At 41.0% G+C, this 57,671-nt stretch carries 41 protein-coding genes (1 of these 41 running past the window's edge); 20 read left to right on the top strand and 21 right to left on the bottom strand.

Annotation, left to right across the window (positions count from 1 at the left end; translation table 11 throughout):
- Positions 1-600 carry the final stretch of a peptidase U32 family protein gene (locus SLH46_RS12825; protein WP_320281596.1) on the top strand. The gene continues 1,380 nt to the left of window position 1, outside the view, so 600 of the gene's 1,980 nt are visible here — the last part of the coding sequence; its start codon lies off the left edge, out of view; it ends in the stop codon at positions 598-600.
- A 203-nt stretch (positions 601-803) separates the two neighbouring features.
- Here the strand turns inward: SLH46_RS12825 and rho are convergent, their stop codons facing one another.
- The 7 genes from rho to SLH46_RS12790 form a co-directional block, all read right to left on the bottom strand.
- Positions 804-2,660 (bottom strand): transcription termination factor Rho, encoded by a 1,857-nt coding sequence (rho, locus tag SLH46_RS12820; protein WP_320281595.1) that lies wholly within the window; start codon positions 2,658-2,660, stop codon positions 804-806.
- A gap of 334 nt (positions 2,661-2,994) precedes the next feature.
- On the bottom strand, positions 2,995-3,588 hold the full coding sequence (locus SLH46_RS12815; RefSeq protein WP_320281594.1) for a class I SAM-dependent methyltransferase: 594 nt from the start codon (positions 3,586-3,588) through the stop codon (positions 2,995-2,997).
- A gap of 68 nt (positions 3,589-3,656) precedes the next feature.
- Positions 3,657-4,283 (bottom strand): TonB-dependent receptor plug domain-containing protein, encoded by a 627-nt coding sequence (locus SLH46_RS12810; RefSeq protein ID WP_320281593.1) that lies wholly within the window; start codon positions 4,281-4,283, stop codon positions 3,657-3,659.
- Between the two features lie 324 nt (positions 4,284-4,607).
- Positions 4,608-5,534, bottom strand: coding sequence for a hypothetical protein (locus tag SLH46_RS12805; protein WP_320281592.1), 927 nt, complete (start codon positions 5,532-5,534; stop codon positions 4,608-4,610).
- A gap of 484 nt (positions 5,535-6,018) precedes the next feature.
- On the bottom strand, positions 6,019-8,520 hold the full coding sequence (locus SLH46_RS12800; protein WP_320281591.1) for a PKD domain-containing protein: 2,502 nt from the start codon (positions 8,518-8,520) through the stop codon (positions 6,019-6,021).
- Positions 8,521-8,835: 315 nt separating this feature from the next.
- The gene (locus tag SLH46_RS12795; RefSeq protein WP_320281590.1) at positions 8,836-11,778 is read right to left on the bottom strand and encodes an FAD-linked oxidase C-terminal domain-containing protein; all 2,943 of its coding nucleotides are present in this window, start codon (positions 11,776-11,778) and stop codon (positions 8,836-8,838) included.
- Between the two features lie 94 nt (positions 11,779-11,872).
- Positions 11,873-12,925 (bottom strand): zinc-dependent alcohol dehydrogenase, encoded by a 1,053-nt coding sequence (locus tag SLH46_RS12790; RefSeq protein WP_320281589.1) that lies wholly within the window; start codon positions 12,923-12,925, stop codon positions 11,873-11,875.
- 244 nt (positions 12,926-13,169) lie between these two features.
- Here SLH46_RS12790 and SLH46_RS12785 point away from each other — a divergent pair, with 244 nt between their 5' ends.
- The 4 genes from SLH46_RS12785 to SLH46_RS12770 all read left to right on the top strand — a co-directional run bounded on the left by SLH46_RS12785 (position 13,170) and on the right by SLH46_RS12770 (position 17,079).
- Positions 13,170-15,038 (top strand): FlgO family outer membrane protein, encoded by a 1,869-nt coding sequence (locus tag SLH46_RS12785; RefSeq protein ID WP_320281588.1) that lies wholly within the window; start codon positions 13,170-13,172, stop codon positions 15,036-15,038.
- Between the two features lie 185 nt (positions 15,039-15,223).
- The gene (locus tag SLH46_RS12780) at positions 15,224-15,814 is read left to right on the top strand and encodes a hypothetical protein (RefSeq protein ID WP_320281587.1); all 591 of its coding nucleotides are present in this window, start codon (positions 15,224-15,226) and stop codon (positions 15,812-15,814) included.
- 49 nt (positions 15,815-15,863) lie between these two features.
- A complete protein-coding gene (locus tag SLH46_RS12775) occupies positions 15,864-16,322 on the top strand; it encodes a hypothetical protein (RefSeq protein ID WP_320281586.1) in 459 nt (152 codons plus the stop codon).
- Between the two features lie 247 nt (positions 16,323-16,569).
- Complete coding sequence (locus SLH46_RS12770) at positions 16,570-17,079, top strand: hypothetical protein (RefSeq protein ID WP_320281585.1); 510 nt, start codon at positions 16,570-16,572, stop codon at positions 17,077-17,079.
- A gap of 7 nt (positions 17,080-17,086) precedes the next feature.
- Here SLH46_RS12770 and SLH46_RS12765 read toward each other — a convergent pair whose 3' ends face one another.
- From SLH46_RS12765 to acs, 5 genes are all read right to left on the bottom strand, one after another.
- A complete protein-coding gene (locus tag SLH46_RS12765) occupies positions 17,087-18,214 on the bottom strand; it encodes a hypothetical protein (RefSeq protein WP_320281584.1) in 1,128 nt (375 codons plus the stop codon).
- Positions 18,215-18,283: 69 nt separating this feature from the next.
- Entirely contained in the window at positions 18,284-19,051 is a 768-nt protein-coding gene (locus SLH46_RS12760) for an SIR2 family NAD-dependent protein deacylase (RefSeq protein ID WP_320281583.1), read from the bottom strand.
- A 65-nt stretch (positions 19,052-19,116) separates the two neighbouring features.
- The gene (locus SLH46_RS12755) at positions 19,117-21,810 is read right to left on the bottom strand and encodes a bifunctional acetate--CoA ligase family protein/GNAT family N-acetyltransferase (RefSeq protein ID WP_320281582.1); all 2,694 of its coding nucleotides are present in this window, start codon (positions 21,808-21,810) and stop codon (positions 19,117-19,119) included.
- 302 nt (positions 21,811-22,112) lie between these two features.
- Positions 22,113-23,408, bottom strand: coding sequence for an L-lactate MFS transporter (locus SLH46_RS12750; protein WP_320281581.1), 1,296 nt, complete (start codon positions 23,406-23,408; stop codon positions 22,113-22,115).
- A 152-nt stretch (positions 23,409-23,560) separates the two neighbouring features.
- Positions 23,561-25,489 (bottom strand): acetate--CoA ligase, encoded by a 1,929-nt coding sequence (acs, locus tag SLH46_RS12745; RefSeq protein WP_320281580.1) that lies wholly within the window; start codon positions 25,487-25,489, stop codon positions 23,561-23,563.
- A gap of 614 nt (positions 25,490-26,103) precedes the next feature.
- On the opposite strand from acs, the gene SLH46_RS12740 reads away from it, so the two are divergent.
- The 6 genes from SLH46_RS12740 (at position 26,104) to SLH46_RS12715 (ending at position 32,438) form a co-directional block, all read left to right on the top strand.
- Entirely contained in the window at positions 26,104-27,024 is a 921-nt protein-coding gene (locus SLH46_RS12740) for a phosphate acyltransferase (protein ID WP_320281579.1), read from the top strand.
- Positions 27,025-27,032: 8 nt separating this feature from the next.
- Positions 27,033-28,115 (top strand): butyrate kinase, encoded by a 1,083-nt coding sequence (buk, locus tag SLH46_RS12735; protein ID WP_320281578.1) that lies wholly within the window; start codon positions 27,033-27,035, stop codon positions 28,113-28,115.
- Positions 28,116-28,303: 188 nt separating this feature from the next.
- Positions 28,304-29,386, top strand: a complete 1,083-nt coding sequence (locus SLH46_RS12730; protein ID WP_320281577.1) for a mannose-1-phosphate guanylyltransferase — start codon at positions 28,304-28,306, stop codon at positions 29,384-29,386.
- Between the two features lie 92 nt (positions 29,387-29,478).
- Entirely contained in the window at positions 29,479-30,777 is a 1,299-nt protein-coding gene (fucP, locus tag SLH46_RS12725) for an L-fucose:H+ symporter permease (RefSeq protein WP_320281576.1), read from the top strand.
- A 1-nt stretch (position 30,778) separates the two neighbouring features.
- Positions 30,779-31,126: an L-rhamnose mutarotase gene (locus tag SLH46_RS12720; protein ID WP_320281575.1), complete on the top strand. Its 348-nt coding sequence runs from the start codon at positions 30,779-30,781 to the stop codon at positions 31,124-31,126.
- A gap of 55 nt (positions 31,127-31,181) precedes the next feature.
- Positions 31,182-32,438, top strand: coding sequence for a cation:proton antiporter domain-containing protein (locus SLH46_RS12715; protein ID WP_320281574.1), 1,257 nt, complete (start codon positions 31,182-31,184; stop codon positions 32,436-32,438).
- Positions 32,439-32,482: 44 nt separating this feature from the next.
- Here the strand turns inward: SLH46_RS12715 and SLH46_RS12710 are convergent, their stop codons facing one another.
- The 6 genes from SLH46_RS12710 to SLH46_RS12685 all read right to left on the bottom strand — a co-directional run bounded on the left by SLH46_RS12710 (position 32,483) and on the right by SLH46_RS12685 (position 43,075).
- On the bottom strand, positions 32,483-33,343 hold the full coding sequence (locus tag SLH46_RS12710; protein ID WP_320281573.1) for a sigma-70 family RNA polymerase sigma factor: 861 nt from the start codon (positions 33,341-33,343) through the stop codon (positions 32,483-32,485).
- A gap of 111 nt (positions 33,344-33,454) precedes the next feature.
- Positions 33,455-34,894: a Do family serine endopeptidase gene (locus tag SLH46_RS12705; protein WP_320281572.1), complete on the bottom strand. Its 1,440-nt coding sequence runs from the start codon at positions 34,892-34,894 to the stop codon at positions 33,455-33,457.
- 243 nt (positions 34,895-35,137) lie between these two features.
- Positions 35,138-35,719 carry a TIGR00730 family Rossman fold protein gene (locus tag SLH46_RS12700; RefSeq protein WP_320281571.1) on the bottom strand — a complete coding sequence of 194 codons (582 nt, stop codon included), beginning with the start codon at positions 35,717-35,719 and terminating at the stop codon, positions 35,138-35,140.
- 142 nt (positions 35,720-35,861) lie between these two features.
- Positions 35,862-37,832 carry a DNA topoisomerase (ATP-hydrolyzing) subunit B gene (gene gyrB / locus SLH46_RS12695; RefSeq protein ID WP_320281570.1) on the bottom strand — a complete coding sequence of 657 codons (1,971 nt, stop codon included), beginning with the start codon at positions 37,830-37,832 and terminating at the stop codon, positions 35,862-35,864.
- A 390-nt stretch (positions 37,833-38,222) separates the two neighbouring features.
- Entirely contained in the window at positions 38,223-39,992 is a 1,770-nt protein-coding gene (locus SLH46_RS12690; protein ID WP_320281569.1) for a hypothetical protein, read from the bottom strand.
- Positions 39,993-40,003: 11 nt separating this feature from the next.
- Complete coding sequence (locus SLH46_RS12685; RefSeq protein WP_320281568.1) at positions 40,004-43,075, bottom strand: tetratricopeptide repeat protein; 3,072 nt, start codon at positions 43,073-43,075, stop codon at positions 40,004-40,006.
- A 209-nt stretch (positions 43,076-43,284) separates the two neighbouring features.
- Between SLH46_RS12685 and SLH46_RS12680 the strand changes: the two genes are divergently transcribed.
- Positions 43,285-44,007 (top strand): cell division ATP-binding protein FtsE, encoded by a 723-nt coding sequence (locus SLH46_RS12680; protein WP_320281567.1) that lies wholly within the window; start codon positions 43,285-43,287, stop codon positions 44,005-44,007.
- Between the two features lie 13 nt (positions 44,008-44,020).
- Here the strand turns inward: SLH46_RS12680 and SLH46_RS12675 are convergent, their stop codons facing one another.
- Entirely contained in the window at positions 44,021-45,124 is a 1,104-nt protein-coding gene (locus SLH46_RS12675) for a glycosyltransferase (protein WP_320281566.1), read from the bottom strand.
- A gap of 274 nt (positions 45,125-45,398) precedes the next feature.
- Between SLH46_RS12675 and murB the strand changes: the two genes are divergently transcribed.
- From murB to SLH46_RS12655, 4 genes are all read left to right on the top strand, one after another.
- Positions 45,399-46,415: a UDP-N-acetylmuramate dehydrogenase gene (murB, locus tag SLH46_RS12670; RefSeq protein WP_320281565.1), complete on the top strand. Its 1,017-nt coding sequence runs from the start codon at positions 45,399-45,401 to the stop codon at positions 46,413-46,415.
- A 416-nt stretch (positions 46,416-46,831) separates the two neighbouring features.
- Complete coding sequence (locus tag SLH46_RS12665; RefSeq protein WP_320281564.1) at positions 46,832-48,847, top strand: thioredoxin domain-containing protein; 2,016 nt, start codon at positions 46,832-46,834, stop codon at positions 48,845-48,847.
- Positions 48,847-49,887: an NAD(P)/FAD-dependent oxidoreductase gene (locus SLH46_RS12660; RefSeq protein ID WP_320281563.1), complete on the top strand. Its 1,041-nt coding sequence runs from the start codon at positions 48,847-48,849 to the stop codon at positions 49,885-49,887. The genes SLH46_RS12665 and SLH46_RS12660 overlap by 1 nt, the downstream gene beginning before the upstream one ends.
- An 89-nt stretch (positions 49,888-49,976) precedes the next feature.
- Positions 49,977-50,843, top strand: coding sequence for a DUF3078 domain-containing protein (locus tag SLH46_RS12655; RefSeq protein WP_320281562.1), 867 nt, complete (start codon positions 49,977-49,979; stop codon positions 50,841-50,843).
- A 123-nt stretch (positions 50,844-50,966) separates the two neighbouring features.
- Here the strand turns inward: SLH46_RS12655 and SLH46_RS12650 are convergent, their stop codons facing one another.
- Positions 50,967-54,188 (bottom strand): S41 family peptidase, encoded by a 3,222-nt coding sequence (locus tag SLH46_RS12650; RefSeq protein WP_320281561.1) that lies wholly within the window; start codon positions 54,186-54,188, stop codon positions 50,967-50,969.
- A gap of 412 nt (positions 54,189-54,600) precedes the next feature.
- Positions 54,601-55,524, bottom strand: coding sequence for a DMT family transporter (locus SLH46_RS12645; RefSeq protein WP_320281560.1), 924 nt, complete (start codon positions 55,522-55,524; stop codon positions 54,601-54,603).
- Between the two features lie 136 nt (positions 55,525-55,660).
- Here SLH46_RS12645 and SLH46_RS12640 point away from each other — a divergent pair, with 136 nt between their 5' ends.
- The 4 genes from SLH46_RS12640 (at position 55,661) to SLH46_RS12625 (ending at position 57,517) form a co-directional block, all read left to right on the top strand.
- Positions 55,661-55,894, top strand: a complete 234-nt coding sequence (locus SLH46_RS12640) for a DUF6132 family protein (protein WP_320281559.1) — start codon at positions 55,661-55,663, stop codon at positions 55,892-55,894.
- Positions 55,878-56,177: a thioredoxin gene (trxA, locus tag SLH46_RS12635; protein ID WP_320281558.1), complete on the top strand. Its 300-nt coding sequence runs from the start codon at positions 55,878-55,880 to the stop codon at positions 56,175-56,177. Before SLH46_RS12640 ends, trxA begins: the two co-directional genes overlap by 17 nt.
- A gap of 8 nt (positions 56,178-56,185) precedes the next feature.
- Positions 56,186-56,926 carry a class I SAM-dependent methyltransferase gene (locus SLH46_RS12630; RefSeq protein WP_320281557.1) on the top strand — a complete coding sequence of 247 codons (741 nt, stop codon included), beginning with the start codon at positions 56,186-56,188 and terminating at the stop codon, positions 56,924-56,926.
- Between the two features lie 231 nt (positions 56,927-57,157).
- Positions 57,158-57,517, top strand: a complete 360-nt coding sequence (locus SLH46_RS12625) for an arsenate reductase family protein (RefSeq protein ID WP_320281556.1) — start codon at positions 57,158-57,160, stop codon at positions 57,515-57,517.
- Positions 57,518-57,671: the final 154 nt, after the last annotated feature.

Here is a 57,671-nt window from a genome sequence, read left to right as displayed (position 1 = left end):
ATTGAACTGCCAAAGTTCATTCAGCAGGATGCGAATCAATATTACCGCGAGTTGGTAAGCCGGATGGTTAAGAGTGGAATTCGAAATTTTGTCATCAGTCATCTTTCTCAAATAGATCTGATACCGCCGAAATGCCGTATTGTTACCAACGAAAATGTTTATGTTTTTAATGATGCTGCAGCGAAGTTCTATAAAAATGAAGGTGTAAGCATTTTTTCATATCCGCAGGAAATTGATTTTGAGTCGTTGTTTTCGCTGTCGCATAAAGATGGTATCGTGCCGATGTATTTTTATCCCGAGCTTTTCCATTCGCGTATGCCAATTGCTATGAAGGAAGGTGATGATGAGTTGGTGGATGATATGAACATAAAATTACAGCGCTTCCGCAGAAACGGTATAACATCAATAGTTCCGCAGGTTCCGGTTTCAATCTCGCAATCAAGGAATAAACTTCAGAAGAATGGTTTTTATCGTTATTTAATCGATTTCTGCTACGAACCGGTTTCGAAACACCGCGCTAAAACCGTAAAGAGTCGAATTATGCGTTCGGAACAAATTCAACCATCAAATACCTTTAATTTTAATAAAGGCCTGAAGTAAGACTTTTCTGTATTTCTTTATTTCGTCATCCTGTTCGTCAGCTGACGGATTCAGGATCTTTATATAGTTCTAAAAAGCAGATTCTGAGATAAACTCAGAATGACGTTCTTACCGACTTATATATAAATTGTTCCTGATTCTCAGGAATAAAAAAAGCAGATCCGAACCGGACCTGCTTTTTTTTGTTATCGAGTATTTACATCTTAACCATCGTTCATCGATGCAAGGAATTCTTCGATGCTTGCTGTTCGCATCAATCTTGTTTTCATAAATTCCATTGCTTCCAGCGAGTTCATATCGCCAAGGTAGTTGCGTAAAATCCAAAGTTTGTCGAGTACGTCTTTCGAGAACAGTAAATCTTCGCGACGAGTACTTGATGTTGGAATATCCACAGAAGGGAAAATACGTTTGTTCGACAATTTTCTGTCGAGTTGTAATTCCATGTTACCGGTACCTTTAAATTCTTCGAAAATAACTTCATCCATTTTCGATCCGGTTTCGGTAAGTGCAGTAGCCATAATGGTTAAAGAACCACCTTCTTCGATGTTACGTGCCGCACCAAAGAAACGTTTTGGTTTGTGCAGTGCGTTTGCATCAACACCACCCGATAGTACTTTACCAGATGCTGGTTGAACCGTGTTATAAGCTCGGGCCAAACGTGTGATCGAATCTAAAAGGATAACCACATCGTGACCACATTCGGTTAAACGTTTTGCTTTTTCCAATACAATATTGGCAACTTTTACGTGTTTGTCTGCCGGTTCATCAAAAGTTGATGCAATAACTTCGGCATGCACACTGCGAGCCATATCGGTAACCTCTTCCGGACGTTCGTCGATCAGTAATACGATCATATAAACTTCAGGGTGGTTGGCTGCAATGGCATTCGCTATTTCTTTCAGTAATACTGTTTTACCTGTTTTTGGCTGTGCAACAATCAATCCACGTTGTCCTTTACCGATAGGAGCGAACATATCAACAACTCGCGTTGAAATATTGTCGTGTCCGTTTCCGGTTAAGTTGAATTTCTCATCAGGGAACAACGGAGTCAGGTGATCGAATGGTACGCGGTCGCGAATAAATTCAGGGCTGCGTCCGTTAATTTCCAATACTTTAATCAGCGGGAAATATTTTTCACCTTCTTTTGGCGGACGAACAGTTCCTTTTACAGTGTCGCCGGTTTTTAAACCAAATAATTTAATCTGGCTCTGCGATACATAAATATCGTCAGGCGAGTTTAAGTAGTTGTAATCAGAAGAACGTAAGAAACCGTAGCCATCCTGCAGAATCTCCAATACGCCGGTGTTTGTAATAATGCCTTCAAACTCGAATTGACGAGATTTCTGGCGATTACCCTGCTGTTGATTTTGCTGATTCTGATTTTTATTTTGTGGTTTAAATTTATTATCGTCTTTCGGACCGTTGTTTTGTTTCTGCGGTCTTTTTTGTTGTCCGTCGCGTTGCTGATCTCGGTTTTGTTGCGCAGCTGGCGGAGTATTTTTTTGCTTTTCCTGAGGGCGCTCCCAATTTTGAGCTTTTTGTGGCTGTGGAGTCTCCGATTTTACAACATTCTCAGAAGGCTGCTGCTGTTGTTGCTGCTGCTGTTGTTGCTGCTGCTGTTGTTGCGGAGCTTGTTGTTGTTGTTTAGGTTCATCAGAAGATTTATCTCTGTTAAACCCTTTTATAATAGCTTTAATCTGATCCTGACGCGATTGTGCATTATCGTCGTTTTTATCAGCTTGCTTTTTTCTTGGACCAGATCCAACTTTTTCACGCTTAACTGTTTCCACACGTTGGCGTGGACGTTTTGATCGGCGTGAGTCATCCTGGTTAGTATCTTTTTGTTCGTTTTGCTTTTTGCGAATACCCAACACTCCTTTATCTTCTTTTGGAGCATTTTTTTGACCTTTCTTTTCGGCTTCGAGAACGGCTTGGGTATCGAGAATTTTATAAATAAGATCCTGTTTTTTGTAGGATTCTACACGTTTAATTTTGAGCTCTTTAGCGATCTCTTTTAATTCAGGAACAAGTTTCTTGTTCAATTCTAATATATCATACATATGTTAATGTTATAACTTTTTCTCGATTAATAATTGTTGAAAAATTTTTTGGAACAATTGACGAGGAGAGTGATTCCTTTTGAAATCGTGTGCAATTATAAATAATTACCTGTTCGTAAACAAAAAAATGAAACTCTTTTTTCTTTCTGCTATCTATTTTTAAGTAAAATTAAAACTTTTGAGTATGTTATCAAAAAATACTTCCCAAATGGAATGCAATGCCCTTGGTCGAAAGTTCTGATTGTAAATACTATACGTTTAAAGCAGTGAAATTGTTTAACTTTTAGTCAAAGTCTTTTTATAAAGGCTAACTGGTGTTGGTTTTTTCTGCTGTTTATTTGATTCCCAATAGCCTGATAACCGACGCTATTCCCTGATGATAAGGACCTTCGTTAAGCGCCACATCAGTTTCCTGTATTTGAATTGAACTCAAGGTCTGGAAGTCCTCTTTCAACTCGTTTTTGTCAAATAGAAAATCAATGTTTTTAGGCCCTCCACTGGTTTTATTGATCTGATTTTTAGTAAATCCCTCTAAAATAATATGACCTCCTAGTTTTAAGTAGGTTGTCAATTTGTTGTGCACTTGATTTCGAATAGATGCTGGCATATGTGCATAAGTTAAACATATACAATCAAAATATTCTTTTTCGAAATTTGCTGTATTGTAATCAGCAATAAGGTAATTAATTTTAGTATTATGTTTATCAGAAAGTGACAATGCTTTTTTTCTGCCTTCGGTGCTCGGATCGAAAGCTGTAACTTCCCAACCTAATGTGGCCGCAAAAACTGCATTTCTTCCTTCTCCTTCGGCCGGACATAAAATTTTACCCGGTTTTAAAAGCGGAAGTTGTTGTTTTAAAAAGTCGTTGGGAGTTTCACCATACGCATATTCTGTTTCACTATACCTATTATCCCAAAAGTTGTCCATTGATATTGTTTATTGTTGAATAAACAAATAAAGTTAAAAGAGGTTTATCGATAAGTAACGAGTAAAAACTATTTGTTCTCGTCCCCGCTTTTTGTTTCGATGAGAACGACTCCATTTGCTCCCCTTGAACCATAAATGGCAGAACTCCCATCTTTTAAAATATCGATACTTTTTACCGTATTTGGAGGGAGCATACCTAAAATACTTCCTTCTCTTTCAATTCCATCCACTACAATTAATGCAGCATTACTGCCGCCCATCGTGTTATTCCCGCGGATTATTACCTCATCACCAATTACCTGCACTCCTGAAAACTTTCCTCTTATAAGTTCATACATATCTGTATAATTTGAGAAATTATCGTGGTCGTCTCTTAAACTCGAAACTGCATTCAGTTTATCTTCGTCAAGTACGTGCCCATATCCAATTGCCAGTGCTTTTCCTTCTTCGCCGGGTTTAAGGTGTAAATTAACAGCAACAAACTTTGTGTTTTCTTTTAGTTTAACGTTTTGTTTATTAAATCCGTGGGCAAAAAAACTTAATTTATCATTATTGTTACAAGCAACAGAAAAACTCCCAAGGGTATCTGTTTTAACGATCTGTTTAGTACTTTTTACCTGAATTTCTACCCCGGATAAAGGGATGTTTTCGAAAGTAGTTACTTTGCCCTGAATACTTCGATCCTGAGCATTCATGTTAGTTGTAATACAAAGACAAACTAAAAATAATAGTTGTGTCAAAAAAAAAACGGTTAGCCATGGTTTTTTGGTTTTAGTTATTAACTGAAATCGAATTAAAATTAATGTAAAAAATTGAATTAATTGTCTGATTAGTAAAATATAAGAGGAGTAATAACCATAATTGAAAGAACTTTTAAGCAAAAAAATGATCCGGCTTTAAATGGTATAGTAATATTCACGACTGAATAATTCCTCACGGACACAATTTATGCTTTTACCATTGTGGCAACGGGTGGTTTTGGGGAACTTCAAGATTTAACTATTAATATGTATCCTTTCTTAGTTATCGGTGGTACAGTACTGAACATTAAGTTCAACGCTGTAATAATTGTATTTGGTTAAAGGACCATAGTAATAAAACATTGGCGGAGACGGGGCTAATGGCTTTCCACTATACACTTCGAAGGCTTTGCCGCCCGGCTTTTGGTAACCCTTTATTACAACCAAAGTGGTATTATCCGAAAACATCCAGTCCTGATCGAAATAGAACCTGATGTTTTGATCGATATACGAAGCAGTACCAATTATTTGACCGTTATCGGCAACAATGGATTCACTTTCATTATTAATGTCGTAATAATAGGTGTTTTCGATCAGTAAGCCACAAAAAGCTACATGAGGAAAACAACCTCCGCCTCCAACCGGAGTATAGGTAGAATAGGATGCTGCAAAATTTGGCTTATCCGAAATGTATTCTCCTGTGCTCCATGCAGATTCTTTTGTTCCAGTTGATTTGTTAACGGCGCTGGCATGTGCAAACAGGTAGATGTTACCACCTTCTTCAAAATCGTACCCCGGGGTAATTTCATTCTGTGATATCGTAAATTGGTATTCCGTTTTACCTGCTGATTTATAGGGAAACCTACCCGGAGTGGGGATATTTTGACTATTGGAAGGAACCGCATCAGGCGTTGTGCCTACCCAAAGTTGCACCTCTTCGAGATCGTAAGTTGAGTTGCCTTTAAATTTTACTGTTAATGTGGTAGAAGTGTTGCTTATTGTTACTGTTCCACTTGATTTTTCATTTTTAAGTTGAAGTGAAATTTGCTTTTCGGCAGAACCACTTTTTAAATTGGTTTCACTTGCAATTAGATTAGTTTCCAGGGAATTCGTTTCTTCTTTCGGATTCACCAGATCCACATCCATACAACTCCAGAAGATCGTACTCATGATTATAAACATTCCGAATAATAACTTTGCTTTCATCGATTTAATTTTTGCTGTGTTTTATCCATTAAAACTTTGTCTTAAAGTTGAGCGAAAAACAGCTCCTTTAAGTTTTATAAGGGTTTGATAAAATTCGGAAGTTGCTGCCGGATAAGAATTACAATTTCCAACAGAAGTCTTTTTTGAAGCGTCCAAAAATAAAAGACTAATACCTTCGTGCTCGTTTTGCACATTCTAAATGCGTGATGTGCAATATTCTACATATCAGTCCAATATATCTTTTTTGAAAGTAGCAGGTATTCAATTCTGTTCGAAAGTTTTTAACGATTAAACGCAAAAGTCTCATTCAGTTTTGTTAAAAACTCGTCAAGTGCGTTGCTGAAGAGTATTCCAGAATCGTACTAAAAATGCAGGTTGAAGAATTTAATTCAATGAAATTTGAACTTCACATTGCATAAAATTGAGGTGAATGAACATAAAAAAGGCATAATTGCTTATGCCTTTTCAATGTTTCTTCTTTATTTTAGTTATGAATTATTTTCCCATTAATCACTTCATCGTTAAACTGAATCCTGTAGAATAGCATGGAAGGAAGGTTTTTATCCGATTGGTATTCAATTTTGTAATTTTTACCGGACACGATGGCTTGATCAAACAATACATCAAGTTTTCGTCCTGAAACATCAAACAGTTCAATCATACATTCTGCATCCTCCTCATGCGAGAATTCAAAATAGAGTTTGTCAGTAAACGGATTTGGGTAAACGTTGATTCCTGGTTCGCTTGAATCAGCGGACAAAATTTGTGCACTTTTCGCAGTGCAATCACTTATCGGGCCTGCGAATGTATAACCTGAAGCATCAATATTTGTAATATAAAGACACCAGGATGCACTTCCTTTAAATTCGGGTGTTTCAACAATAATCTGTCCACTGTTATTTGTAGTTCCTGAAACATAATTGCTTATGTCGTTAAAATATCCTGTTACATCTATATTTGGTAATACTGGATCTATTGTCACGGTTACTGCATATTTTTTTACACCCTTTGGTAGATTAATACTTTCCCAAGGACCAATCGTAGCGGTTATATATTGGGTTCCAGAATTATTGGTAACTGTAATATAATCTGTTTTAGTTTCTGTATCACTTCCTCCCGTGTTGCTTGCAGTTAGCTCGACGGTATATGTGCCGGGATTGGCATATTCGTAAGTTGGGTTTTGTGCTGAAGACGATCCTCCATCTCCAAAATCCCAGCTCCATGATGTTGGATTATTGCTGCTATTGTCTGTAAATTGAACAGTAAGCGGAGCATCTCCTGAAGTTGTCGATGCCGTATAACTCGCATCTGGGGCCGAACCACCTGTAATGGAGCCCCACTCTTGCTCACACATTACCACCGGAGCCGACATTCCGTTATTCACATAAGCATCCCAAAATATATTTCCGGCCTCATTTGTTGTATTTTCGTCACGCAGGAATGTTGCATATTCCAGCGAAATTGTCTGATATAGTAACTGAGCCTTCACATAAGCCGGAGTTTGTGACATTGCGTAGGTCGTTTCATCATAATTTTGATCGTCGTTGTATGAATAAGCAACAACGGGCGATTGAATATTTATTAATTCCAGATTTGTGGCACCTTTTGGAGGAATGCGGTTATCTTTCACAACTTTATTATTTAGTACAAAATGAAAAGATTCACCTGTAACCGGATCTCCTGAAACGCCGGCGGCATTTTCCACAGCATCTGTCATTCCTAAATGAATCTCATAGATTTTTGCATCAACAGTATCCAGTTTTGCAGAATCATAATCATAAGCTCCTGATTCGAATAAAATATTACCATTAGAATCATATGCCTGTAGATTGATCCATATCCTTCTTCCTTCAGGATAGCCCGAAGGTAATTTGTGACCCGTGTTATTCGTGATTGTTACTTTGGCTACGTTGTTTGTTACGGACAAATTCATTGTTGCGGCATTTTGTAACATAAAAAGCGCACGTTCTTTTCCTGCAATTAAAGCATCTCTGTCTACTTCATCCGGATAAAGATCGTAAACCAAATCAGGAATAAAAGTATTGCCTCCGGTCATATCATGTAATGGTAAATCATCCCTATATATTGTGCCACGCTTATTAGCTGCAACTCCTGAAACATCTGCCATATGGCAGTCCTGACAGGTGGATACTCCCTCACTTAACTTATTTCCTCCAAAAGCAGTACCCAATACCGGTTCATCGGCGAAATCACTAATGCTCCATTCACTAAAAGTTCTTTCGATAGGAAGCATATTTTTGGTTTGAAAACCTTCAAGAGTTGTTGGATCTCCTCCGTAAATAGGATTTCCATCTTTATCGATGGCCGGACTACTAACATCATGACAAGTTCCGCAAATTGCCGATTCGCTATGGAAAGGTGAATAAAACATTTGGTGCTTGGCTGCTGCATCAACAAATGGCCCGCGTTTGGCATTGGCATCGTGTGCCACGTACATTCCGTTGCCTGATTGCGGCGGTATCATGGTAATTCCAGACAGGTATTCCTGGTCGGAATTATAGGTGCCATTTAAATAATCAGCATCATTTTGAAACGGATTTACGCCGATTTCAGATGGCTTCACCAGTTTGTGACAGAAATCGCATTGAACCCCTTCACGGTCGTTATTATTTAAAGCAGAACCATCGGTAGGAGTAGAGCGTCCGTTTAACCAGCCATCCGGCGCATGACAGCGGATACACAAATCTCCAGAGCCGGGGGCGTCTTGTTCGGCAATAGCCAAGCAGGCATAAAACAAGGGATCGCGGGCAGCCTGTGCCATCATACTACCACGCCAGTTAAACGCAGGTTCAATAGCCTGATCATAACCACCATGGCAATTGTCGCATTTGTTCGTCTGTTCAATGTTGCCCGATTGGCCCGGTTGCGAGCCGGGCATAAAAAAGTCGTCGATTGATGTTGTGACGCCGGCAATCAATAATATTGAGATGGTTGCCAGAACAATGATTACAGCAGATTTTTTCATCTTGGGTAAAGTTTAAATCATTACAATACTTTCTTTAAATTCTGCACACTGGGCAAAATCCTTTCCCTCGAAAATTTTGATTTGTCTGGCTGGGAGGTGTAAACCTCTTACTTTTAAGCCAATCAAGTTAAGCAAAAATGAAGCAATATGCTATTGATATACAGCATTATACGCAAATTTGGAATTAGTCCTGATAAGAATAGTGTCAGAGGAAAAGTAGTTGTTCAAACATGTTGATTAGGAGCTGTCAAGTCATACAACGTATCTTCGGTGGAGGAAAACAATGAAAGAGGTCACAGAGATATATTCTGCGACCTAATTTATGTTAAGTATTTTGTCAGGTAATGCCCCATATAAAACCTCAACCGGGTGCAAAGCAGATTTGCCCGTTCCATCTTTAATATGATGGCGACACGAAGTTCCGGGAGCAGAAATGATATAATCATCCTCAGCCTTTCGAACGGCTGGAAAAAGTACCATTTCTCCGATTTGCATCGAAAGCTCGTAATGTTCTTTTTCGTAGCCAAACGAACCTGCCATTCCACAACATCCCGATGGAATTTCGCGCACAAAATAGTTTTTAGGGAGTGATAACATTTTTTTCGAAGGTTCGGTTGATGCCACAGCTTTTTGCTGGCAATGTCCGTGCAGTAAAATATGCTGTTCTTCGGAGGTAAAATCCTCTTCTTTTATATTTCCTTTTTCTATTTCTGCAGCAACGAATTCTTCAAAAAGCAGGGTGTTTTTTGCCAACTTTTCTGCTGCCGGTTGCAGTTTTTTTTCAACCAGTTCGGGGTATTCGTCGCGGAAAGCAAGAATAGCAGAAGGCTCAATTCCAACCAGTGGCGTTTCGTCGGTAATAATGTCTTTTAGAAGGTTGATGTTTGCGGTGGCCACCTTTTTTGATGTTCGTACCATACCTTTCGAAAGGAATGTTCGCCCACTTTCTTTGGTTTGTGGAATTTTAACCTCGTACCCCAGTTTTGTGAGCAATAGAATGGCCTTTATACCAATATCACTCTCGTTGTAATTGGTAAACTCGTCGTTAAATAGATAAATTTTACCTTTTGTCTCTTGCTCAGGTGAAGGTACTCCGTTTTCAACCCAGCGGTTTAAGGTAATTTTCGATAAAGCCGGAAGCGTTCTTTTAGTTGAAAATCCGATAGCACTTTTTAATAGCGAAGTACTCATCATAAAATTCGAAATCGGACGGAAAACCATTGCCAGTTTGTTTAAACGCGGCAGGTATCCGATTAACCGCGAACGCATTGGTATTCCATGAATATCGTAATAGTTCTGCAGAAATTCGGCTTTTAATTTGGCCATATCCACATTACTCGGACACTCACTTTTACACGCTTTACACGAAATACAAAGGCTTAAGATATCGTAGATTTCCTGGTGGTCGAACAGGTTCTTTTTATCGTTGTTATACAAGAATTCACGTAAAATATTGGCACGTCCGCGGGTACTTTTATCCTCATCGCGGGTAGCCATAAAAGTAGGGCAGAGGGTGCCTCCAATTACTTCACTTTTCCGGCAGTCGCCCGATCCGTTACATTTTTCAATGCTGCGGAAATAGCCTTTATTCTTCGAAAAATCAAAGTAAGTTTCTGTTTCAGGAATTGCTTTGCCTGGAATAACGCGTAAGTTTTCGGTAATGGGGGGTGTATCAACAATTTTACCAGGGTTGAAAATATTGTCCGGGTCCCATGCTTTTTTCACTGATTTTACCATATTGTAGCACCGATCGCCTAGCATAAATGGTATGAATTTGCCACGTGCTCTTCCATCGCCATGCTCGCCACTCATTGATCCGCGGTATTTTTTTACCAGCGCTGCTACTTCATTCATCAGGGTGTTAAACAGCTCAACATCTTTAGGATCTTTAAAATTAATAAGTGGACGGAAGTGAATTTCGCCGGTAGCAATGTGGGCGTAATAAACACTTTCCAGATCAAGTTTTTTCAGTACTTTTTTGAAATCGGCGATGTAATCAGGAAGGTATTCCGGATGAACGGCTGTATCTTCAATACCGGGCACTCCTTTCCGGTCGCCAGGAATATTAGCTAGCAAACCTAATCCTGCTGTTCGTAGCGACCACACACGTTTTATTTTATCGGCACCGGTTACCAGCGGATAATGATAACCCAAACCGGCTTCCTTTAATTCTTTTTCCAGAGCGGCAGCGGTGTCGTTTAATTCTTTTTCGGTTTCAAACGAAAATTCAATCATCAGCATTGCACCCGGATCGCCTTTTACAAAAAATCGGTTTTTGGCTTGCTCAATGTTTTGTTTGGCCGCCTGCATTACCGGATCGTCCATTAATTCAATGGCCGTTGGTTTGTATTTTAGGGCAACCAGGTTGGCATGCAACGATTCTTCCAGCGTTTTGAAATGTGCACAAACCAATCCTTTATGTTTTGGAGGCAGCGGAATAACATTCAATTTAATTCGAGTTGAGAATGCTAAAGTTCCCTCGGAACCAGCCAAAAGTTTACAGAAATTGAATTTTCCACCACCTTCCGTAAATGGATCGGCATACATTAACTCATCGATGGCATAGCCCATATTTCGCCGGGTAAGCTTTGGATCGGGGAAATTCTTTTTGATTTCTTCCTGGTTCTCTTTGTCTGAAAGTAATTCGTTGATATTGATATAAATAGCTTTCTCCAATTGATTTGGATTACTATTGAGTTTTTGCTGAAATTCATCTTTAGTCAGCGTTTTAAAAATTGTTTCGGAACCATCAGATAAAATCGCATCCACTTCCAGAACATGTTCGCGAACGCTGCCATAAACCAACGAATGCAATCCGCAAGAGTTATTGCCAAGCATTCCGCCGATAACACAACGGTTGGCTGTGGATGTTTCAGGGCCATATTGCATACCGTGTTCGGCCAAAAACAGGTTTAATTCGGCTAAAACAACACCCGGTTCAACAATCACATAATTTTCGTCTTTGTTGAATTCCAGAATTTTGTTCATGTATTTCGACACGTCGACAACAATTCCGCTTCCAACTACCTGTCCGGCCAGGGAAGTTCCTGCTCCCCGGGGAATAATATTGGTATTATTCTCGCGTGCAAAGGCAATGATCTTTTTAATGTCCTCCTTATTTTTTGGCTTGGTAACCGCCAGCGGCATTTCTTTGTATTGCGACGCATCGGTTGAATAGAGTACGCGTTGTACATTGTCGATAAAAAGATCTCCCTCGAGTTGGGATTTTAGTTGGTTGAATTTATCTGGTGTTGTCATAACGGTTCGAAAAACACAAATTTAGCAATAGTTTGTAATTTGTCATACAAATTTTCAGGAGTTCTTTATTTCGGATTTTGGCTGAGGATTTTAACTAATCACCGTTAAAATCAAGTAGGATTTTTATGTTTTCTGCCGGATTTTCCTTCAAGATTTCAAAACCCTTTTGTGTTTCTGAACCGGGAAGAATTTGAGAAATTAACGCTTCTGGCTTTAACCGTTCGTTTTTCAGGTGTTCAATTGCTTCCTCAAATTCGCCATGACTAACGCGCGAAGTGACAATGGTCCCTTCTTTCCATATCAGTTCGCGAAATACTACAGAAGTAGGTTCTGCCGCCAATCCTAAAACGCAAACTTTTCCGCCTCCAACAATCGAGCGGATGCAGCCGGTTATTGGATTTACACTGTCTTTAATTTCTTCGGGATGACCAACTGCTTCGAAAGCTATATCCACACCTTTACCATTGGTCTCCTTTTTAATTCGTTCAACGGGATCTTCCTTTGTTGCAATGATTGGAATAACATTGTCGTAGTATTTTGGGCCGATTGCCAGGCGCTCATCCAGAATATCGACCATAAAAACCGTATTGTCGGTTACGGTGCGAACGGCTTGTAAAATGCACAGTCCAATCTTCCCGGATCCCCAAATAACAATACTGTCGTTTTTCTGAACGTTTGCGCGGTTTTTGGCATGACAGCCGATGCTTAGCACTTCGACTAAAGCCACATGTTCATCCGGGATATTTGCCGGTACTTTGTACAACATTGATGGCGGCAGCGAAACATATTCACCAAAACCTCCGTCCATATCAATACCAATTAGTTTTAAACTGGTACATGCTGGGAAATGGCCTTTTAAACAAGCCGGGCATTTCCCGCACCAGATAATCGGGTCGGGGGCAACTTTGTCGCCCACCTGCCAGCCGGAAACGCCTTCGCCCACTTCGGTTACAACTCCGCCAAACTCGTGTCCCATTATCAACGGAAGTGTTGTTCTTGGATGAAATTCACCGGTGTGGATGTGCTGATCGCTGCCACAAATACAGCCAAACGTTACTTTTAATAAAACCTCGCCCGGTTTGCAGCTTGGTTTTGTTACATCTTTCCATTCTACCTGATTATATTTTGTAAGGACCGCGGCTTTCATTTTTATCTTTTTTTGAATGGTTAAAGATACTTAATCCATCTTTTCTGATAAAGAATAGATAATCTAATTCAGGATAAAAGGAATGTATTTCAAAAATCAGAAATATCCGGTAACGTATGGAATTTTTTTAGAAATTATTTTTACACCTGGCTTTTAATCAGCGAAATTGATGTTGTTTCGCTTTGTGTTATTTCGTAAATTTATATTACCCGGATGCACGATTATTCAAAAAGAACAAGTGTAGATGGAGAAAAATTCTCATACCGACCAAGAGTTTATGGCAAGATTAACCAAACTTGTTGAGGCGAACTTGTCGGATGAGAATTTTGGCGTGAGCGAATTGGCTAAAAAAATAGGGATCAGCCGGTCATCGCTTCATCGGAAACTAAAAGCAAATACCAATAAATCGATTAGTGAGTTTATCCGAGAGATAAGGTTGAAGAAGGCAAAGAAACTGCTGGAAGAAGGGAAAGACAATATCTCGGAGGTGGCTTATAATGTTGGTTTTGGGAGCCCTTCCTATTTTGGTAGGTGTTTTCACGAATACTATGGTTATGCTCCCGGCGAGGTGAAAAAAGGCATTTATCCTGCACCTCAATTTAAAACGAAAGCCGGTAGATTCTTTTCAAACAAAATCAGAATTTGGGTTCTGCTTGTACTTTCGGTTTTGTTTGCAGTGGTTCTTTTTTGGGCGGGCGCTCATTTAATCACCGAAAAATCCAATAGAGAGGAAATTTCAATAGCCATCCTGCCATTCGATAATTTAAGCGAAATAGATAATACCCGTTTTCTGGGAGATGGCATCGTGGAAGATTTGCTCAACCGGCTTTCTGCTATTAAAGGAGTTAAGGTAATTTCAAGAACCTCTACCGAAATGTTTCGGGATAAAGGAGATAAAACAATTCCTGAAATTGGAAAAACTCTGGGAGTTACTCACGTTGTTGAAGGAACGGTACAACGAGAGGAAAATAAACTTCGCATTTCAGTACAGTTGATTAATGCGAAAACCGATGACCATATTCTGTCAAAACAGTATGATCGAAGCCTTGGTAGTTTTTTTGATGTACAGAGTGAAATTGCAGAACAAATAGCTTCAGAATTATCTCTTGCGTTGACCAAAACAGAAAAAGTAGCTCTACAAAAGAATCCTACGACCAATTTGCAAGCGTTAGAATATTATCAGCAGGGGCGTTTTCATTCTTCAAAAAGAACGATTGAAGAATTTCAAAAGGGTATTGAATATTATAAAAAAGCAATTCAGGAAGATCCGGATTTTGCCCAGGCTTACGCCGGACTTGCGGATAATTATCAACTTCTTGTTTTTTATGATCCAAAAGATGTAGTCATTTTTCTAAATCTTAAAAATCATGAGCAAACAAAAAAGAAAGCGTATGAAATGATATCTAAAGCCTTGGAGCTTGATCCAAATCTGGCTGAGGCATATGCGATCTCAGGAACAATGGACACCTATTTTACCCACGACTGGGAAAAGGCAGGACAGGAATTACAAAAGGCAGTGGATCTGAATCCAAATTTTTCGACGGCCCATCAGTATTATGCCGAACTTTTATTTCAGCAAGGCAAATATGATAAAGTCCGGGAAGAAATTGACAAAGCAGTACAACTGGATCCGTTTTCAGCCGTCATTCGTTATTTAAGTGCTAATTATTATTATTGCCAGGAACAGTTCGACAAAGCTATGTCAGAATTGAAAATCGCTTTAGACCTAAATCCTTTATATTCCCGAAACATTCTAATCGAATATAAATTATATCTGGCTCTAGGAGATAGCCTGGCAGCCCTGAAATCTTATAAAAAACTAGGTAATGTAGCGGGATTATGGGCTCCAAAAGACAGTTCGATTGTTTCGCGTTTTACAAGTGTGAGGGATTTGATTGATTGGAATATGAATAAAACTGATTATTTCGATGCTCAATTCAAAGCTACAAATTATGCTTTAGTAGGTGAGGAGGAAAAAGCGCTTGATGTGATTGAAGAAGATCCGGAGAACAGGGCATGGATCACTGGAACCAATGAATTTAAAAAACTTCGTTCAAATCCAAGATTTATTGCCATACGTGAAAAAATGGGATGGCCTCCATTGCCGTATTAAGAATATTCGTGCTACTCCTTATGAGCAGCACAAGCAACTCCTTTTTACAACATAATTTCAAAATAGTAAACATGTTTTCGAGAGAAGCAACATGCTTACTATGACCTGCTTTGCGCTTTTCCTGAACTTGTATATCGGATTAAATCAACTTCAATCCGCATTGTAAAACTTAAAAAATGAGTGATATGAAAACATTCAAACTACTATTTCTTATAGTGGTCTTTGCCAGCCTCATTGTAGGTTGCAGCAAAGATGAATTAACTCCAAACAATGAAGACCTATTGAAAAGTGCTCAACCGATTTCGGTTACAGTTCCATTCGAAGCCCACATGTTGGGTACACCGATCCTTATTGATTTTGAAAATGCTGAATGTGCTCAGGAAGGTTATCCTGTCCATGTTATGGTAGAAGCTGAAGGAACTGCCACACATATGGGAAAAGTCTCTGTTACCTTCGAATTCTGTGCCGGTGGGCAAGATCCTAATCTAGAAGCCCCTCATATGACAGTTGGTGCAAATTCTTGTGTGTTGATCGCTGCCAATGGAGATGAGTTATTTCTCAGTACAGAAGGAGGCGCCGTTGTTATTGGCAGAACCGATGAACATCCTGACTATGTAATCGATTATTGGAAATATCCTTATACAATAACCGGCGGTACCGGCAATTTCGATGGAGCAGAAGGGATAATTTATTCGGATGACTATGACACAGATCTCGATGAGCATTCTGTTCACAACTGGTACGGCGAAATTACCTTAGTAAAGGGAAAAAGGTAATATCGTCCCTCTTAAATGCTAACAATAAAAAACTAAAAAAATTACAATCATGAAAACACTAAAATTTTTAATGGCATTGGTTATTACACTGACGTCTTTTACACTGAATTGTTATTCTCAGTGGCCAGATGAGCCAAATGATACTTATTCGAACGGAAACAAAACAACGTACTATTATTATACAGGTGTTTTTTCTCCCGATCTCCCCGGAGTAGATGAACCAGTAACCGGTTCTGCCGAAGCCTGGTGGACTGTATCGAATATTAAAGCAAAACAACATGAATTAGTTAAGGGTAAATACGTAGGCGATGTTACCGGAACCATTTACTACACATCAAATGTCACAAACTATTGGTTTATTGATGGCAAACTGATAAAGTTTAGTCAGACATTGTGTATTGAAGATGAAGATGGTAAAGTTTATTACACTTCACATGGTAATATGTATATTGATTTTACGGATGGGATACCGTTCCATATGAATTTTTTTGATAGTACTACGGATTGAGTGAAACCACTATTTAACAATTCGAGCTTTTCGCATCATTTTGAGCAAGAAATCAAAACTGCGCCTGGAATCCAATCTTACATGATTTAATCCATAGGATTTCAAGCTGTAGTTACCCCTCCCGTTATTTTATTGCAGGAGGGGTTTTTATTGGATCTGCTCCATCTGTTAATGAATTACTCCCTGAAGCTGGACATGTATCTAAATTCAACTATTTGCGTAACAGCTACTATTAAAAATTACAATTATGGATACAATCAGAGTTTTAGTCGCAATTTTCGGATGCAGTGTATTTCTCATTTCCTGTTCAAACAAAAACAACCAACCGTTTGAAGCCACTTTTACCGGCGATTACGCGCAGGTTTTAACCGGAGACGATGTAAAAGATTGCCCCGATGGATTTGAATGTCGTGTTGTTGTAAACTTTGAAGGAACAGCTACTGAACTGGGAAACATTTCCGGTACATTTAATTTTTGCGCCTGCGGTGCGGAGGGTGAATATGCACCCACCAATTCATTTTTGGTTTCTGAAGACGGCGATACACTTTTCTTTACTTGTAGTGGAAAAGTTATTGAAGGCCGGGCAGCTGACCATCCTGAATTTGTGACTTCGTACTGGCGCGATCCGTTTGTGTTTAAAGGCGGAACCGGACGATTTGAAGGTGCAAGTGGTGGTGGCACAACCGATGATTATAACAGTTCGCAAGATCCGAATTCACATCATCACTGGAAAGGTACGCTTATTTTAAAAAAGTAAATCTTTGTTAGCGATAGCGTCGGAAAAAGCTGTACAGTTCGTCGGTAAGTTGTTCGTAAATTGGCCGTGTAAATTCAATAAATAAATCCTGGTGCGCAGGCAGCGGTATCGCTCTTTGTTGTGTAAGCGCATATTGTTCGTCACTTAAAGCTTCCTCGTCGCCGGCAAAAATAGCATACTGATTTACCCACGTGAACGAACCGGGAATCAGGTTGTCGCGCAGTAAATTGTTGTTTTGGAAATCCACAATTCTGTAATTCAGACGGCCGCCTGAAATAACCTCATCGGTATAGGTTTTTAGTTTTGCGTGATAAGTTTTTGATACAAAAGTTGAATCGGTTACCGGAATCCGAACACGTTTCGACAGGCTTTCTTCTTTTTCGTTGCGAACCAAATTACCCACCGAAAAATCATAAAATTCCATTCGAACAACAAAGTCAGGATTTAATTGAAAATTTTCGGCTTGTTGTGGCGAAAAGAAGTTTACAAAACCCGATGACGGAAATTTGTTATTTACGTATTCAAAAACCTGATTGTAAAAGAATTCGGAGCTAAGTTGGTACTTTTTTGTGCGCACCGTAACTGCTTCAATAACCACATTAACAGTCGCCCATTCTTTGGCGATGGCCATTTTTTCATCAATGTCTTTGTAGCCCGGAATCCAGTTACCGGCTTTGTTAAAATGCGAGTAGGCTGTTCGGGCACTTTCGCGTGTTTCTTCAGCAAGAAATTCCAATCCCGCCTGGTATCGGTCTTCAGCTGCTTTCTCGTGAGCCATATTCAGTTCGGTGCTGTACGATTTTGGATCAGAAATTATCTCACGGGCTGCCGGAGTGCTCCTGATCAGATCATTCATCCGGTTTACCTTGTTCATAATAAGTATGGTGTGTTCCCATTTAAAAGACTGGTTCGATGTCAGCGCCAGGTCGATTTCTTCCTGCGACCAGTCGATGGCAGTTGGGTAACCATCCTTTAAAACTTTTAAAGCTTTTTCGTTGGTTGGATTCGATTTTAAACGTTCAACGGCTTTGGTAATCGCCTCGTAATAATCGCCTCGTTGAAGTGCTTTTTTGCCCGACGAACAGGAAAATAACACAAGTGGCAACAGAAGTAGAATCAGGTTTCTTTTAATCATTTTTGTGTGAAAACAGTTTGCTGGGGCAAATATAGAATTTTGAGTGTTTCTGAAGTCGGTTAACTTGAATTAAAGGTACAATAACCTGCCTAACTCGCCCATTGCTTCGGTGGCTTTCATTTCGAGGAAGATATCGGTAACCGTATTGGTGAAGTGCGATGGTTTTATGTTGACTTCGATAATGGTGGCGCCATGTTGTTTGGCCACAACCGGAATTTCAGCTGCGGGTAACACTTCGGCATTTGTTCCGATTATCAGCAGTACATCGGCTTTGGAGGCTTCTTCGAACGAACGTTTTTTTGCAAATGCAGGAATGGGTTCGTTAAAAAATACCATGTCGGGTTTCAAAATGCCTTTACATACGAAACAAGTGGGAGGGAGGTAATTCAGGTCGGCAAAACTCATGTCGTATTCGGAGCTGCATTCGGTGCAAATCAGTTGCCGGTATGTTCCGTGAAGTTCGTAGACATATTTACTTCCCGCTTTTTGATGCAGGTGATCGATGTTTTGTGTAATAACGGTTTCAACAAAACTGCGTTCTTCCATTTTTGCCAGCATAATATGTGCCGTGTTTGGCTCGGCATCACCCAGACTGTCATAAAAGATTTCCTTAATCTTTTTCCACGACTGCAACGGTTTTTTGCGGAAGAATTCTATTTCAAGAAAAATCGGATCGTTTGTATTCCACAAGCCGTTTTCTCCCCTGAAGGGAGGAATTCCACTTTCAACAGAAATTCCTGCACCGGTAAAAGCCACGGCATATCTCGCTTTTCGGATAAGGTGAGCCGCCTGCCAGAGTTTCTCGATCAGTGATTTTGTTAGAATAGTAGAACTCATAAATTTAAAACTCCCGGAAACGTTGCTGTTTACCGGGAGATAACAATATTTATACTAAAAGGTTTTTATTCCACTTCAAGGTCTTTGTTTACCGAAACAGTGGTGTCTTCGTTAAAACGTATTTTAAAATTCAGTTTCCTGAAAACAGAAATCATCGGTTTGTTATCGCGGGTGGTTTCTGCCGCCAGCTTTTTAATTCCGCGCGATTTGGCAATCTCAAGGCAGTAACTGGTTAGTGCAAAACCAAGTTCTTTTTTCTGCCATTTATCGGTGATTAAAACCGCATATTCCATTATTTCCACATCCGGATCGGCAATCAAACGCCCAACACCAATCAGTTCTTTCTGGCCGTCTTCTTTTTCGTGTTCGGCAACAATGGCGATCTCACGGTCGTAATCGATAAAGCAGAACTGCGAAGCTACCTCGTGCGAATCAAAATAGAAATCGTAACGGAAACGATGATAAATTGATTCTTTTGAACAGCTTCCCAACAATTCGAGCCACATCGGTTCGTCTTCAGGACGGATAGGACGTAGCGTAATTGGCGTTCCGTCGCGCAAATTCGCTTCTTTTATCAGACTTTCAGGATATGGACGCATTACCAGGTGCGAATACTCTTTCACCGGCGAAGCCAGCAATTCTTCGTCTACTACAATCCTCGCATCAAGGGCAATAACGTCTTTTGGTGTAACAATTAACGGATTGATATCGAGTTCTTCAATTTCAGGATAATCAGCAGCCAGGTACGACATCCGGATAAGTACCTCAATAAGTTTATCGATATTTTTGGGAGCATCGCCGCGCCAGCCTTCCAGCAACGGGTAAATTTTTAATGATCTTAGCATCTGTTGCGCAAGCCGCTCATTTAACGGTGGAAATTCCAGGCGCTGATCTTTAAACAACTCGGCCGTTGTACCGCCCATTCCAACCAACATCACTGTTCCGAATACCGGATCTTTTTTTGTTCCGATGATCAGTTCGATGCCATCTTTGGTGTCCACCATTTTTTGTACGGTAACTCCCTCGATTTTTGCATCGGGACGTTTTTCAGTTGCCATTTTCATCATATTTCTGAAAGTAGCCCGAACCATATCCTCGTTTTCAATATTCAGTGCAACTCCTCCTACATCAGACTTGTGAATGATCTCGGGAGAATAAATTTTCAAAACCACCGGATATCCTTTCTTTTCTGCAATTTTTACAGCTTCATCTTCAGTAGCGGCCGGTGTAGGGTGGGTGGTGTCGATCCCATAGTCGTTCACCAGCATTTTCGAATCATCTTCATTCAGGATTTTTGCTTTCGGGAATACCTCGCTAAGGTATTTCTCACGCAGCTCGTTTCTGTCGTATTGAAATGAAACCGGTACTTCGCGGGGTGTTTCGTAGAGCATCTCCTGGTTCTCAGAGTAATCAGAAAGTGTCATAAAAGCCCTGATGGCCTGCTCCGGCGCTGTATAATTTGAGATACCATTTTGGTTCAGAATCTGGATACCTTCACGCATAGCCGTTCCTCCCAACCAGGCTGCCATAATCGACTTAGTCGTATTTTTCGATATGTCGGCAATGGCTTGTGCAGTGGCTGTTGGTTCAGTCATCGCCTGAGGTGTGAGAAGTACAAGAACTGCATCTACGTTTTTATCTTCCAAAACGATTTCTGTTGCCCGGGCATAACGCTGTGGCGTCGCATCTCCGAGCACATCAACCGGGTTGCCATGCGACCAGAAGGCAGGTAGAAAATCGTTGAGTTTCTGCAAGGTATCTTCAGATAGAGTAACCAGTTTCCCTCCCATCGAAAGCAATGAGTCGGTTGCCATAACACCAGGACCACCGGCATTGGTAACAATTGCGAGGTTATTTCCTTTTGGAATACGTTTTCGGCCTACCAGGTCGGTAAAATCGAAAATGTTTCCGAACTCCAGCACCCTGGCCAGACCGGCTCTTCTGAAAACCGCATCATAAATAGAATCTTCGGAAGCCATGGCCCCGGTGTGCGATGCGGCCGCAGCGGCCGATTCGGGATAGCGGCCTGATTTGTATACGATAATTGGTTTTTCGCGCGAAAAAGCCCGGGCTGCCGACATAAAGGTGCGGGCATCGGCAATGGATTCAACGTAAAGCACAATCGATTTTGTGTTCGGATCCTGACCAAAATAGTCGATGAGGTCACCAAAACTCACATCCATTGAGTTACCGATGGAAACAAAGTTTGAAAATCCAATATTTGATTCGTAGGCCCAGTCGAGCACCGATGTGCACAAAGCACCCGATTGCGAAATAAAAGCAACGTGGCCTTTTTTGGGCATCCTCGAAGCAAAGCTTACATTCATGTTTAGCCCGGGAACCAGTATTCCCAAACAATTTGGCCCAACAATACGCAGGTCGGGGAATTTCGCTTTTTCTGCTTTTACTTTTTCTTCAAGAGCTTTTCCTTCGTCGCCTGATTCCTTAAAACCGGCCGACATTATAATTACACCATGAATTCCGGCCTCACCACAATCTCTAACCAGTTGGGGAACGGTTTCGGCCGATGTCATAATCACCGCCAGATCGGGTATTTTCGGAAGGCTTTTTACATCCGGATAACAGGGAATTCCAAATACCGCTTCGCGTCGGGGATTTACCGGATAAACAACACCATTAAATCCACCTCCAACGAGGTTTCTTAGGGTAATTCCTCCAACACTGTCCGGGTCATTTGATACGCCAACCAGCGCAATTCGTTTTGGTCGGAATATACTATCGAGTTTTTTTATGGCCATTTAGCAAAGTTTTTTGGTTCAAATGGGAAAATAAAGGTTGCTGATTCTCTGTATTGGTTTATTCACGTTATAAATTTCATTAAAAAATACCAAGTTCTAAAATGTATTAATCGAACAGGTGTTTTTAGTGTGTTGTGTCTAAAGCTCAGGAAGATAGTTGGTTGTGCATTTTTACGTGATCAGAGCCTCAAAAATATGCTGTACAACAATTGACAAAACATAGTGTTTTAGAGCATGCTTGCGCCAAAAGCAGAGGCTTTAATAAAGAAAAAGCGCCTTTTCAGACGCTTTTCCCAACTCATTTATTTTGGTGGTTTTGTTAGCATGATTATTACACTTCCGATTAAACAGGCAACTCCTGCAATAATAAACGGAGCCATCCAAACAATTGGTCCCGATGAAGCTGTTGCCGAATCTTTAAAATGACCTGCCAACTGAGGACCGGCGATTCCTGCAATTCCATAAGCGGTAAACATCCAACCATAGTTTTTCCCTACGGTGTTGTTCCCAAAAAAGTCGGCTGTAATGGCAGGAAACAAGGCAAAGTTTCCGCCAAAGTTAAAGCCGATTATACAAGCGCAGGCAATAAATCCGGCTGTTACTCCATATCGAATAAAAATATGGTAGATCATCAGCATGATCACTCCCTGAAACAGTGTCATAAAAAATATGGCTTTTTTCCTTCCCAGTTTATCAGAAACCATACCCCAAACAATTCTTCCCAAACCATTAAAAATAGCATACCAGGCCATGGCTGTTCCAGTTATCACACCGGCATTTTGTATGCCGTGATATTCCAATGCATCAATTCCGAACAGTTTGATACAGTAAATTACCATTAAACCGGCAAGCGCTGAAAAGATAAACACCAGCCAGATAGCATAAAACTGTTTGGTGCGAAGCATGTGGCCCGAGTCAAATTCAACTCCGCCAGATGTTTTGGCTTTGTGGTTTACCGGTGGTTCCCAGCCTTCGGGTTTGTACCCTGCAGGTGGATTCACCATTACAAGCGAACCTAAAACTACCATTATTGCGAATACAATTCCGTAAATAACAAATACACTTTGAACACCCGGCAATCCGAATGCACTGCTGGTGTTTAGCAAACCGCCAAACCACGAGCCGGCAAGTTTTACCCAGATTGTTGCACCAAATCCAAAACCGGCTACAGCTAAACCGGTTATAAGTCCTTTTTTATCGGGGAACCATTTTACGCCAACGGCAATAGGAACAACGTAAGCAAGTCCGATTCCGGCGCCTCCCATTACGCCAATAAACAATAATTGAGCGATAAACGAGCTTCCAAATAGTCCGCCTAAAATATAGCCGGCACCTAAAACGAGGCCGCCGGTTAAAGCAACAATAGTTGGCCCTGATTTGGCTTGCCATTTTCCGGCAAAGACCATTACAACGGCAAAAGTGGCAAGTCCAAACGAAAATACCCACGCGGTTTGTGTGGCTGAAAATCCATACGTTCCGTTCGGATCGGTTAACAATGCGGTAAATACCGACCAGGCATAAATAGCGCCAAGAGCAAGTTGAATTAAAATGGCTCCAACCACTACCATCCATCGGTTAGTAACTTTTAGTCCTTTCATTTTTAGTTTAATTCTTTGGTTTTTTTTGAGGACTTAACAACAGAAATGAATGCTCCGCAAAAGAACATTTCAAAAGAAGTCCTGTCTGTTTGTTTAGTAAAAAAGGTTGAAAACAAAACAGACACCTCCGCGAGAAGGTGCCTGTTTCTTATTTAGAGTGATCGTTTGACTTCAACTTTTGCTCCATCGATAATTTCTTCAACTACGCCCGGATCAAGTAATGTAGAGGTGTCGCCAAGATTAGTTGCGTCGCCTTCACCGATTTTACGTAAAATGCGTCGCATAATTTTTCCCGATCTGGTTTTTGGTAAGCCGCTAACAATCTGAATCTTATCAGGTTTTGCAATCGGCCCGATAAATTTATTCACAGTTGCTTTTATTTCAGCTTCTATATTTTCCAGTTCTGCATCGGTCATATCTTCACAGATTACATAGGCGTAAATACCTGCGCCTTTGATTTCGTGAGGATAGCCAACTACTGCCGATTCCACCACTTTTGGGTGCTGGTTAATGGCATCTTCTACTTCGGCTGTTCCAATTCGGTGACCGGATACATTTATCACGTCGTCGATTCTACCGATAATACGATAGTAACCTTCTTCGTCGCGTTTAGCGCCGTCGCCGGTGAGGTAATATCCCGGGAAGGACGAGAAGTAAGTCTGGTAGCAACGCTGATGGTCGCCCCAGGTAGTACGCAACATGCCCGGCCATGGATGTTTCATACACAGAATTCCTTCCACGCTGTTGCCTTTTAATTCGTTTCCTTCATGATCGAGTAAAACAGGCTGAATACCCGGAAGCGGAAGTGTTGCCAACGATGGTTTTGTTGGTGTGATTCCGGCCAACGGGGTGATCATTATTCCTCCGGTTTCGGTTTGCCACCAGGTGTCAACAATCGGGCAGCGGCCTTTTCCAACCAGGTCGTGATACCAGCGCCAGGCTTCTTCGTTAATCGGTTCACCAACAGTTCCGAGCACTTTCAGCGAACTCAGATCGTGTTTGGTAACCCATTCATCGCCTTGTGCAACCAACGCACGAATGGCGGTAGGAGCGGTGTAAAACTGATTGACCTTGTATTTATCCACGATATCCCAGAAACGCCCCGCGTCGGGCCATGTAGGAACACCTTCAAACATTATTGAAGTTGCCCCGGTTAACAGCGGCCCGTAAACAATGTACGAGTGACCGGTTACCCAGCCAATATCGGCGGTACACCAGTATACATCTCCATCGCTGTATTGAAATACATTTTTAAAGGTGTATTCTGCATAAACCATATAACCGCCGGTGGTGTGCACAACTCCTTTTGGTTTTCCGGTTGATCCTGATGTGTAAAGAATAAACAGTACATCTTCGGCATCCATGGTTTCCGCAGTGTTTTCACAATCAACACCGGCAACCAGTTCGTGCCACCAAACGTCGCGTTCATCTACCCATTTAATTTCCTCTTCAGTACGTCTTAAAATAATGGCGTGTTCAACTGACGGACAGTTCGCCATTGCATCGTCGGCGATACTTTTTAGCGGAATGGATTTGGTACCACGGAATCCGCCGTCGGATGTAATTACCACGCGGGCTTCGGCATCGTTAATACGATCGGCCAGTGCCGTTGCCGAAAAACCTGCAAAAACAATACTGTGGATAGCGCCAATACGCGCACAAGCCAGCATTGCAATGGCCAGCTCAGGAACCATTGGAAGGTACAAAGCAACACGGTCGCCTTTTTTTATACCCATCTTTTTTAGTCCGTTGGCAAACTGTTTTACCTTGTCGAAAAGTTCGCCGTAGGTAAGCTTTATTTCCGCTTCCTTGGGATCGTTGGGTTCCCAAATCAGTGCTACCTGATCTTTGCGCATAAACATGTTACGCTCGAAAATATTCTCAGTAATATTTAGTTTGCCGTTAACAAACCAGTTAACATCCGGAGCTCCGTCTCCCTCAAATTTATAGTCAAGAACCTGGTCCCACTTTTTTTGCCAGTAATGACTTTCGGCTATCTTCCCCCAGAAATCATCGGGGTCGGCCACACTTTCCTTGTACTTCTGTAAGTACTCGGCTAAACTTGTAATTTTGTTTACCATAGTAGCTATCTTTTGGTTATTAAAAAAGAATCGTGTAAAATCGGGCTCCGTAACGATTTACGGTGCCTTAAAAAATGCCGTTTGCACGGTTTTTCCCTGTTGAAAATCGGTAGTCTTTATTTTCAGATATAATTGTTTCGCGAGAATTGTCGAAGGAAACAAAAATTACACGGTATGGTAATATTGAAAAAATCAAGTTGAACATGCGAAAAACAACTTAATATTACAGCTTCTGAAAATACTATAAAATCTGTTTTAAATAAAAGAATTTAATATATTGTAAAACACTAAATTGTTGATTGTAAAACATATAATCGCTTTTGAAGAAAAGGAGTTTTTTGCCTATTTTTAAACGAATCTGCACTTTTTTGAAGCTTCTCAATTTTTGAAAATAATCTCAACAGACCTGTTCGTTCTGGAATATTACAAAAGGATTAAAATGGCAAATAACAAATTTTGTAGTGCTATTTATTTCAAATTCTAACTATATGACTTTCTACTGAATACGATTTCTCAGTTTAAAATTTTTGAGGATGGTTTACAACATAAATTTAGCTGAGAAAAGTTACCAGTTATAAGCACCAGTAGCCTTAACTTCGCTAAAAAATCGTACCATGAGAATAAACAATTTTACCGAACTTCTGGAAGTGGTAAAAAAACAGCCGCCTAAACGGGTTGTAGCAGTAAACGGAGTCGATGTGAGTACACTCGAAGCCATGCACGATGCGGTGGCGTTGGGATTTGTAACTCCAATAATTACCGGAGACAAAAATATTATTGAGGAATCATGTAAAAAGCTGGGTATCGATGTAAACGACTACCAGGTTTATCATACCAATTCATTAAATGAAGCCACCGAAAAAGCGGTAGAACTGATACACGAAGACAAAGCCGATGTGTTGATGAAAGGAATGGTATCGACCGATAAATTTATGAGGGCCTTGCTAAAAAAGGAATTTAACCTTGTTCCGTCGAAAGGTACACTGAGTCATATTTCGGCAATGGACAATCCCAATTACCATAAAATGTTGCTGTTTAGCGATGCAGCGGTACTTCCTTATCCCGATCTCAAGCAAAAGATTTTAATGACGAACTACCTTTTGTGTGCAGCAAAATCCTTGGGAATTGAAGACCCCAAACTGGCGGTTATTGCACCTACCGAGCAAATAATTATTTCAATTCCATCGTGTATGGACGGGGCAACCATTGCAAAAATGGCTGAACACGGACAAATTGAAGGCGGCCTTGTTGACGGACCAATGGCTCTGGATGTTGCTATAAATGCTGAATCCGCTGAAATAAAAGGTTTTACTTCACCGGTAGCGGGCGATGCTGACTGTCTGTTGTTCCCAAATATTGACGCAGCCAATGTATTTTATAAAACCAATTCGAAACTCGCTAAAGCCGAAATGTCGGGGATTATTGCCGGAGCCAAAGTGCCCGTTGTTGTATCATCTCGCGGCGATAGCCGTAAAACTAAACTGAATTCAGTAGCACTGGCCTCAATTGTTAGTTACCAGGCCAGCATAACGTAATCGATTCTATGCATCAGATACTTGCCATAAATCCGGGTTCAACCTCTACAAAATTTGCCGTTTATAACGATACGGAATGTGTATTTACTAAAACCATCCGTCATCCGCTGGAACAATTGTTACGTTACAAAAATATTATCGATCAGTTTGCTTTTCGGAAGGGACTTATCATCGAAGCTTTAGTAGAAGAGGGAATTGAAGTTGACGCTATAAAATACATTATCGGAAGGGGAGGACTAACCTATCCATTGGAATCGGGTGTGTACAAAGTAAATAATCTTATGCTGGAACACCTGCGCGAAGGAATTATGGGGCACCATGCAAGTAACCTGGGGGGGCTGCTTGCTGATTATATTGCACTTCAAATTCCAAATGCTCAGGCTTTTATTGCCGATCCCGTAGTTACCGATGAGTTGGATGAGGTGGCACGTTTTGCCGGACACCCACGTTTTAAACGGCAATCCATTTTTCATGCATTAAACCAAAAAGCCACTGCGCGATTGCATGCCCAGAAAGTGGGGAAGAAGTACGAGGACCTTCGACTTATTGTTGCTCATCTTGGTGGCGGAATATCGGTTGGAGTGCATAAAAACGGACGTGTTATCGATGTAAACAATGCACTCGATGGCGAGGGTGCTTTTAGTCCTGAACGCTCGGGAACGCTGCCGGTCGGGCAAGTAATTGATTTGTGTTTTAGTGGCGAATTTTCGCAGGAACAGCTTCGCAGAATGGTGGTTGGCGAAGGCGGATTTGTAGCCTATATGGGGACCAACGATGCGCAGGAAGTAGAAAAACTTTCTGAAAAAGGGGATGAGAAAGCAATAGCCGTTCAGGAAGCTTTATTTTACCAGGTTGCTAAAATGATTGGAGAAATGGCTGTAGTACTCGATGGTAAAGTAGATGGAATTTTGCTAACCGGTGGTTTGGCTTATAGTAAACAGCTAGAAGCCTATATTCAAAAGAAAACCGGATTTATTTCCGAGCTTTTTGTTTATCCGGGAGAAGACGAACTGCAGGCCCTCGCTTCGAATGCACTTCGTGTTGCCAAGGGCGAAATAGAAGCCAGGGAGTATAATCCGTTTTCGAAATAGCCAATATCCCAATTAGCTTGCTATTTTAAGAAATTTAAACATCTATCTATCCCCGGTTTTTCCTTCAATTTATTACATTGCAAACTCAAAATTTAATTGGTATAAAATCAGCATGGGGAGTTTTAAAATACTCCGCATGCTTATGCTCAATTTAATTGAAGAATACGAAAACTAACAATTGAAATAAAATGAAAGACTTGTACACCCTTATAATGGCGGGAGGTTCCGGAACACGTTTCTGGCCACGAAGCAAAACCAAAAAGCCAAAACAATACCTGAATATTTTTGGTGAAGATTCGTTATTACAGGAAACCATTCAGCGTTTTGCAACTTTTACCAGGGAGGAGAATATTTATATCGTTTCGAGTGCGACACAAGCCGAAGTACTGGAGAAACAAACGCCAATGTTGCCCAAAGAAAACCTGATTTACGAACCGATAGGAAGAAATACACTTCCGTGTATTGGATTGGCAGCCATGTATGCCGAGCGAGAAAATCCCGACGGGGTTATGGTGGTTTCTCCTTCCGATCATCTGATAAACAATACCGAATTATTTAAAGATACGGTTCTGGCAGCTGCTAAAATTGCCGAAGAACGTGATGGGATTGTTACGCTTGGAATTACTCCAACTTTTCCGGCTACAGGATATGGTTATGTAAAAACTGCGGAAGACATTACCGGCGCTGAAAAGATAAAACAATTTAAGGTTGAACGTTTTGTTGAGAAACCGGATGAAACCACAGCAACCGGTTACCTGAAGCAAGGAGGATTCTACTGGAACAGTGGTTTGTTTGTTTTTAAAGTTTCCGTGTTTCTGAAAGCGGTTGAGGAATTTGCCCCGGCTTTGTATGCCGATTTAAGGAATATTCAGGCTGATCTTGGCAATCCTTCATATCCGGAAACATTAGACACCATTTACCGTGCAGTGGAGAGTATTTCTGTTGATTATGGAATTATGGAGCATGCTCAAAACATCTACCTGGTTGAGGGGAACTTCGACTGGAACGATTTGGGTAGTTGGGAGTCTGTTTATCAAACCGATAAAAAAGATGAGAATGGCAACGCCGGTGCGGGAGAAGCCATGTTTCTTGATACTAAAAACTCATACGTTTATGCCGAAGACGGGAACGTTGTTGCAGTGGTAGGCATGGAAGATGTGATTGTGGTAAAAGACGGCAACACCACCTTGGTTTGCAAACGCGAGAATGCCGAGGATATTAAAAAAATAGTTGAGCAACTTAAAGCTCAAAACAAAGATCAATATTTATAGGATGAAGTAAAAAACCATTTTCGGCAGTGCTATTTTCTTGCGCTGCCATCAAACTCATACCTAAATTAAAAACCAATAAAACTTATCTTAACATGAATGACCTGAAACAGGTAGTTGTGGATAAAAAGGTTATTGTGCCTTTTATTTTAATTACCAGTCTATTTGCCCTGTGGGGATTTGCGAACGACATTACAAATCCGATGGTGGCTGCGTTTAAAACTGTAATGGAAATTTCGAATGCAAAAGCCGCTATGGTACAGTTTGCATTTTACGGCGGTTACGCCACCATGGCCATTCCGGCAGCATTAATTATAAAACGTTATTCTTACAAACTTGGAATCATAATAGGATTGGCATTATATGCCATTGGTGCGCTGTTGTTTTTTCCGGCAGCACAATTCGAAATTTTTGGTTTCTTCCTGGTTTCGTTGTACATCCTAACTTTTGGTTTGGCGTTTCTTGAAACTACAGCCAATCCGTACATCCTTTCGATGGGCGATCCGGCAACGGCAACCCGACGCTTAAATCTGGCGCAGTCGTTTAATCCTATGGGCTCTATCCTGGGAATGTTTGTCGCGTCAAAACTCATTTTATCGTCGTTGGAATCGGATAAACGCGATGCTGCTGGCAACCTGATTTTCGATTCATTAAGTGCAGCCGAAAAAGCAGTTATCCGGACGAATGACCTGGCAATAATCCGGAATCCGTACGTAATCCTTGGTTTGGTGGTTATTGTTATGCTTGTTGTAATTGCTGTTGCAAAAATGCCAAAACGCGAAAGTTCCGATCATGAGGTTCATCCGTGGCACTCGGCAAAACGATTGATCCGCAATAAAATTTATCGCGAAGGAGTAATTGCCCAGGTGTTTTACGTAGGCGCACAAATTATGTGCTGGACATTTATTATTCAGTATGCCGACAACCTGGGAATACCAAAAGCAGAAGCACAAAACTATAACATTATTGCGATGGGCATTTTTATTGCCAGCAGGTTTATCAGTACTTTTTTAATGAAATACCTGAATGCACGTTTGATGTTGCTGTTATTTGCAGTAGGAGGTATGTGCACAACAGCGGGTGTAATTCTTATTGAAGGCATGGCAGGGCTGTATTTGTTGGTAGCTACTTCTGCTTTTATGTCGCTGATGTTTCCAACCATATACGGAATTGCGCTTGAAGATGTTGGCGACGATGCCACACTTGGTGCGGCAGGTTTGGTAATGGCAATTGTTGGCGGAGCTTTAATGCCACCTCTTCAGGGATATATTATCGATCAGGGAACAGTGGGTGCTTTTGCGGCTGTAAATTTCTCATTTATCCTACCGTTTGTTTGTTTTGTGGTGATTGCCATTTACGGAAGAAGAACGTATAAAGCTCTAAAAAAGGCTTAAAATGGAATATAAAAGGTATTGTAAAACGCTTCAGTTGCAAGATGATCAGGAGTTGATTGAATCCTATAAAAAGGTTCATGCGCCCGGTGGAGTGTGGCCCGAAATTACACAGGGAATGCGCGAGGTTGGAATTCTGGATATGGAAATCTACCTTCTCGGCACACAACTTTTTATGATTATGGATACGGTTGCTGATTTCGACCATGATTCGGCCATGAAAAACCTGGCTGAAAAACCGCGTCAGGACGAGTGGGAGGCTTATGTGTCTGGTTTCCAGGAAACCTCTGCAGAGGCTACTGCTGAAGAGAAATGGCAATTGATGGAACGCATCTATAAAATGGAGAATTAGAGAAAACAATTGTAGATTAAATCTGTTTTTGTACTTTCATGTAAACAACCAAAGTATGAATGCTTACCTTTTTTTAAGCGGCCTTTGTGTCATCATTATATTCTCCTTTTTCACTAACATGTTCTCGCGCAAGACCAATGTGCCGAGTGTTCTGATTTTAATTTTGCTTGGTGTCGGTCTTCAGGAGTTGATGACTTATTTTAATATGGAGCCCGATTATTTCCCTGTTCTGGAAATACTCGGAATTGTTGGTTTAATAATGATTGTGCTGGAAGCTGCTCTCGACCTTGAGTTAAGAAAAGAAAAATGGCCAATCATCTGGAAATCGTTCACAATTGCCTCCTTATCACTTGGGTTAACAGCTATTTCACTGGCATTTATTATTCGTTTTTTTATACCTGAAATTTATTTTCTACCGGCTTTGGTGTATGCACTTCCGTTATCGATTATGAGTAGCGCGATTATAATACCAAGTGTTGCGAACCTCACCAAATACAAGAAGGAGTTTCTAATTTACGAAAGTACTTTCTCCGATATTCTTGGTATTATGGTGTTTTATATGATCATCGAGAACCTTCATGTAGAAGGCATGCGTCAACTTAGTTTTGCCATTGGAGGAAATATAATTCTCACCTTGGTTATATCGCTTGTTATGTGTTATGGACTGCTGTTCGTTATTCAAAATATCAGGGGCGATGCAAAGTTCTTTTTGTTCCTGGCCGTGCTGGTATTGTTGTACGCGGTTGGAAAAATGTTTCACCTGTCGTCGCTTATCATCATTTTAATGTTTGGTTTATTGCTGCGGAATTATAAGGTTTTACTTTTTGGCAGGCTTCGCCGGTGGTTGAACGATTCCCGAATCGATGGTGTTTTCGATCAGTTTAAAATGATTACGAAAGAAACGGCATTTTTGGTGCGTACCTTCTTTTTTGTTGTTTTTGGAATGACCTTGCCACTGAGCACCTTGTTTAGCTGGAAAGTATGGCTGATAAGTGTAATTTTTCTGGCCGTAACATATGTACTGAGGTATGGATTATTTTATGTAGTTGAACGAAAAGATACACTGCCACAAACCTTTATTGCGCCAAAAGGATTAATTACTGTCCTGTTGTTTTTCGCAATTCCCGAATCGTTAAGAGCTGAAAAATTTGAGAGTGCCGTATTGTTTGTGGTCATTATTTCCACCAGTTTGATAATGGCCTGGGCCTTGATTGCAAATGGAAATAAAGGAGAGGAAGAGAGTAAACCTGAAGAAAGAGAAGAAAGCAGTTCGGGGAATGGGCCGGAGTTGATTGAAATACCGCTTGATTAAAATAAAAAAGGTTGCCATTTTGTAATGACAACCTTTTTCGTTTCTTAGCCCAGATATGATTTTAATAATTTGCTACGCGATGTATGTCGTAATCGTCTGATAGCTTTTTCTTTAATCTGTCTTACCCTTTCGCGGGTTAATCCGAATCGTTCACCGATTTCTTCTAATGTCATTTCCTGGCACCCTATGCCAAAAAATAGTTTCACAATGTCACTTTCTCGCTCAGTCAAGGTCGCTAAAGCACGAAAGATTTCTCTGGCAAGTGATTCGTTGATCAAACTTCTGTCGGCATTTGGCGAATCGTTGTTCACCAGTACATCAAGAAGACTGTTGTCTTCTCCGTCAACAAAAGGAGCATCAACCGAAACATGACGGCCAGAAACTCTTAAAGTATCTGCAACTTTATCGGCAGGTAACTCTAACGAGTCTGCTAATTCTTCAGGTGAGGGCTTGCGTTCGTGTTCTTGCTCAAATTTTGAATATGCTTTGTTGATCTTGTTCAACGAACCTACCTGGTTCAATGGCAAACGAACGATACGCGATTGCTCAGCAAGCGCTTGAAGAATTGATTGGCGAATCCACCAAACTGCATAGGAAATGAATTTAAAACCGCGGGTTTCATCGAACTTTTCAGCTGCTTTAATCAAACCAAGGTTACCTTCGTTAATTAAATCGGGTAAGCTAAGTCCCTGATTTTGGTACTGCTTAGCCACCGATACTACAAATCGAAGGTTTGCTCTAGTTAATTTTTCTAAAGCCGCCTGATCGCCTTTTTTAATCCGCTGCGCTAATTCCACTTCTTCCTCTACAGTAATTAGCTCTTCTTTACCAATTTCCTGCAAATACTTATCTAAAGAGGCACTTTCACGGTTAGTGATCGACTTTGTGATCTTTAGTTGTCTCATATATAATCCTTAAAAATCGTGCAAATATAGAACATTAATAACTAATGGTCAAGGAGAAAGCACATGGTATATTGTTATTAATACAAAGTTAAAGCTTTTTTATTTTATTTTTTAGCTTCCAACGCCAAAAACATAATATGCTGATTCTCCGTTTGGATAAACGCCTTCAACCAATATTCCTCCTCTCGCATTTCCAACTTCTCGTTTAAAATCTGCAACCTCGTATATAGGCTTTTTGTTTACCGAAGTAATAATAAAACCTTTTTCGAGACCGGCATCTTTTAGTTTTCCTTTCTGTAAACTGGTAATCATTATACCATTTCCGATTCCCAACTTATCTTTAACACTGTTACTCACTGTCTCAAACTCGGCACCAAGTACGGTTGTGTTGTCGCGTACTATTTCGGTGTCGCCGTGTTTGTTACGTAAGGTAACGGTAAATTGTTTCTTTTCATTGTCTCTAATTACAACAATATCTACATCGTCGCCCGGACGATACTGACTAACTTTTTCCTGAAGTTCGGCTGCTGTTTTTACTTTTTCACCATCAACACTGATGATAACATCCTCTTCTTTTAATCCTGCTTCGCCAGCTGCACCATTGGCAACTACTCCACCTATATAAACACCTTCTACCTTGTCAAGGTTCAGCTCTTCTGCAATTTCTGCATTCACATCGCCGATGTTTACGCCGAGTAGTGCACGTTGTACTTCCCCGAATTCTTTTAAATCCTCAACAACCTTTTTTACGATTGAAACCGGTACTGCGAACGAATAGCCAGTGTATGATCCGGTTTGAGAAGCGATGGCAGTGTTAATACCAACCAGGTTTCCCTGTTGATTTACAAGTGCACCACCACTGTTTCCCGGGTTTACGGCAGCATCAGTCTGAATAAACGACTCGATACGGTACTGGTCCTGGTTAATACCCAGGTTTCGGCCCTGCGCACTAATAATTCCTGCTGTAACTGTTGAAGTAAGGTTAAACGGATTACCTACCGCTAACACCCATTCACCCAAACGAAGATTATCAGAATTACCGTAAGTCAGAAATGGTAGATTTTCTGCATCGACTTTTAATAGGGCGATATCGGTTGATGGATCGGTACCCACCAAACGGGCTTCATATTCGCGTTTGTCGTTTAAAATTACCTTTATGTTTTGAGCGTCTTCAATAACGTGGTTATTTGTTATAATATATCCGTCTTCCGAGATAATTACACCCGAACCAAAACCCTGGCGAACCTGGGGTTGACTTCTGCGTAATCCGAAAAACTCATCGATATACGGGTTGCCGCTCGACCACTGGCCTGTACGAACCGATTGAGTGGCAATATGTACTACCGAGTGAATCGATTTTTCGGCAGCAAATGTTAGATCGGGTAACTTTTGATCGCTGTCGGCCGGCAAATTTACAAAGCGTGCAGCTTGTTCTTCTTTAACTGTTACAACTTGCGGCTTATCAAAAAAAGTGCTGTAAGCCCAAACTCCTACGAAGGCACCTGCTATTACAAGCAAAAATGTCAGCGAAATTCTTCCTGCTTTTTTCATAACTAAAAATTTTAAAATACGTTCTTGTTTTCTTTTTCGGTGAATAAAGAACGCAAATTTGTTGCCACTGTTTTACTTATTTGCCAGTCGTTACCGCTATTTTGCATAATTTAACACCACCAATGTCGGTTTGTTAAAAAGTTAAAACAATTTCTTCAGCAACTGAAACAATGTCAGTTTTTAATGTCAGAACATGCAAAATATAGGACAATTTAACTTCTTAATAATTACACACAATTACTATTATTTCTCCGGAACCTTAAACCATTTCGAATCAAGTTCTACTTCCTTGTAATTTATAATATATTCCATGGCTTCTTCAGGTGTTTCCGCCACATAATATAATTGTCGGTAAATATCTTTAGCAAATAGTTCGACGTATGAAAGTTCAAATTGTTTAAGGAGGTGATCAAAAAAATTATTTGTGTTCACAAAAACAATCGGTTTGTGGTGGTAGGAGAGTTGACGGAGTGTAATAACTTCAAGTATTTCTTCGAGCGTTCCGAAACCTCCCGGAAGTGCGATAAAAGCATCAGAAATATCCCGCATGTGTGCTTTGCGTTCCATCATATCTTTTGTAACAACTACTTTGTGCGAGTTGTCGGATGCCAACGAACGGCCAATCATTTTCTCCGGAATTACTCCTGTTGTAGAGGCTCCGGCTTTACTTGCGGCAATGGTAGCAGCTTCCATCAGTCCAACATTGGCCCCGCCGTTAATTAAATGATGACCTCCTTTTCCGATTAATTCGCCAAGTTTTTGTGTGGCCTCGAAATAGACCTTGTTAATGGCATTACTTGATGAGCAAAAAACACAAATATTCATTATTTCGGGAATAAGCTAAACTAAGTTATTGGTGCGAAAAAATCCGGGAAAGTTCCCGGATTTTTTATGTATAATTTTTGAAATGATAGCTTCAAAAAAGTAATAGAGATGAGCTATGCGCTCAATAAGTTCTGACCTCGGATTACGCGTCGATATTCGCGTAAGTTGCGTGGTCTTCGATAAACTTACGGCGAGGTGGTACATCGTCGCCCATAAGCATAGAGAAAATATGATCGGCTTCTGCAGCGTTTTCAATGGTTACTTGCTGCAAAGTACGCTGCTCAGGATTCATTGTTGTTTCCCACAGCTGCTCGGCATTCATCTCTCCCAAACCTTTGTATCGCTGTGTGTGCACACCGCTTTCATTTCCGTCGGCCCATTCTTCAATTAACTGAAGACGCTGTTTCTCCGTCCATGCATAAGCTTCTCTTTTACCCTTTTTAACCAGGTAAAGTGGTGGTGCGGCAATATAAAGGTGACCATTTTTAATCAGGTCGTTCATATAACGGAAAAAGAAAGTCATAATCAGCGTTGCAATGTGGCTACCGTCCACGTCGGCATCGGTCATGATCACAATTTTGTGATACCTTAATTTTTCCATGTTTAACGCTTTCGAATCTTCTTCAGTACCAATGGTAACTCCTAAAGCGGTAAAAATATTTTTGATCTCTTCGTTTTCAAAGATCTTGTGTTGCATGGCTTTTTCCACGTTCAGGATTTTACCACGCAATGGCAGGATAGCCTGTGTTCTTCGGTCGCGACCTTGTTTGGCCGTACCACCTGCCGAGTCTCCCTCGACAAGGAATACCTCGCACTGTGCAGGATCTTTTTCAGAACAGTCGCTCAGTTTACCCGGTAATCCACCGCCTGAAAGTGCATTTTTACGCTGCACCATTTCGCGGGCTTTACGCGCTGCATGACGCGCCTGTGCTGCCAGAATTACTTTACTTACAATTTGTTTGGCTGCCTTTGGATTTTCTTCCAGGTAATTTTGCAACGCTTCGCTGGTAGCCTGGTCAACCGACAAACTAACTTCGGAGTTACCCAATTTTGTTTTGGTTTGTCCTTCAAACTGTGGTTCGGCAACTTTAACAGAAATAATCGCGGTCAATCCTTCGCGGAAATCGTCCCCACTGATGTCAAATTTCAGTTTTTGAAGCATTCCGCTTTGGTCGGCATAGTTTTTAAGGGTACGTGTTAAACCACGTCTAAAACCCGTTAAATGCGTTCCACCTTCGATCGTGTTGATGTTGTTCACATACGAGTGAATATTTTCTGAGAACGATGTGTTGTATTGCAAGGCAATTTCTACCGGAATATCATTTTTCTCAGTAGTAATGTGCACCACTTCTTCGATTAGTTTTTCACGTGTACCATCAAGGAACTCAACAAATTCTTTCAAACCTTCTTCCGAAAAGTAATCTTCTGATTTGAATGAACCATCCTCTTCAACAACACGCTCATCAATGATTCTTAATTTGATTCCTGCATTCAGGAATGCAAGCTCGCGCAAACGTGCTGCCAGAATCTCATACTTGTATTCGGTTGTAAGAAAAATGCTTGAATCCGGTTGAAACGTTACAAATGTTCCGGTTTTGTCGGTTTCTCCAACAACCTGAACATCGCCTTGTGGTTTACCGATAGAATATTCCTGTACATGAACTTTTCCATCGCGGTGTACTTCGGCTTTTAAATAGGTTGAAAGTGCGTTAACACAAGATACACCAACACCGTGTAAACCTCCCGAAACTTTATACGAATCTTTATCGAATTTACCACCGGCGTGCAGCACGGTCATTACAACCTCCAACGCCGATTTATTTTCTTTTGAGTGTTTTTCGGTGGGAATACCACGTCCATCATCTTTTACAGTGATGGAATTATTTTCATGAATTATAACTTCAATGTTGTTACAGTATCCGGCCAACGCCTCGTCGATAGAGTTATCAACCACCTCGTAAACCAGGTGATGCAAACCTTTTTCGTTCACGTCGCCAATGTACATGGCAGGGCGTTTCCTTACTGCTTCCAATCCTTCGAGCACCTGAATACTATCAGCACCATAGTTTCCGTTGCCGTTGTTTTGGAGTTCATTTTTTTCAATTTCGCTCATCTCTGTTTGTTAAAATTAAATCCTCTAAAATAAAATAGTTTCCCCCGCAAAAAATTGTTCAAAACTTTTCGAAGAAAACTAGTTGATTTTCAAGTTCTTATCTTGCTTTAAAAATGATCTGATAATCACGTCACAAATATATAAAAAATAGGCAGAAATCAGTTGTTTTTAGAGTGTTAAAAGACCTTATTTTTCAACAAGATATTAACCTCAGAATGAGAGATTAGCCAATTAAAATTTTGAGTCCGTAAATTTCACAAATTTCACAAATCCGAACTCGCAAAAAAGAAAGAAAAATTGGGAGAATATTTAGTGAATTGGGGGTGATTCGTTGGTACTAAAAAGGGAAGCATTTGCCTCCCTTTTACCAAATTGATTGATTATTGCCGGTTAGAACGAATAACTTATACCGGCCAGCATATTAAAGCTTTGTACCGGGTATCCGAACCAGCGTTGATATTTTTGAAATCCAAAGTTGTTGAGTTGTGCAAATACCGAAAACTTATTGGTGATCTGGTAGTTGCCTTTTACGTTAAGATCGAAAGCAGTTTCAAGATTGCTGGATCTATAAATTGCGGCTGCACTTGAATATAAGTTTGCAGATTCAATGATCAGGGCTTTTCTTTCGCCCATTAAAAAGATATCGGCCGATAAACTAAGCTGCTCGTTTACTTTGTAGCCAATATTTAAATTGGCATCCCAGGTTGGGAGGTTCCAGGCTTCTTCCTGCTCGTCGAGTTTATAACTGTAGTAATTTACCGATGCCGTTAAATCAACCTTGTCGGATGAGGCATGAAAGATCTCTGCATTCAGTTTTAAGCGGTCGATATTATCGTATAAAACCTTAAATGTGTTGTCGACGATAGACGGTGCCGGATTGTATCCTGCTTCCAAATACAAAGCTTCACTCAGGTAATAAAACGGCTGATTGTCGATCATGGCATATTCTGCTGAAATTTTAAAGTTGGTCTTTGGCGATAATTTACCATCGAAACCACCATAAAAACGAAGCTTTTGAAACGAATTCATTACATCGTGCTGCGGATCGATAAATGGATTTTCGTATGCTATTTTAGAATAATGGTTGCTGATGTAATCACCGTCAATTCCGGCATAAAGACTGATCAGTTCAGGAACCGGTGTCCAGTTGGCGCGGATATTTGGCGATATTTTCGCTTCAGTGTCTTCATCCGAAACCATGGCAAACCAGGTATTCACACCCAGTTTAAGATTTGCAGTTTCGTCGCCTATAAACCAGGCCGGTTTGGCATAAATAATTATTTGCGAACGGTTTCCTGTTGTTGAGTCGGCCTGCAAATAAATATCGCTGGCCTGGGTATATAAGATGCCGCCTTCGAGCAATCCAACTCCCATGGTCATCGGTTGTTGTACGTCCAGTTCGAAATTGGCATAATGCTCGCGTTGTTCTGTTTTTGTCCCAAAATAATGGTAGGTAAAATCAAAACTGATGGTTTGATCATCGTATTCAGCTGTCGGATTGTTTAGTCCGATGTTAATGCCGCCTTTCGCAAACGACTGTTTGGTGTCGAAATAGTTTATGGTCTGATCGTCTTCCAGAAGTGGGTCGGGAACAGCCGATAAAGGATAACCGTAATAGTTAAATGCATCGTGTTTAAAATCGAGATTCACCGAAAGTACATTATCCCGAAAAAGGCTCTTGATAAACAGGTCGACCTCGTTTTTCATAAACGGCGCATCCACTTTATTTCCGCCTTCCAGTTCAATATCGTCAAACGACGACAGGTGCATCGCGTGTATTCCAAACAGTGAGTTTTTCGAATTCTGATTATTGAAGAACACCTCGCCGTAAGGTCGGAAAGTTGTACCCAATCCGGCACGCACCAATCCGTAGCCGTTATCTTCATTCCGTGTTGTCTCAACAATTGCGGCTTTTAACGGATTCACCGAAAATGTACTAAAAACAGGCTGACTGTTGATGCTGTAATTAAATGTCGGTTGCTGGTGCTCCGTTTCTTCAATAGTTGGCATGCTGTTTAGTTTGTTGGCGTCAGAAAGTGTTGGTTTGTAAGCTTTGGTAACCTCAACTTCCTGCGTAAGCGTTGTGTCTTTTTGCGCCTGAGCTAAAACCGCAGTGCCCAATAATAAGAGTGCTAAAATATATCGTGTTGTTTTGAACATGTTGTGCATTTTTAGTTTTGTTTAATCTCCATTTGGAACGAACTGTCGACTGCATTTTGCTGCTGTTGCGCCTCTTTTACAAGAATTACATCAAGGCGTTGTTGCGCTTCTGCTTTAACTCCGTCGCTGTCGTCGTTATAATTTTCTGCAAGGCTTTTTAGCGTATGTTTGGCCTGGAACTGATCGCCATTGTCTTCGTAAATACTGGCCAGTAGCAAGAATGCTTTTCCGAGCCAATAGGTGTAGGGCGTTCCCTTGTCGATGAAGTCAACAATTTCCTCCTCAGCTTTTGCTTTGTTGTTTTCGCGGTAATAAATTTCCGCCAACAGGTATTTGGCTTCAGCTCCCTGCTCCAGTTTGGTATCTTTTGCCACATCGCGTAATGGACTGATTGCAGAACTCAGATTACCCAATTCGTAGTTTGATTTACCAATGGCATAATCGCTTTCTTTTTTCAGTGCGTCGTTGGTCACATCCGATTTTTTTACTTTTTCGGCGGCAACAATTACCTGCTGATAATTATCTTCAAGAAGATAGCACCGCATTTGCCCGGTGTTGGCACGAAGAGAATTCCATTTGCCGGTTGATTTCTCTTCCAGACGGTTAAAAAATGCCAATGCTTCACTGTAGTTTCCTGCATTATATGTCAGCTCCGATGCACGCGAAAGTGCCTGTTCTGTAAATATATTATCAGCTTGATTGGCTACAAACGAATAGTGCGAATTGGCTTCTTCGTAGTTGCCTTCTTTGTACCTGTTTTCTGCCAAATAGAAATGTGCGTTGGTAACGTAAGCTCCGTTTGGATACTGGTTAAGGTACTGTTGCAACTGTTGGTCTGCACCATCGTCGCCGGCCATATAAACGCGTTCTGCAGCAGAGTAGGTTAACTGATCCTGCTCGGATGCGCTAATGCTAACATCGCCTCCCAACTGACGTACGTAGGCAAAATAAGCATCTACATTATTCAGCTCAACATAGCAGTTTTTAATTCCCTGAAGTGCCGAATTTGCTTCGGGTGTTCCTTTAAAGTTTTCAGCAACCTCTTTGTACTGACTCAGCGCTTTGTTAAAATCGCCGTTGTTGTAATTTACCAAACCAAGCTGTAACAAGGCGTTGCGGTAATAGTTACTGTGCGGATGATTTTCAGCGATCTCCAGGTACTGTTTAACGGCCTCTGAGTTGTTGCCAATACGTTCGTTGGCACGGCCCAGTTCATACAGCGCATCATCGTAATAATCCGATTCAGGAAATTCGCGCAACAATTTATTCAGGTTCGTTATCTTTTCCATTTGCTGACGCTGAAGACCCTGGCAAAAAGCAATCTGCAGAAGCGCATAATCAGCTTCCAGCATTTTTATGCTGTAGGCGTGTTCGTAATTGTAAATCGCCTGTGTGTAATTGGTATTCGAGAAATAATAGTCGCCAATTCGGTTGTAGGCATCGGCAATTTTTGGAGTGCGTTTCCCCTGCATTTTATCCACATATTTCTGGAAATGACGTTGCGCTGCTTCCTTGTCGTTGGACTTCAGGTAGGCGTAACCCATGTTGTAATCGGCACTGAGAATTTCAGCATCAGTTGCCGATGAAGAAGTGCGTGCAAATTGATTGTACGATGCAATTGAATTGTCGTAATCGCCCACACGGTACAGTGCTTCTGATTTCCAGTAAAGTGTCCGCGATTTAATCTCCTTGTTGTAACTTCCGTTGGCGAGCGATTCATCAAAATATTCAATGGCCTCGTTGTAAGCCAGGTTGTTAAACAACTCCAGACCCCGATAAAACGTAACCCGCTGATAAGCTTTTAAAATATCGGGAGTTTTGTTTTGTATCTTATCGATCGACTCGATGGCGTCTTTATAGTTTTTGGTCACCATATAAACGTCGACCAGAATTTTGTAGGCTTCCGCATTTTTAGGCGAATTCGGATATTCGGCAATGTAGCGGTCGAACGCTTTTATGGTTTCGTTAAATGGCGAGTACGAAAGTTCGTAGGTTAATTTGGCATAACTGAACAGGGCATCTTCTTTAATTTCGGGATTAAAATCAAATTCAGATGCAGCGTTGTACGCTGTTTTTGCCTTTTCTTTTTCATCAAGTTTTATAAAACAATCGGCCAAATGATAGTAGGCATTTTGTGTCATTTCATCTTCGCCGGTGGCCGCTTTTTGCAGCAAATCAGCAGCTTCGGTGTATTTTCCTGTGTGGTAGTAGCAAAAACCCAGAATGTAATTTTCTTCGCGGGTTTTTGGGCCCGATGATTTGAAATATGTTTCCAGGTAAGGAATGGCATTTTCGTATTGTCTCAAGTGGAAATAAGAATCACCAACAATTTTCGATAACTCTGTTTGGTGTTCTTCCTGCACATCATCGATAATCGAGGTGGTGTAGTTAACCACTTCGCTGTACTTCTGCTGCTTGTAGTAAATATGACTTACATACAGCGGAATAACCTGCGAATACGCCGGATCGTTGTTCAACGCCGTAAATCCTTCCAGTGCAGCGTCGTATTCTTCGTTGAGGTACTGGATGTGCGCACAATAATAGGTGGCAGGTTTGCTGTACAGGTTATTCGAATTTCTGATCGCCATAAACTCACGATAAGCGACTTCAGTATTGCCTTGCTCCAGGTTGGCAAAACCGTTCTGGTACTGCAGTTCAATACGTTCATTTTCCGAAAGATCGTTGCGATCAACTTTTGCAAATGTTCTTACTGCAATGGAATACTGGCGCTTTTCAAACTGACTTTTTCCGAGGTTAAACAACGCGCTGTTGATGTACGGACTTTCGGGATAGGTTTCAACAAAAGTGCGGATCAGCTTGTCGCCCGACCTGTAACCGGCGTGAAGTGCTGAAACTGATTTGTAAAATTCAGCCTCCGAATAAAGTTCCGATTTGGCATCAACCCGTTTCTGAATCTTTTCAAACTGGCGATACGAAGAAATGAATTTGTTTTTATTGTAGAGCTCTTTTGCAATATCGATATCTTTCCGAACATCGTCGAAGTAGGCCGTTTGCTGGGCCATTGAGTTATGAAAAGAACCAATAATGAATAAAAGAAATATAAAGACCTTTATTGTTCTCATGCTTATATTTTCGTTTTAATGAATTTAATCCGGTAGCTGTTATTTCTTCAGCGGTGCCGTGTTTTTAAACGACGAACTAAAATAGCTATTCCATACCAGCTGAACAGTTGTTAATGCGCGTAATTCTTAACAAAAAACTGTTTATTTCTTTCCTTTATTATATCGATGGTTAAAAATTTTCAAACTATTTTAGTTGCAATTCCTATTTTATGGACAAAAAAACAGTCATACAGTTGCTTGATGCCAGCATTTATCAATACGAGAACCTCGTTCTTTCTGGTGTTGATATGGAGGTAAAGGCCGGCGAATTTATCTACGTGGTAGGGAAAGTGGGAACAGGAAAGACCACTTTGATAAAAACGCTGCATGCCGAATTGCCTTTGTTTTTTGGAACCGGAAATGTGTTGGATTTTGACCTTGTAGGAATAAAAAGTCGTGAAATAGCATTATTGCGAAGAAGATTGGGAGTGGTTTTCCAGGATTTTCGTTTGCTGACCGACCGAAATGTGTATAACAACCTGGCGTTTGTATTGAAAGCCACTGGCTGGAAAAGCAAATTAAAAATTGAAAACCGCGTGGATGAAGTACTTGAGCGTGTTGGAATGTCTCATAAAAAGGAAAAATCGCCACATCAGTTAAGTGGGGGCGAGCAACAACGTGTAGTTATTGCTCGGGCCATTTTGAATGATGCCGATATTATTCTGGCCGACGAACCAACCGGTAATCTCGATCCGGAAACGTCGGAAGAAATTCTCGACCTGTTTATCCAGTTGAATAACGAAGGAAAAACCATTTTGATGGCAACGCATGATTATGCAGCAATTTCCAAAAAACCTGCACGAACCTTGGTTTGCGCTAATGGAAAAGTGAATGATTCAGCAAAAAATTCTGATGAAATCGAGTTTGGGCATTTGCTGGAGAAGAATGTGTAATACTGTTTCTTACTTATAGAAATTCGCTAAAAATACCTTTTAAAACTTTCTCTTCGTTTTCCCAGGTTAGCTCCTTTGAAGACTGAACAAGATTGGCTTTCCAGATATTTCTTTTTCCTTCATCGTTTAATGCAGCATGTATTGATTCGGCCAGTTTTTTCGGATCGTGCGAGTTGCTGATGGCACCAATGGCGTACCTTTCAACAATTGCTTTCATCTCCGGTAAGTCGCTTGCCAACACGGGAACTCCGGCTCTGATGTAATCAAACAATTTATTAGGCAGGGCAAAACGATAATTCAGCCCCAGGTCTTCCTCTATCGATAAACCAAGATCGGCAGTCGGTGTCAGTTTGGACAATTCTTCAATAGATAACCGACCGGTGAAATGCACTTTTTCTTGCAGTTTTTCATTGTGCACCAGTTCTTCCAACTGATCTTTTATGTCTCCATCGCCGGCAACAACAAGCTGTGCACCGTCGATAAAATGCATGGCTTTAATGGCCTGTTCCAGACCTCGACCAATGTTTACAGCTCCCTGGTACAAAATGATCTTTTCCCTTTTTTCTTTTTTGATTTTCGGAACAGTTGTGTTTCCAATAGGAATATTTCTGACAACCTGAAATGGCACACCATATTTTTCAGAGTAAACAGCAGCAATGGAATCACAAACGGTATAACAATGATTTAAATTCGGAAGCATTTTGCTTTCCAGCCACTCCCAAATTCGTTTCACACGCGGGCGACCAATTAGTTCAGGTACTTCGGTAAAGTATTCGTGGCTGTCGTAAACTAGCTCAGTTCGTTTGATTTTTGAAGCGAGATAATTGGCAGCAAGCGCATCCAAATCATTAGCAAGCAGAACATCGGCTTTTCGGAACAGTAAAACCAGGAATAAGCGGAAATTGTATTCGGCGTAAAAGCAGGCTCCTTTTGTAAAACACAAACGCATTCGATGTGTTTGGTAGTTGCGATTTAGTTGCTGACTGTTCTTGAGTTTTCTGCCAACCAGTAAAACACTGAATCCCATTTTTTCGAGCGATGTACACACTTTATGCACCCGGTTGTCGGAAACCAGGTCGTTGGTAACTGAAACAATTATTTGCTTTTTGCGCTTCAAGTGAATGAAATGATTTTGTTGTAAAGATAGAAAAAGTCGGAAGTTGGAAGCGCGAAGTTGGCAGATTCTTGTTGTGGGTTCAATCTCCTTTCGGTCTTTAAACCACAAAGAATCACAAAGCAGGCACTAAGTTTCACAAAGATCATGATGAAGGATGATATTTGAATCAATTAGACATTTTTTCAATTAAAGCATTAAATCATTGAAAGCAAATTAATCCTTAATCCTTCCTCATTAATCGTTTCACCTTTTATCTTTGCGCAAAATTTATTCTATGATCCGCTTTTCAGAAAATCATTCGCTAAAGGCACACAATACATTTGGCATCGATGCCAAGGCTAAATATTATTTCGAATTTACCGATCTCGAAGATCTGGAGGTATTTCTAAAATCCAACAAAAGCTGGAAAGAGGAGAAGTTGATCGTTTTGGGGGAGGGAAGTAATATTTTATTCATGAATGATTTCGACGGATTGGTAATTCACCCAAATGTGCCCGGAATGAATTCGGTTTGGGAAGACCGTAATCATGAGTGGATCGAAGTTGGAGCCGGTGAAGTTTGGGACGAATTTGTTGAATTCGCAGTAAACCAAAGTTTGGGTGGAGCCGAAAATCTGTCGTTGATACCCGGAAAAGTTGGTGCTGCACCGGTGCAAAATATTGGTGCGTATGGGCAGGAAGTTTGCCGGCTGATTGAAAAGGTAAAAGGTTTTGATCTGGAAAAAGGATGTGCCGCCGAGTTTTCTGCCACAGAATGTGGATTTGCATACCGAAACAGTGTTTTTAAAAATTACCTGAAAAACCGTTTCATTATTACTTCCGTGATTTTCCGATTGGATAAATTTCCTGAATTTAATCTTGGTTATGGACAGTTGGAAGAAAAAGTAAAAGAAAAAGGTGAGACGAATCTTCAATCGATACGTGAAGCTGTAATCGAAATCCGTTCATCAAAACTTCCTGATGTAAAAGAACTGGGTAATGCGGGTAGCTTTTTCAAAAATCCGGTGGTCGACAATGAAATTGTTGAACAGCTTAAGGAAAAATACAAAGATTTGCCTGTTTATTCCGGAGGAGAAGGAAAATCGAAACTGGCTGCCGGCTGGCTGATTGAACAAGCCGGATGGAAAGGAAAACGCATTGGCGATGCCGGAGTTCATGAAAAGCAGGCTCTGGTATTGGTGAATTATGGCAAGGCCACCGGCAAAGATATTTACGCACTTTCTGAAGAGATTTGTAAATCCGTTTCCGAGAAATTTCGCGTTTCGCTGGAACGTGAGGTAAACTGCATTTAAGAAAGTTTATCAATACCTTCCAATTTTAATTGCTCGCAGATATCGCGGATTAACGCAGATACAAATCGTAAGCCTTTCCTAAAATCTGCGATAATTAGCGTAATCTGCGTGAACCTTTTTAGAGGAGGAAGTAAGTTGCATTCACAAGATATTCAAGAAAATTTAAGCCATAAAAAAATCCCGGCGTCCAGACCGGGATTTTTATTTTTTATTGATGTTGTGTCCTAATTTCTTAGGTGGATTTGTAGATGCAAAAATACATATTGACACTAAAATCAAAATGACCTTTATCATACGCCACTTTTCAAAATCCGAACTTTAGGAAACCAATTCAGCATTTTATTGTTCTTTTCAAACAAGCCGGATTTGAAAACTAACAGGGTGATTTTTGCCCGGATTAAACAATTCTTTTGATTATGCCACATACAAATGCGCTTATAAATGCTACCTCGCCGTACCTTTTGCAGCATGCTCATAATCCTGTAAACTGGCAGGCCTGGAGCGAAGAGCTTGTTGAAAAGGCCAGAGCCGAAGACAAGCTTATTTTGGTGAGTATTGGTTATGCCGCCTGTCATTGGTGCCATGTAATGGAGCACGAAAGTTTTGAGGATGAAAAGGTTGCTGCCGTGATGAACGAGAATTTTGTTTGTATTAAAGTCGACCGTGAAGAGCGCCCCGACGTGGATCATTATTATATGAGTGCCGTTCAGTTGATGGGGCAACAGGGCGGCTGGCCATTAAATGTAATTGCTTTGCCCGATGGAAGGCCAATTTGGGGCGGAACTTATTTCCCGAAAGATACGTGGGTAGAAAACCTGAAGACTGTTGCTGCATTTTGTAAGGGAAAACGAAGTCAGGCCGAAGAATATGCTTCCCGTTTGCAAGAGGGAATTCAGCAGGTTTCGTTGATGCCTGAAGTGGAATCCGAAGTTTCGGTAAGTAAAGAACTTCTGCAACGTGGTGTTGATGGCTGGAAAAAACAGTTCGATTATGATGAAGGTGGAAGGGCAGGTGCTCCGAAATTCCCGATGCCTGTAAACCTCGACTTTCAGCTTTATTATGGTTTTATGAATTCGGATCAAGCGGTTCTCGATTATGTTGAAACCACTTTGTTGAAAATGGCACGCGGAGGCATATATGATCAGGTGGGCGGTGGTTTTGCGCGCTACTCGGTTGATGAAAAATGGAAAGTACCGCATTTCGAAAAAATGTTGTACGACAACGGACAGCTCATCAGTATCTATTCAAAAGCCTGGCAGTATTTTCAGAATGAAGAGTTTAAAACGGTGGTTTATGAAACCATTGCTTTTATCGAGCGGGAACTGATGGATGAAAATGGTGCATTTTATTCGTCGTTAGATGCTGATAGCGAAGGTGAAGAAGGAAAATTTTATGTTTGGAAGAAGGCTGAAATCCAGGAATTTTTAGGCGACGAATATTCTTTGTTCGAAGAATATTACAATGTGAATAGCAAAGGTTTTTGGGAGCACAATAATTACATTCTCCTGCGTGATATTTCAAATGAAGAATTTGCTGAAAAACATGATTTGAGTTTGCATCAGCTGCAGGTAAAAGTTGGTAAATGGAAATATGCCTTGCTGAAAGCACGAAGCAAACGCGTACGTCCGGGGCTTGACGATAAAACGCTGACATCGTGGAATGCGCTGGTGTTAAAAGGGCTGGCGGATGCCTACAAAGCTTTCAGAAATGAGGAGTTTTTGAGCCTGGCAATAAAAAATGCTGATTTCATTGAAAATAACCTGATGAAGGACGATGGTCAGCTTTTCCATAGCTGGAAAAAAGGCATTACTTCGATCGATGGTTTTTTGGAAGATTATGCCTTATTGATTGAAGCATTTCTGGCAGTGTACGAGGTTTCGGGAGATGAAAAATGGCTGGCGTTGTCGGATAAATTGGTGGAGTACACTTTTGCGCATTTCTTCGATAAACAGAAACAACTTTTTTACTTCAACCGGTTTAATGCGGCCGCAGTGATTACCAATCATTTTCAGAAAGAAGATAATGTAATTCCTTCTGCCAACTCGGTGATGGCCAACAACCTGCACCGTTTGTATTTAATTCATGGCAAACCAGAATTGTTGGAAACTGCCAGAAAGATGCTGCAGTACATAACGCCACATTTTTGTAATTACCCGATGGCTTATGCCAATTGGGGAACGCTGCTGCTAAAATTAACGGCACCTTATTTCGAGGTGGCTGTTTGTGGTATCAATTCGCGTTTATTGCTCAAAAAATTACAACGTGGTTTTCAGCCGCATGTGCTTTGGGCTGTTGCGGAAAAGAACAGTGAAGTTCCGCTATTAAAAGATCGATTTTTTCATACAACGGATTTGATCTATGTGTGTAAAAATGGTTCGTGTGAATTGCCGGTGGAAGAAGTGGAAGAGGCGGCAGAAAAGATTCGGATATAATGAAACGGAAAGAAGTTTTAATTGTTGGACAAGGACTAGCCGGAACATTGTTGGCATTTGAATTGTATTTTGCCGGAGTGGATGTTTGTATCGTTAATAATCCGCAAAAAAGCACAGCAACGCGAGTAGCTGCGGGTATGGTAAATCCGCTGGTGTTTAAACGAATGACCAAAAGCTGGATGGTGGATGAGTTATTGCCGGTTATGAAAAAACGTTACCGTCAGCTGGAAGAATTATTGGGAGAACAATTTTATTTCGATCTGCCCATGCTTAAACCGCTGTCGGAGCAGGAAACTGAATTGTGGCAACAACGAAAAACCGACGAAAAGTTTGCGCCATTTATTGACGATATTCGCGAAAACAGTCCGGTTAATCGAGTTTTCAAATCACATGCCTACGGAATTGTAAAAGGATCGGGCTACTTAAAAACAGGTCTTTTTCTGGATGCCGCCAAACGTTTCTTTGAACAGAATGAAATGTTGATCGAAGCTGATTTTCCGTCCAATCAGAGCAATTTTGAAGATCACATTTTTCAGAATATTCAGTTCGATAAACTTGTATTTTGTGAAGGACACTACCTAAAAACACATCCCTTGTTTGAATTTGTGCGACTGCAACCTGCAAAAGGGGAGGTCTTGCAGATTTATGCGCCCGATCTTTCGGAAAAATATATTATTAACCGCCGTGTTTTTGTTTTGCCCATCGGCGATCATCGATTTAAAGTTGGTTCCACTTACGAATGGAAAGACCTCACGGATACACCAACCGAGGAAGGAAAATTTTCGATAATTGAACGTTTAAAAGATCTTATACATGTTGACTTTAAAGTGGAAGAGCATTGGGCAGGTGTTCGTCCAACGGTTGTTGATCGGCGGCCTGTTTTGGGAAAACATCCGGCGCATGAACACATGTATCTTTTTAACGGTCTGGGAACAAAAGGGGTGATGCTGGCACCTTTTTTTGCTACCGAAATGAAAAACCTGATTTTAAATGGAAATTACTCGGTTAGCAAAGAAGTTGATCTGGCCCGGTTTATATAGTACGCTGTTATGTTTACAAACTTTTTTATTCAACCTTTGTTCTATTTTCCTTAACTTGAGTTTCAAAAATATTACCAAACAGATTTAAGATGAAAAAACTACTGATTTTATTTTTATTAATTCCCGCATTTGCTTTTGCTCAGGAAGAAAAGAAGGACACGCTTTGGACAACAAGCGGTAGCACGACTTTAAATTTTTCGCAGGTTTCGTTGAGCAACTGGGCAGCCGGTGGAAAAAGTTCCATGTCGGGAGTGTTTATGGTGAACTACGCTGCAAATTATAAAAAAGACAAATTGAGCTGGGACAATACCTTTGATTTTCGTTACGGCTTTTTAAAGGAAGAAGATCAGGATTTGCGCAAATCGGATGATATGATCGATATCAGTTCGAAACTGGGTATCGAAGCCAAAAAGAACTGGTATTATTCGGCTTTGTTGGGTTTTAAATCGCAGTTTGCTGCTGGTTATGACTATCCGGATACCGATAATCCAATTTCTAAATTTATGGCGCCGGGTTACCTGAATCTTGGTTTAGGTATGGATTACAAAACTGATGAGTTTTCATTAATGATGGCACCGGTGTCAGGGAAATTTACTTTTGTTACCGACAACGATCTTTCTGATGAAGGTGCTTTTGGTGTTGAAGAAGGAAATAAACTACGTGCAGAACTTGGTGCAACGGTTAAAGCACAGTTCAAAAAAGACATTTGGGAAAACGTGACCCTGGATACAAAAGTTGATCTGTTCTCGAATTACCTCGATCAACCTAAAAATATCGATGTCGACTGGACATTCAAGATCATTATGAAAGTGAACGACTACCTGTCGGCGAACCTGATTACACAGATGATTTATGATAATGATGTAAAAATTCAGGGCGACGATGAAAACCTTGCGCCATCGCCTGCTTTGCAGTTTATGGAGTCGTTTGGAGTCGGACTGACGTTTAAATTCTAATTGAAAATATAATTTCGAAGGAAATGCTTTCTGCAATTTGTGGAAAGCTTTTTTGTTTATCCTAAATAACAAAGGCTGCTCTATAAAAACAGGGCAGCCTTTGTTGATTCAGTGATATCTAATCTATCTTTTTTCATAAGGTGGATGATCAGGCCAAACCACCGGATTTTTATCCAGTTCTTGTTTTACCCATTTAATGGCTTCTTCCAGCTGGTTATCAACTCCATTGGCCAGTTTCTGGTAATCTTCCAAAACGGGTATGTCGGGATCAACACCATGTCCTTCTTTAAACCAGTCTCCGTCCGGGTCATACATTCTGAATGTAGGAGCTGTAACAGAACCGCCGTCAACAAACGCTGGCATTCCGCTAATACCGATCAGTCCTCCCCAGGTTCTTGATCCGATAAGCGGGCCCAAGCCGCTTTTTCTGAAATAATCTGGGAAGGCGTCACCGCCGGAACCGCTCCATCCGTTAATTAACATGGCCTGAGGTCCGAAATGAGCTACAGGAGGCCATTGCCAGTCGTGCCCGTCGCGAACAGCCCAGTAGGCAAGTACTTTGCGGTTCAGCATTTCAATAAAACGATCAGGAATTTGTCCACCGCTGTTAAAACGCTCGTCAATAATCAAGCCTTCCTTGTTCCATTGCGCATAAAATTGTCTTGCCAATTCATTCTGACCGTCAATGCCGGTGCTGCGAACATAAATGTACCCGATCTTTCCGTCGCTGAGTTCATCAACCCTCTTCCGCTTTTCTTCAATCCATTTCAAATGCCTCAACCGGGTTTCGTCGCTTATCGTTTTTACAACCACTTTTTTGGCATCGCCGGCCGAACCACTTGAGCTAACCGTCAGTTCCACAGTTTTTCCGCCTAATCCACTAAAAGCGGCCGCAGGAGCTTTATCCACCGTAAGCGGAATACCATTAACGGCCAAAATGTAATCGCCCACTTTTACATCAACACCCGGGGCTGCCAGTGGCGAACGCGCTTCAGCATCCCAAACGGCTCCTTCCAGAATTTCAGCTATCTGGTAGGCATTATTCGAAATTTGCCAGTTTACACCAAGATAACCGGTATTTCTGGTGCTCGTTTTTTCCAAATCACCACCGCCTTTGTAGGTGTGCGAGGCATTCATTTCACCGATCAGCTCGCCAATTACAAAATTCACATCCTCGCGGCTTGAAGCCTGATCAAGTAACTTTTCGTATTGTGTTTTAACGGCGTCCCAATCCAGACCGTGCATATTTTTATCGTAGAAGAAATCGCGTTCAAAACGCCATGCATCGGTAAAAATCTGCTTCCATTCTTCTTTTGGGTAGACCGTGATCTCTATTTCACCCGTAGGTACAAATTTCTCCGCTTTTTGGTCGGCTTTAACGTCTATAATGCTCAGCTTTCCTTTGTCGGAAATCATCATCTTTTTACCATCGGCCGAGAGAACAAAACCGCCGGCATTTCCAATAATGGTTTTTGTTTCTCGTTCTTCAATATCCCAGTAAACCACCGGTCTTTTGGCGTTCTCTCCACGTGTATTCGAAAGATCCTGATAGATGATCTTGCCACTTGAAGCCATCAGGTCGCTGTAATTACCCGCATCAATCGGTAGCAATTCCAGGCGTTTTTCCATGTCCTGAAAATCAATGGTCACCGATTTGTCATCTCCGTCTTCCTCCTTGTCCGCTTCCTTATCTTTCTCTTTGTCATCTTTTATTTCCAGTTTATCGTTCTCCGGTTCAATTAACGATGGCGTATCAGCCTGCAGGCTAATGGCTGCCACCATTGTGGAGTAATTATAGATAAACGAATTGTCGAAGTCGCTGTAATCAGGTGTCATCGAGCGGTTGGTCAATACGTATAAATATTTGCCGTCCGGATCGAAAACCGGATTGTAGTTGGAGTAAAAATCGCTTGTAACTTGTTTCTTTTCTCCTGTTTGAGTGTCGTAAATAAATACGATGTTGTTACGGTTTAGCGTACCTCTGCTCCAGGTCAACCATCGACTGTCGCCGGACCATGAAGCGGTGAAATTCTCCAGAGGTCCCTGGAACATCCACAATCCTTTATCGATCGTTTTTGTCTCTCCGCTTGCAATTGTGCAGATATTGATATCCATGGTTTGATCGACAAAAGCGACCTTTTTGGCATCGGGCGACCAGAAAATGTTATAGCGGTAACCGGCACCTAAATTCGTTACTTTTTTAGCCGTTTCGGTTTCAGTGTTGTAAACCATCAATTCGTATTCGCCTGATTCGTCGCTCCAATAAGCGATCATCTTCCCGTCGGGCGACCATGCCGGGTAACGTTCTGCTGACCCCGAACTTTGTGTGAGGTTTAAAATCACTCCTTTTTCTGCAGGCACGGAAATAATCTCTCCACGTGTTTCTACTACAGCACGTTTTCCATCGGGCGAGATATTGGCATGTTGAATATAGGCCTGACCTTTTACCGCTTTTGGTAACGAAGCAACCTGGTCGGAAACAACCTGAATGGAAACTTCTTTGTAATCGTTGCTGGCAAGATTTAGCAGGTAGAGTTTTCCGCCGGCCTCAAATACCAACTCTTCCGGACCTATGGAAGGGAAGTGTACGTCGTAATCAGTAAAATGAGTGATCTGCGTATTTGTTTTTGATCCCGTATCGTATTTCCAGATGTTATAACGTTTACTTGCTCCGTTGTCGGATAAATAGTAAAGGGCATCGTCGCTCCACATCGGAAGCTCGTCGCTGGCGTCGTTATTTGAAATGTTTGTGGTGGCGTAATCATCCATGTTCATTACATAGATATCTGAAGCCATTCCTCCACGATAACGTTTCCAGGTGCGATTTACGCGCGATTTATCGGTAAACGCAACTTGTTTTCCGTCGTGCGAAACGCTTCCAAAACCTACATAAGCAGGTGGAAGTTTAGTAGCCAATCCACCGTTTTTGTCAATTGCGAATAACTGGTTAAAACGTTGCCGGCCACTTTCATTTCCCGATGTAAAAAGTATCTGTTCACCATCAGGATGCCAGTCGTTTATGATTGCTCCGTTATAAGTAACACGCGTTGGAATACCTCCCATAAACGGAACGGTATACACATCTCTCGAACCGTCGTAGTTGGCCGAGTAGGCAATGGTTTGTCCATCGGGTGAGAACTTTGGCAGAATTTCTTCTCCGGAAGGAGAACTCAATCGTGAAGCTTGTCCGCCTTCTTTTGCAACAATCCAGATGTCGCCCGCATAAACAAAAGTAATGTGGGTTTTCGAAACATCGGAGTACCTGAAAAGACTTGCATCAACTTGCGCCTGGGCAAAAGAACAGGTAAAAGCAAAGAAGAGGCTTAACAAAATGCTTTTTTTCATAGTGCTTGATTTTAAATGTGAATATTTTGATAACCTACTAAGCTGTTGATTGTTCATTATCTGTTAAAATCATCAATAAGTAACTGTCGTTGGGGATCGGATTTTTGTTTTCCGGCTGAATTTTTCAGCAAACAAAAAGTTACGGATAAATAAGGTAAAAGGCAATTGAGTTTATGACGCTAGAGTTAAGTTAGGAGGAATTAAAAAATATAGTATTTCGAAATAAGATACAGGAAAGCTTTACCACAAAGCTTCACAAAGTAGACACGAAGTTTCACAAAGAGGAATGAAGAGCTGACGTTTACAATTTATCAATTTCACAATTTAACAGTTTTTCAATCTCATTCAATCTAGTATCAATCTCCATCAATCTTTTTGCTAGCGACTCGCGGCTCGAAGCTAGTGTCTAATCTTACAATACCGTCCCCAAAGTAATCAGCAAAATTCCGGTAAGAATTCCAACAAGATAAGCGCCTTTCTTTTTCAGGTTTTGTTCTTTAAACAGCAAACCGCCAATTACAAAAGCTACCAGAACACTTCCGCGGCGCAGTGCTGAAATTACCGAGATTAAAGCATCTTCGTTGCTGAGGGCATAAAAGTAGAGGTAGTCGGCAATTACCAGGAAAACACCGATCAGCGGGATAGTCCAACGCCACTCGAAACTGATGTTTTTGCGTTTCCTGATTTTTTCGTTCAGCAAAACAAAAGGAAGCAGTATTACCACCTGGTACACCGAAAACCAGGCTTGTACAGCCACGCGGTCTATTCGTTGTAAGATGAATTTATCGTACAGGCCGCTGCAGGCGCCAAGCAGTGTTCCGGCAACAATAAAATAAATCCACTTGTTGCGTTTAAAATGAATGCCTTCTGCTTTTCCAGCGGTGGAGAAGAGGTAGAAAAATACCAGGGTGATGGCAATTCCAATCCACTGATATACATTCAATCGTTCGTGAAAAATGATCAAAGCCCCGATGAGCGTCCACAGTGGCCCGGTGGCCCGGATAGGTGCTACAATGGTAATGGGCAGGTGTTTCAGTGCAAAAAACGCCAGTACCCAACTCGACACTACGATCGCGGATTTCAGCAAAACCTGCAGGTGCTCGGCAAAAGTGATCTGCGGAACAAAAAGGCCGGTACCTGTTAAAACGTCGGGTGATTTTAGCGAGATAAGAATAAGTGGCGTAAACAGCAGCGTGCTGGCAACCGTTGAAAAAAACAATACCGGCATAACCGCATTGCCGTTAACCGATTGCTTTTTAAAAATGTCGTAAATGCCCAGAAATAAGGCCGATGCTAATCCGAATAGTGCCCACATAATGCGTTGTAAAGCCGTCAAAAGTAGGCGTTTTCGGTGAACTTAACATTTCCTAAAGGTTATGATTTTGGTGAAATCTATTTCCTATCATTATTTTCGATGCAAATTTTAAAAACCAAAGTACACTTGTTTTGTTTCAAGCATTAAGAGTAAAAACATGAAAATTATTAAACAAAAACAATTGGCATTGCTAATGATGGTGGCAGGAGCTATTGGAGGTTTCCTGTACTGGCGGTTTGTGGGCTGCGAAAGTGGTACCTGTGCCATTAAATCGGTTTGGTACTGGAGCACGCTGTGGGGAGCTGCCGTTGGTTACCTGTTGGGCGACGCCATAAACGATTTTGTTGTAAAGCGAAAAAAGAGAACTGAAGAGAATGATAGCCAAGTTTAAAAGTATCATAAATTGTAATCGTCCGGTGTTGGTCGACTTTTATGCCGATTGGTGTGGCCCGTGCAAACAAATGCCCGCCATTCTGAAGCAGGTGAAAGCCGAGCTGAAAGAAAATGTCAAGATCATAAAAGTGGATGTCGACCGTAACCCGAACATTGCATCGAAATATCAGATCAGAAGCATTCCAACACTGATGCTTTTTAAAGAAGGAGAACTGAAGTGGAGTGGGATGGGCGTGCGTCCGGCCCACGAAGTTAAAAGTATTGTTGAGCGATTTTTGTAATTTTGGGCATGACTGACGCTCAAAATATCTTCTATACCTCCATATCGACGTATTATTCCGAGATCTTTCCGTTTAATCCCATGCAGCTAAAGTTTGTAAAAAACAAGCTGGGTGAGTTGTATGGCAAGTCAATTCTCGATATTGGTTGCGCCACCGGCGAACTGGCCTTTCAACTGGTAACAGGTGGGGCAGAAGTTACCGGAATCGATCTGAATGAGGATCTCCTGCAACAAGCCATCAGCAATAAGAAACACGAAAAGCTCACTTTTCAGCAGGGAAATATGCTGGAACTGACAACGGATTTTAAAGCGCAGCAATTTGAGGCGGTTTTGTGTTTTGGAAATACTTTGGTTCATCTGAATTCCGAAGCGCTTGTTTTGCAGATGTTGGTAGGTGCTGAAACCGTTTTAAAGCCCGGTGGAAAATTGCTGATCCAGTTACTGAACTACGATTACATTTGCGGCCAACGTGTTGAAGCGCTGCCTTTGATCGAAACTGAAAATATCCGGTTTATCCGCCGTTATAATTTCTCCGACGATTCCGAACTGATCGGTTTTCAAACCGACCTCGAAATAAAAGCTGAAAACCACACTGTATCGAACGAAACATCTTTGCTGGCTTTAAAAAGTGAAACATTAAAAGCACTTTTGGAAAAAGCCGGTTTCCGAAACATTGAGTTTTACGCCAACTTTAAACAGGATGCTTTCGGTGGAAAACATTTGCCTTTGGTGGTGAGTTGTGAGAAGTAGTTAGTTTGGTGGCCGTCTGAAAAAGTTTTTGATAACTTTTATCAACTAATGATTTGTAAGTAACCACTTAGATTATTACCCCTAAATCCCCTGTAGGGGACTTTAAGCCTCCCTCTTTAGGGGAGGTTTGGAGGGGTGAGATAAAAAGTTGATAGCCTCATTTCTGGATCACAAAATTGCAACTGTTATTTAACCACGAATATCTATCTTGCGAACACTAAAAAGAAAGCTATGACACGAAAAGTATATTACCTATCAACCTGCGATACCTGCAAACGAATTATGATAGAAGTGAATGTTGACGACAGTTTTGTTCAGCAGGATATAAAGACCGAACCGATCACCGAAGAACAGGTGGAAAGCTTTTACGCTTTTACTAAAAGTTACGAAGCACTGATTAATAAACGTGCCCGGAAATTGAAAGCTGTCCTTGAAGACAACCCCGTAAAAACCGATGCCGATTATAAAAAACTGTTGTTAATGGATTACACCTTCCTGAAACGCCCGGTATTTGAAATCGATGGAAAACTTTTTGTTGGAAATGCCGCAAAAACTGTGGCAGAAATAAAAGCGGCTTTAGCAAAAGAATAGTAACCCAGGACAATCCCCTTGGGGAGCACGTTTATTCCCTTGGTCAGAAGAACAATTCCCTTGTCCTTCATAGATATTCCCTAAGTAATCGTGTAAACTTCCCCTTTTTAGGACTACTCAAAAATAGATTATTTTCTTTTTTATAACCAAATTC

It is taken from the genome of Draconibacterium sp. IB214405, from assembly GCF_033963885.1.
GTDB lineage: Bacteria > Bacteroidota > Bacteroidia > Bacteroidales > Prolixibacteraceae > Draconibacterium.
The sequence above is the reverse complement of the archived record's forward strand: the minus strand, read 5'-3'. Positions and strand labels throughout refer to the sequence as shown.

What these genes read in the sequence shown, in the direction of transcription:
- rho (WP_320281595.1), bottom strand. Translation starts at nt 2,660, where the DNA reads ATGTATGATATATTAGAATTGAACAAGAAACTTGTTCCTGAATTAAAA.
- SLH46_RS12815 (WP_320281594.1), bottom strand. Translation starts at nt 3,588, where the DNA reads ATGGACAACTTTTGGGATAATAGGTATAGTGAAACAGAATATGCGTAT.
- SLH46_RS12810 (WP_320281593.1), bottom strand. Translation starts at nt 4,283, where the DNA reads ATGAATGCTCAGGATCGAAGTATTCAGGGCAAAGTAACTACTTTCGAA.
- SLH46_RS12805 (WP_320281592.1), bottom strand. Translation starts at nt 5,534, where the DNA reads ATGAAAGCAAAGTTATTATTCGGAATGTTTATAATCATGAGTACGATC.
- SLH46_RS12800 (WP_320281591.1), bottom strand. Translation starts at nt 8,520, where the DNA reads ATGAAAAAATCTGCTGTAATCATTGTTCTGGCAACCATCTCAATATTA.
- SLH46_RS12795 (WP_320281590.1), bottom strand. Translation starts at nt 11,778, where the DNA reads ATGACAACACCAGATAAATTCAACCAACTAAAATCCCAACTCGAGGGA.
- SLH46_RS12790 (WP_320281589.1), bottom strand. Translation starts at nt 12,925, where the DNA reads ATGAAAGCCGCGGTCCTTACAAAATATAATCAGGTAGAATGGAAAGAT.
- SLH46_RS12785 (WP_320281588.1), top strand. Translation starts at nt 13,170, where the DNA reads ATGGAGAAAAATTCTCATACCGACCAAGAGTTTATGGCAAGATTAACC.
- SLH46_RS12780 (WP_320281587.1), top strand. Translation starts at nt 15,224, where the DNA reads ATGAAAACATTCAAACTACTATTTCTTATAGTGGTCTTTGCCAGCCTC.
- SLH46_RS12775 (WP_320281586.1), top strand. Translation starts at nt 15,864, where the DNA reads ATGAAAACACTAAAATTTTTAATGGCATTGGTTATTACACTGACGTCT.
- SLH46_RS12770 (WP_320281585.1), top strand. Translation starts at nt 16,570, where the DNA reads ATGGATACAATCAGAGTTTTAGTCGCAATTTTCGGATGCAGTGTATTT.
- SLH46_RS12765 (WP_320281584.1), bottom strand. Translation starts at nt 18,214, where the DNA reads ATGATTAAAAGAAACCTGATTCTACTTCTGTTGCCACTTGTGTTATTT.
- SLH46_RS12760 (WP_320281583.1), bottom strand. Translation starts at nt 19,051, where the DNA reads ATGAGTTCTACTATTCTAACAAAATCACTGATCGAGAAACTCTGGCAG.
- SLH46_RS12755 (WP_320281582.1), bottom strand. Translation starts at nt 21,810, where the DNA reads ATGGCCATAAAAAAACTCGATAGTATATTCCGACCAAAACGAATTGCG.
- SLH46_RS12750 (WP_320281581.1), bottom strand. Translation starts at nt 23,408, where the DNA reads ATGAAAGGACTAAAAGTTACTAACCGATGGATGGTAGTGGTTGGAGCC.
- acs (WP_320281580.1), bottom strand. Translation starts at nt 25,489, where the DNA reads ATGGTAAACAAAATTACAAGTTTAGCCGAGTACTTACAGAAGTACAAG.
- SLH46_RS12740 (WP_320281579.1), top strand. Translation starts at nt 26,104, where the DNA reads ATGAGAATAAACAATTTTACCGAACTTCTGGAAGTGGTAAAAAAACAG.
- buk (WP_320281578.1), top strand. Translation starts at nt 27,033, where the DNA reads ATGCATCAGATACTTGCCATAAATCCGGGTTCAACCTCTACAAAATTT.
- SLH46_RS12730 (WP_320281577.1), top strand. Translation starts at nt 28,304, where the DNA reads ATGAAAGACTTGTACACCCTTATAATGGCGGGAGGTTCCGGAACACGT.
- fucP (WP_320281576.1), top strand. Translation starts at nt 29,479, where the DNA reads ATGAATGACCTGAAACAGGTAGTTGTGGATAAAAAGGTTATTGTGCCT.
- SLH46_RS12720 (WP_320281575.1), top strand. Translation starts at nt 30,779, where the DNA reads ATGGAATATAAAAGGTATTGTAAAACGCTTCAGTTGCAAGATGATCAG.
- SLH46_RS12715 (WP_320281574.1), top strand. Translation starts at nt 31,182, where the DNA reads ATGAATGCTTACCTTTTTTTAAGCGGCCTTTGTGTCATCATTATATTC.
- SLH46_RS12710 (WP_320281573.1), bottom strand. Translation starts at nt 33,343, where the DNA reads ATGAGACAACTAAAGATCACAAAGTCGATCACTAACCGTGAAAGTGCC.
- SLH46_RS12705 (WP_320281572.1), bottom strand. Translation starts at nt 34,894, where the DNA reads ATGAAAAAAGCAGGAAGAATTTCGCTGACATTTTTGCTTGTAATAGCA.
- SLH46_RS12700 (WP_320281571.1), bottom strand. Translation starts at nt 35,719, where the DNA reads ATGAATATTTGTGTTTTTTGCTCATCAAGTAATGCCATTAACAAGGTC.
- gyrB (WP_320281570.1), bottom strand. Translation starts at nt 37,832, where the DNA reads ATGAGCGAAATTGAAAAAAATGAACTCCAAAACAACGGCAACGGAAAC.
- SLH46_RS12690 (WP_320281569.1), bottom strand. Translation starts at nt 39,992, where the DNA reads ATGTTCAAAACAACACGATATATTTTAGCACTCTTATTATTGGGCACT.
- SLH46_RS12685 (WP_320281568.1), bottom strand. Translation starts at nt 43,075, where the DNA reads ATGAGAACAATAAAGGTCTTTATATTTCTTTTATTCATTATTGGTTCT.
- SLH46_RS12680 (WP_320281567.1), top strand. Translation starts at nt 43,285, where the DNA reads ATGGACAAAAAAACAGTCATACAGTTGCTTGATGCCAGCATTTATCAA.
- murB (WP_320281565.1), top strand. Translation starts at nt 45,399, where the DNA reads ATGATCCGCTTTTCAGAAAATCATTCGCTAAAGGCACACAATACATTT.
- SLH46_RS12665 (WP_320281564.1), top strand. Translation starts at nt 46,832, where the DNA reads ATGCCACATACAAATGCGCTTATAAATGCTACCTCGCCGTACCTTTTG.
- SLH46_RS12660 (WP_320281563.1), top strand. Translation starts at nt 48,847, where the DNA reads ATGAAACGGAAAGAAGTTTTAATTGTTGGACAAGGACTAGCCGGAACA.
- SLH46_RS12655 (WP_320281562.1), top strand. Translation starts at nt 49,977, where the DNA reads ATGAAAAAACTACTGATTTTATTTTTATTAATTCCCGCATTTGCTTTT.
- SLH46_RS12650 (WP_320281561.1), bottom strand. Translation starts at nt 54,188, where the DNA reads ATGAAAAAAAGCATTTTGTTAAGCCTCTTCTTTGCTTTTACCTGTTCT.
- SLH46_RS12640 (WP_320281559.1), top strand. Translation starts at nt 55,661, where the DNA reads ATGAAAATTATTAAACAAAAACAATTGGCATTGCTAATGATGGTGGCA.
- trxA (WP_320281558.1), top strand. Translation starts at nt 55,878, where the DNA reads ATGATAGCCAAGTTTAAAAGTATCATAAATTGTAATCGTCCGGTGTTG.
- SLH46_RS12630 (WP_320281557.1), top strand. Translation starts at nt 56,186, where the DNA reads ATGACTGACGCTCAAAATATCTTCTATACCTCCATATCGACGTATTAT.
- SLH46_RS12625 (WP_320281556.1), top strand. Translation starts at nt 57,158, where the DNA reads ATGACACGAAAAGTATATTACCTATCAACCTGCGATACCTGCAAACGA.